Raw genomic sequence first — 57671 nt, forward strand, 5'->3', positions numbered from 1 at the left:
TCCCTGAATAGAACTTTAAATTAATAAAATAATACTTAAAATTTGTTAAAATTAGATAAAAATTAGTTTTATGTAATATAAAAAATAATTAATAAAAAAATAGGGTGGAGAAAGAGTATTGGTAGTTTTATATGGATTTAATCATCACTAAGTCCTAATCTTTCTGACATTTGATCTACAAGGTAGTTTATTGCTTCATTAATTTCATATAATGATCCATGAAATACAGGTCCATCATCTGATTGTTTTAATGCAATATCATATTTATCTACAGCATTTTTAATTTCAGTTACTGTAGGTCCTGGAGGTAGTGTAACATCTACCACATGTTTTGTTGCGTGTCTTAGATCTTCTAGTTCTCCTTCAAGATATATTAGTCCTTCTTTTGTTTGTACCATTTGAAGAGAGTATGTGTCAATTAAGGTTTGAACTTGTGTTGGTTGCATTCCTGATATTATTTTCATTGTATGTTTTGCCATCATCTTCACCTTCTTTTAGAATTTTATAGTACTTTAGTTTTCAGCCATGTATTCACGTACTGGTCTTAAGTATTCAATAAGGTAATCTGCTACTGCATTTTTAAGATCCATTGGATGGAGTTCTTCATTTGCATATACATTATGAAGTTCTGTTTCTGTTAAATCAAGATTTCCTCCGAATTTTTCAGGTCTTTCTATGTGTATTTTTTCATTATCTGAGAATATGTAGTAGTGTGCTATTTCCATTACTGGGTTATCTTCAACTACTCCTATTGGACAGAAGCTTTTATTTATCTTATCTTTTATTGTTTTTTCATCATCATCTACTGCTACAAAGTTTCCTTTACTACTTGACATTTTATCTGATCCATCTGTACCATGTATTAATGGTATATGGATACATACTGGTGCTGGATATCCTACTTTTGGTAGTATTTCACGTGCTAGCATGTGTATTTTACGTTGTTCCATTCCACCAACTGCAACACTTACACCTAGACTGTACATGTCTAGTGCTTGCATTATTGGATATAATGCTTCAGCTACATTATGGTTATCTTTATCACGTGATACTTGTGCCATACTTCTTTGTGCACGGGATATTGTGATCATTTGTGCAGCTTGGAATACTTTAATCATGTATTCAGGTGTGATACGATCTGATCCTATGATATATTCTGTATCATCAACAAGACCTAATGCTTTAAAGCTTTTTATGTTTGATTCTGCTAATTCATCAAGTTCATCAAGTGTTCCTTTTCCATTAAGATATGCATGAAGATTTGCAATAAATATTTTAATTTTAAATCCTGCATCACGTAGTGCCATCATACGACGTATTGTAAGTGCATGTCCTAGATGTATTTTTCCTGATGGTTCAAATCCTACATATGCTACTTTTTCATCATCAGATTCTATTAATTTACGTAAATCTTCAAGTTCTATAATTTCTTCTGTATCTCTTGCGATATTATCTATAGCTTCGCCTACATCCATTTTATATCCTCTTTATTATATTTTTTACTAAAAAAGTTAAGAAATTCCCCTTTTTAAATGGGAATTTATTATTATAATTAAAATTTAATTATTTTTTTTTATTACCTATTATTATAATATGTATATTCTATCTTTTATTTTTATAACTTTTATTTGTTCACCAATATTTAATTTACGAGTATTATCATTTAATTTAAGATCCACTGTCATATAGTTATCAGGGTCAAGTATTTGTATCTCATTTGGTGTTATGTTTGTTATTGTGGTTTCTTGGATGTCATCAGCAGTTTTAACTTTTCGTATGTCATCTGCTTGTTTCCATGTTATATGTTCTTCTTCACCTTTTTTAAGGTTTTTAACTGTTATTTTATGACTTCCTATTTTTTCAACTTCATATGGTGTATCTTCATATTCTATGAAATCTCCACGATTAAATGATGGTATTCTTACAGATAGCCATGTACGATAAAGGTCACGACTTCGTGATTTATCATGTCCTACAATTTTTCTGGATTCTTTAACTGTTCCTCCAAATTGTTTTTGTAGATTAACTGCAATTTTATGTGCACTGTTATATGATCCTATCTGATAATCCACTCCTTCTTTTAATACTATACGTTCAACCACATATGCAAGTTTGTTAGTTTTACATAGACGTTGTATTTCATTTGATATGAATTCATCAGCTTTTTGAATTTCTTCATCTGTTAGTTTTCTTTCATCTGCTCTTAGTTGTATTACAGCTTCATAGTATCCTGAATAGAATTTACTACAATCTGGACATACACTTTTTTCAACTTTTACTTCTATTGGATAATCTTTTTCTATATATTCATCAATTACTTTTCCATAGATATGTAGCATACATTCATATACAGTTCCCCGATTATTTATAATCTCAGTAGTTATTTCTACATCTTCAAGTTTTGGATCTATTTTTATGTCTTTTTGTATTGCATCATTTATTATTTCATCATCATAGTATCCTGTTTGTACCCATTTATCATGTTTCTGTGTTGCTCCACAGTGTGAACATACCTTAAATGTTGCAAATTCTGGTACTTCTACTGGTTTATATTCTCTGAGGAAACATTTTTTGCATAAACCATCATATAGTTTTTCTTCACTATCACATAATAAGCAAAACATTATCTTTTATCCTCCTTATTTGATTTCTAATTTTTTCATGTTAGTATAATAATTTTTTTTCGTATATTATGTACTTTTTTATTATCTTATTATATTATATCTTATAAAAAGCAATATTTAAAAGTTAAAAGTATTTTTTTTTATAAAAATAAATTATCTTATTTTCATATAAAATTTCATTGAAAAATTATGATATATTTTTATAGATTAAAAAGTAGGATTCTTATAAAATATTAAAAATTTATTTAAAAAAATTCTTTAGAAAAAAAAGTAAGTTTTAAAAAAAAGAATTGTATAAAATTATAAAAAAATGGGGGGAAAAATATTATTCTCATTCCACTTTTTTTTATATACAAAAAATAATCTTAGGCCTTATAATGATTTTAGTGGTGCACGAGCTCCACATGCCATACATTTTAGCATGTCAATACGGTCTTCTCGTATGATAACTGTATCAGGACGGTTACATTCATGACACATTACAAAGTTATCTACGTAATCTGATATTCTGTCATTTATTAGGTAGTGTGTAAATTTACCTTGTAATATTGCACGGTTTCCTTCTACATTTCCACTTGTACCTAGTTCACGTAGTAAGTATTTAAGTACATGCTGTGGGTCACGATTAAGTGTACTTGCAATATCTCCAAAGTTTTTAATTACAGTTCTGCTTCCTTGTATTACAGAGTATCCTTTTGGTACTTTGAATCTTGTTTCTTCAAAGATTGTTTCAGGTAGTTGTTCATATGCTTTATCTAGAAGTTCTTCATATGTTTTGAAATCTGTATTATTTGACATAGTAATAATTTACCTCCATTTTTTTATTTTTTTATTTTTTGAATGTCATTTTTTTGTAAAAATTATTTCCTTATTCTTTTTTTAGTATTTTATAATCTTATAAAAAAAAATATTAATTATAAGAAAGAGTTGTAGAGATTCATTTTTTTTTATGTATTTTAGTTTTTTTTGCTCTTTCTTTTATTCGTTATTTTTCTAGTATAAATATACTTATGTTTTTTGTTACTATTATAATTTGTTTATATATTCATAGTTGAATGGTACTAATTTATTTTTTTATAAACCAAAAAATAATATTCTTTTTATGTTGGCTTGAAGTATCCTTGTTTTGGTTCAAAGATTACACCTTTATTTTTAAGAATTCCAAGATATTTTTCAATTTCATTTTCATCCATATTATAGCGATCACCAAGTTCTGCATTTATCACATTAAGTGGTGCATCACCTTCATATTCTTCACATATTTCATTTATTACTTCAGTTACTATGTTAATTTTATCACGTTGGGATTTTGGTGTTCTTCCTTCAACTTTATCTATATCTACACTTCCAGTATCAGGATCATATCCAATTTGCATCATACAATATTGTTGTAGAGCAATTGCACGTTCAGCATCCTCTTTTTTAACCTCAGGACTTAATCGTATCTTTGCACTTGCTTCAGATAGTCTTACAAGTGCTTCAAGTTGTCTTGCTGTAATTGGTACAGGTGAATCTTCATCAATTGCTCCTCCACGCATTGTTACATAGAAGTTTTGAAGTACTTCTGCTGCTTCATCTGAAAGTTGTGGATCTACATTTTTACGAGCATATGCAATGTATTTTCTTAGTAATTCAGGGTCAATTTTGTATGGTACTGTATTTTCCTGGTGTATTTTTAGAATGTGTCCTGCTAGGTTATGATCACGTTCTCGGTTTGGTTTATCTTCAACAATAAACATAAGATCAAAACGTGATAGAATTGGTGAAGGTAGATCTACTTGTTCTGCTACACTTTTGTATCTATCAAATCTTCCAAATTTTGGGTTTGCAGCTGCAAGTACACTACATCGGCTGTTAAGTGTTGCCATTATACCTGCTTTTGCTATTGATATTGTTTGTTGTTCTAATGCTTCATGTATTGCAGATCTATCTTCTTCTCTCATTTTATCAAGTTCATCTACACATACATTTCCTTTATCACCTAATACTAATGCTCCAGCTTCCAGACTCCAGCCTCCCATTTCATCACGTACAGCTGCTGCTGTTAGCCCTACTCCACTTGTTCCTTTACCACTTGTATATATTCCACGTGGTGCTAGTTTTGATACATATTTTAGTATTTGTGATTTTCCAATCCCTGGATCTCCCACAATTAGTATGTGCATATCTCCTCTAATATGTGTTTTATCTTCTAGTATCTTTGCTGATCCTCCAAAGAGTTGGAATGCTATTGCTTGTTTTACTTCTTCATATCCTTGAATTGATGGTGCGGTGGACTCTATTATTTGCTGGTATATGTCAGGTTGTCGTGATAAAGCGATAATTTCTTTTTCATCTTCTTCACTAATGTGTAGTTCTTCAAATTCTTGTTCGAGTGGTTCGATATAGTTTCCATCAATAAATGTGAAGTAGCGTTTGGTTTTATCATCACGTCTAGTTTTTAGAATTCCTGTTATTCGTACTTTATCTCCTGGTGCAAGTGTATCAACCATATCATCTTCAAGCACTACATTAATTTGTCTTGGTTGATCTCCACCTGAAAGATTTTCTAGTGGTTCTTGTAGTTTTATGGTTTGTGTATCCATAAATATTGATTCATCTTCTAGTATTTCAAATGAATGACTACGACATTCATCACACATTGCAGGTTCTGTTATTAGATTAGATCTTTGTTTTACTTCATGTATTCTTCCACAGCTTCTACATTTAAAAACAGCAGTTTGAAGTCGTGGATGTATTTCATCTGTTTTTCGTATAATTCCATCTACAGCTATGAATTTTCCTATATATTCACTACGTAGAAATCTTAGTGGGACGATGTTTCGTACATTTTCAAATCGTACATTTAGATGAACATTACGGTTTTGAGGGTCAATATTTATTATTGCTTCTGATGCCGCCTCTAATGTTTCATTAGGCTTGTCAATAAGAATATCTGCAGAATCAGGATTATACCGTTCAAGTCGGTTATAATCGATTATTACTGACTTTTGTTGTGGATATTCATTAATAGCTTCAAAAACCTCATCTTTACATTGAGCACTAAAAAATTCTTCAAGTTTTGAAATTTGATTTAAATTAGTACCTTCTTTTAATGTAGTTTCCATGTAATATATTTATGTATTTTAAAAATATTTAACTTTTTTATAAATTTTATTTGTATGAAATTTAAGAGAATTTATGATAAAAAATAGAAGTAAAATTTGCTTATGTGATAATATAGTTTTATGTGAAAAAATATTTTTTTTTGAATGTTATATATTTAATAGTTTAGAAAAATAGATATTATAGATAATAAACACTTATAATTTTTAAAAAAATAAACTTTTTTTAAGGATAATAATAAAATAAAACTTTTAGGGGTTTTGTATGAAAAGATCACGTTTAAAATTATTTAAAACAACTTCTCTTACAATTTCTTTAATTGCAATATTACTTATTATACTAAGTATTGGTATTGCTGCATATATTGGTGTTTCAGATGTAAGTGATTCTGTTACAAATAAAGTAAGTAATGGAGCATCATATGATAGTTTAAACCAGATAAAGTCAGATTACTCAAATTTATCAAAACAATATGATACTTTAGATAAACAACTTGGATCATCACCTGATGTAAATGTAAAATCAACATTTAACAATGGAGTAGTAAAACTCTCTGAGGCAAATCATACAATAGAATCTATTGATAGTGATATATCAAAAGGTGAATCTGAAGATATTGTTAATGAAGAAATTAATAAAGCAAAAGATGAATTAAAACAAGCACATGATATATATAACCAAATTACTGGTGGAAATGTTGCAAAATCAAATACTACAAAATAGATTAATTTACTAGTAGTATGATAAAACAAGATAACAAAAAAGATTAAAAAAGAAGATTAAATAACAATCTTTCTATTTTTTTAAGTTCTCTTTTTTTCATCTTTATAAATTATTTTTTTTTTATAATAACTTATTTTTACACATTTAATTGTTATTTTAACTAAAAAAAACTTTTTTTTCTAAATTATTTATTATTTATATTTAAACCTATCATATGTGTAAAAAAAATAATGTTCTATTTTTTTTCTATTCTTCTTGTTTTTGAGTCTTTTTATTTTTTCGTGGTGGTCTAAATCCTCGTGCTATTACATACATTTCACTACTTCTTTTTCGTGATGAGTTAGGTTTAGTTGTTTTTACTGTTCTGAATTTCTTTTTTAGCTTTTTAAGAAGTTCCTGGTATGCTTCTCCTTGAAAAGCTTTCATAATAAGATTTCCATCTTTTTTTAGTATGTTATCTGTTATGTTAAGTACTGCCATTGCAAGATCATATGATTTAAAGTTATCTATATCTTTTATTCCTGTAAGTTTTGGTGATGCATCAGATAATATTATATCAGCTTTTCCATCAATTAGATCTATTACCATTTGTTGAATTTCAGGATCAGTAAAATCTCCTTTAATTCCAGTATATGCTTCATGATCTATTGGTTTGATGTATTCAAGATCAACACTTATAATTTGTCCTTTTCCTTCTTCTCCTATTTTTTCAGCTACTACTTGACTCCATCCACCTGGAGCTGCTCCAAGATCTACCACATTATAGTCTGGTTTTAGTAGACCATATTTTTTATCTAGTTGTTTTAGTTTGTATGATGCACGTGAGCGGTAGTTTTGTTTTTTTGCAAGTTTATAGTAGTGTTCTTTATCATGTTTTGCTTTCCATCGACTCATTGTTATTCAATCCTCCATATTATATATTATTACCATTAATTTTCTTGTTTTTTAAATTGTGAAACATCAAGTATTCGACATACTGGTTTTCCAATTTTTATTATATCAGCTTCTATTTTACCATCATTAATTTCTAGTAGCATCACTGTTGGATCTGTTAGTCTTGGCTGTGTTGGACTTCCAGGATTAAGCAAAAGCACATCCTTAATTTGTTGTATCATTGGCTGGTGTGTATGTCCACTTATTAGAACATCTACTCCTAGTTGCTTAGCAAGATAGTAGAGTTGTTGTGTATCTCCTCGTGGATATACTACTCCATGTATTAGTCCTATTTTTATTCCATCAACTTCAATAACTTCAGATGTGTTTAATGTAGGATGATTATCACAATTTCCACATACAGCAATTACTGGTGCTATTTCTTCTAATTTTTCAACTACACTAAGATCTTCAATATCACCAGCATGAAGAATTAATTCAACACCGTCAAATAGTTCAAAAACTTTCTCTGGTATACTGTAGCTACGTGCTGGTATATGTGTATCTGATATGACTCCTATTTTCATTTTAAATAAACACCTCTTATAATAATTATTATTTTTTTTTAAATCTCTTTTTTTTTCACTTCTTGATTTCTAACTTATTTTTTTCTACTTTAAATTTCTTTATATTTTATCTGTATTTTTTTCTATTTTTTTTAGACTATTATTATTGTTTTTAGATAAAACAATTTAAAAATTTTTATTATATTATAATATTTCTTTTTTATTAGTTCTATATTATTTATATAAGATTTAATAATTTCAATAATACTAATAATGATTATTTTTTTTTTTAATTTAAATATGAAATACTATAAAATATAATTATTCTAAAACTTCTTTTTATTTAAAATTATAAATATATTAAAATTACCAATATTGTTTATGAATATATTATATTTATATAACAAATAATATCATAACTAAATTATTATAAAGGAAAAAAAATATTTAATATATAATATTATCCAAAAAATAAGAAATTACATAATTTTTTACAAAAACAATATATAATAGAACAATTAATTTTATTTTTTTTATTTTTATAAAAAAACACATTTTTAACATTTAATAACTTTGGGGAGATTAAAAAAGATGAGTGAATTAATAATATGTGAAAAGCCAAAAGTTGCTGAAAAAGTAGCAAAGGCATTATCTGATTCACCAGTAAAAAGCTCATATAAAAGAGTACCATACTATACAATAGAAAAAAATGGAAAAGAAATAATAATCCTATCAGCAGTAGGACATCTTTATTCACTAAAAGCAAAAAATAAGAAAGAAAAAAGACTATTTGAAGTAGAATGGGTACCACTATATGAAACTGATAAATCAAAAAATTACGTAAAAAACTATATAGATACAATAAAGAAATTTGCAAAAACAGCAGATCGATTTATTCATGCATGCGATTATGATACAGAAGGAACACTAATTGGATATAATGCACTAAAAGAAATATGTGGACCTGAAAGTATAGATAAAACATTCAGAATGAAGTTCTCAGCATTAACTAAAAAAGACTTACAAAAAGCATATGATGAAGCATATCCACTAGTAGATGACCAAAGCTGGGTAGATAGTGGAGAAGCACGTCACATTCTTGATTTTTTATTTGGTGTAAATATATCAAAAGCAATGACAGATTCAATAGTAAAAGCAGCAGACAGGTATGTTCAACTTTCAGCAGGACGTGTACAAACACCAACACTTGCAATACTAACAGAACGTGAAAAAGAAATAAAAAAATTCGTACCTGAACCATACTGGCTAATTAAGGCAAAACTACCAAAAGGTGTAATAGCAGATCATAAAAAAGGAAAAATCTTCAACAAAGATGAAGTTGATGAAATAATTAAAAAAACCAAAGGACATGATGCAACAGTAACTAAAATTACAGAACGTAAACATAAAAAATCACTACCTGTACCATTTGAACTTGGAACACTACAATCAGAAGCATTTGCACAATTTGGTTTCACACCAAAAAAGACACAACAAATAGCACAAAACCTTTATACTGAAGGATATACATCATATCCACGTACATCATCCCAGAAACTACCATCATCACTAGGACTTCCAAACATACTACTTCAACTATCAAAAGATCCAAAATACAAAGAAAAAATAGATCAACTAAAAGCACCAATTAAACCTAATGAAGGAAAAAAAACAGATGAAGCACACCCTGCAATTCACCCAACAGGAACACTACCACAAGATCTATCAAAAGATGAACAAAAAATATATGACCTAATAACATATCGTTTTATCAGTATCTTTGGTGAAGAAGCAGAGATGCAATCTGTGAAAGTAGACTTAGATATTAATGGTGAACCATTTAACTTCTCACGACAAAGAATATACAAAGAAGGATTCCTAGCATTAGATCCATACCAGTATAAAAAAGTGAAAAATGAAGACTTCCCAGAAATGGAAGAAAATACCACACTTAAATCAAAAGTAAAAGAAGAACAAAAAGAAACCAAGCCACCAGCACGATATAATCAATCATCAATTGTAAAAGAACTAGAAAAACGTGGATTAGGAACTAAAGCAACACGTGCAAACATAGTAGCAATACTCTACACACGAAAATATGTTCAAGGAAACAAGATTGAAGTAAGTCAACTTGGAGAACATATGATAGATACACTAAATAAGTACTCAGAACGCCTAACAAGTGAACAGATGACTCGTGAGTTTGAAACATACCTATCTGAAATTAAAGATAAGAAAATTACAGAAAATGAAGTAGTAGATGATGCTAAAGATGAACTAAATCAAATACTAAATTCAATAGATGATAATAAAGAAAATATAGGACGAGAACTATATGCTACATATGAACAAAGCCGAATAGTAGGAAAATGTGATTGTGGAGGAAACCTCATTGTAATATCATCACCTCGTGGAGGAAAATTCGTAGGATGTTCAAATTATCCAAAATGTAAGAAAACCTATTCACTACCATCAGGTGCAAACATACTAAAAACTAAGTGTGAAAAATGTGGACTTCCACTAATATCATATGGAAATCCAAGACAACGTGCATGTTTAAACTTTGAATGTGCAAATGGAGGAAAAAAATCAACCAATGATATAGTAGGAAAATGTCCACAATGTGGAGAAAACCTAATAAAACGTATGGGAAGATTTGGAGAGTTCATAGGGTGTACAGGATTTCCAAAATGTAGATTCACATCCTCAATAGCAGACTTTGAAGCAGCACAAAAACAGGAAAATAGTGAATCTGAAAAATAAAAACTAAAAAAAAGAAAATATCCTAACCACCCTTATTTTTAAAATAACCTTTATCTCCCCTTTTTTTTTTAATCTCTTTTTAAATATGTAAAAATTAAAAAATTATAATATATTTTTTTTTAAATTCCTCTTTTTTTTATTAGATAGAAAAAAAATAGAATGATAATTAAAAAAAAGGAAATTTTTGATGATAAAAAAAAAGTGAGAAAGTATTGTATTTACTAGGCATCTTTTGTTATTTCATATAATCTTTTAAGGATAAATTCGGTTGCTTTTTTGTTAAGATTTTTATCATCTGTTTGTTGTTGTGATGTATAGATACATGCTGGACATCCATCACTACATTCACAATCATGTATCATTTCATATGACATTTTTATTATGTCTTTAAATAGTTTAAATGCTTTTTTAGTTAATCCTACTCCATCTTCAAATGCATCATATATGAATATTGTTGCATTAAGTGTTGATTCATGCATATTTTTTGTAACACCACCAAGATCATATGTATCACACATTACATGAAATGGACTTACAGATAGCATAATATTTACAACACCTTGCATAGCTCCCATGAACATATCATTAAATTTAATGTTTGTATTTCCCATTTCATGTTTTAATTCTTCTTTTATATCATATGGTATTGTAAACCAGAATCCTTGTGTTTTAAAGTTTAATGGTGGTAAGTTTAGTTTTTTAGATGATGATATTTTACTATAGTGTATTGTATTAAATCGGTCATATTTTTCTTTTACATTTAATTTTCCATAACTTAGTGTTATATCATTGAATTTCTGGTTTTTCTCTTCTCGTACGATTTTAACATCAATTTCCTTTAAAGCTTGAGTGTAGTAGTCAAGATCTACTTTTTTAACATATATTCTTTTATTTGCTATGTCCATTTCACGTACTAGGTATGTGTCTCCATTATGTATTAGTACTGCATTTTCATGAGCTTCTCGGAATGCTTGTTTTTCACTCATTTCTTCTAGGAATTGATGTCCATTAAATACTTTGTATGGCTCAGATCTTACATCACTAAGATTTACTTCAAAATTTGGTGTTTTATCTTGTTTTAGAAGTTTTTCATCATCATATTTCCATACATCATGTGTATATTTTAGTATTCCTTCCATTTCAAGGTCGCTTATTTCATCAAAAACTACTCCTTCATCATCAAATCCGAAGTTTTCTATTTCATCATATCTTATAGGATTTTCATATGCTGCACATTTTAAGTGTCCTCTTAGTATTTCACGGTTGTTAAGATCTATTATTGCATGTTCATGTGTTTTGTTAAAAAATACTTTTGGGTGCTTCATGAAGTATTGATCTAGTGGATTTTGAAATGCTAGTAGTGTTATTATTGATTCCTGGTTTTTTCGTCCTGCACGTCCTGCTTGTTGCCATGTTGATATAAGAGTTCCTGGATATCCTGCTATCATTACACTATCAAGTGATCCTATGTTAATTCCAAGTTCTAATGCATTTGTTGTTACAATTCCTCTGATTTTTCCATTTTTTAGATCATCTTCTATTTTTTTTCTTTCATCTACAGTATATCCTGCTCTGTATGCTGTTATTTGATTTGCAAGTTTTAGATTTGTATTTTGAAGTTCTTTTTTTGATCTTAATGCTACTACTTCTGCCATTTTTCTTGATATTTCAAAGCATATAGTTTGCATATCATTTTCAATATAGGTTTTAAATAGTTTCTGGGTATCTGTGTGTATGGATGGATTTTTACTTGCTACTTTATATGGGTTGTAGAAGATGAAGTATTTTCGTCCTGATGGAGCTCCGTTTTCATCTATTATTTTAAAGTTTAGTCCTGTTAGTTTTTCGCTAAATTCCTGTGGATTTGCTAGTGTTGCTGTTGATACGATGAATTGTGGGTCAGATCCATAGAATTTACATATTCGTTTAAGTCGTCTAATAAGTAGTGCCATGTTAGATCCAAATACTCCCCGGTATTGGTGTGCTTCATCTATTATTATGTATTTTAGATTTCTAAAGAAGCGTTCCCATTGTTTATGCCATGGTAGTATAAGATGTAATTCATAAGGATTGGTTAATATGAGACGTGATGTTTGCTTGATTTTTGGTCTTTCTGATTTTGGTGTATCACCATCATATTTTGCTGGATTTATTTCAAGTTCACATTCTTCATCTACTTTTAGTATGCTTTTAAGTTGATCATTAGCTAATGCCTTAGTTGGATATAAGTAGAGTGCTGTGTCATTTTCATTTAATGTTAAATCTTCAAGTACTGGTAATGTAAATGAGAGTGTTTTTCCACTTGATGTTGGTGTGGTTATACATACATTTTCTCCACTTCGTACACTTTGTAGTGTTTTATATTGGTGGGTGTATAATTTGATGTTATTTTTATCTAGGTAGTCTGATAGTGCTGCAGGTAAGTTTGGATCTTCTATTGAGTAACGTGCTCTTCGTGGTGGTATTTCTTCGATGTGTTCTATTCTATCTCTAAAGTATTTTTTATTTTGAAAATATGTTAGTATTTCTTGTGTCATTTATAACTTCCTGTATGATCATTTTTTTTCTTTTATTTCTTATTTGTTTTTTATTTTTTAGTTTGAATATTCTTATTTCATCTTTCATATTTCAATTTTTTTTAATGATAGCTTTATTTCTTTTAAAAATTTCTTAATAAGTTTAAATATATCTTTATTTATAAACATATATAAGGATAATTTTTGATTATAGAATGACCATAAATATTCTGGTAAAATATTTTTTTTTTCATAATAATACTTTTTGATTAAGGAAAATTTTATGAAAAAATGGGGGAATAAAATTTCTTAATTCAATAATTTAAAAATAAAATCAAAATTTTCAATATAAATAAATTTTTTTGTATCCTATTTTTTTCTATCTAATAGGCTTTTTGGAGGGTAAAAAAAGGGAGAATCTATATATGAACAGTAAAGAAGTATTAAAAAAAGCTGCACCTTTTATTATTGTTATTCTACTTATGGTTACACTTTTTGCAATTCGTGCAGAGACTGTTAATATTGGTGGAATTCAAAATGAAAGTCTTAAAGCTTTATATGAAGACGACAACGGAATGCCATATTTCACAGAGATAGACTCATATTATAACTTTAGGTTAACAGAGAATTATTTAGAAACAGGGCATTTAGGAGATACAATTGTTAATGGTACTGATTGGGATTCACTTTCAACGTCCCCTGATGGGCGTGCGGCTGACTATCAACCTGTAATTATAGTATTAACAGCTTTTGTTTACAAATTCCTTAATATTTTCACATCAGTTTCACTTGTACAAGTTGCATACTGGATTGGACCATTTATTGGTACACTTGCAGTAATTCCAGCATATTTCATAGTACGTCGTGCAACTGGTAATGACTGGGGAGCTATTGTTGCAGGTGTTATTGCAGGAGCTGCTCCTGCATATTTCTCACACACATACGGTGGTTTCTTTGATACAGATATGTTCAACATACTGCTTCCGCTTCTTATAGTGTTATTCTTAATAGAAGCAGTATATGCCACAAAACCTGTGTGGAAGGCAGTTTATGCTGCAATTTCATCCGTATTCCTTGCATTGTTTTCACTTGCATGGAGTGGATACACCTATATGGTATTATTAACTGTAGGAACATTGATTCTTTATTATCTTGCAAGTTATATTATGGATCGGCATGATGGTAAGGATCTTTCAAATAAAAAGCAATGGTTTAAAAATAATCCGGTTACAATACCAGCGATTGTATTTATTATATTAACCATTATTCTACTCGCAATTACTGTTGGTGGCTCAATGTTTGAGTCAATAACATCTGTAGTAAGCTTATCAACATCACTTCAAAGTGCAACAGCAGGTACAGCATATCCTAACGTATATGTATCTGTAGGTGAGATGCAAGTACCACAAGTAATTGATATTGCAAACCAGAGTGGTGGAGTCTTTGGACTTTTATATGCTCTTGCAGGATTAGTTCTATTTGTTGCTTTACTCTGGAAAAAACCAGTTACAAAAAAACAACAAATAGAAGATCAACCAAAAGAAATTAAAACTAAAAAACGAGTAGGAGGAAAATCTTACACTCCTAAAACTAAAAAACAAGAAGAAGAAGTTCAGGAAATTGTTGAAAAACAATTCGTACCTGGAAAAATTGAATGGACTGAAAAACAACAATATGATAACCTTTTCCTATTTGTACTATTACTATTATGGATTGTAGGTATAGCTATAATGCTAACACAAGGTACAAGGTTTATAGAACAATTTGCAGTTCCTGTATCATTACTTTCAGGACTATTTGTAGGATATATAATTAAGGATATTGATCTTAAAACAGAACAATACAAATATGTTGCAATAATTGGACTTATTGTTGTATTACTTGCAGCAGTTCCACCTCTTGTTTCAGATCATACAGTATCATCACAATCTGTAGGAAGTACAAATGATGATATGTATAATACCCTAACATGGATTAAAGCAAACACACCACAAGATACAGTACTTGCATCTTGGTGGGATTACGGTCACCTCTTTACACAAGTAGCTGATCGTCAAGTAGTATTTGATGGAGGTTCACAGAACAACATGCGTGCATACTGGATAGGTAATGCACTTCAGACAAGTAATGAGGATCTCTCCGCAGGTATTTTAAGAATGCTTGCAAATAGTGGAGAAGAAGCATCAAATACATTAGATTTATACACACACAACACAACAAAAACAGTAGAAGTATTAAATAAAATACTACCTATGGATAGAAATCAAGCAAATGCAGAGTTAACAGGACCTGTAGGCTTATCACAACAAGAAGCAAATGCAGTTCTTGACAAAACACATCCTGCACAAACAAAACCAGTTGACTTAATATTAAGTTCAGATATGCTTTCAAAAGCAGCATGGTGGTCATACTTTGGAACATGGAACTTCCAAAACCAAACATCCACACACTACTCATACTACCCAGCAAATGTTCAAGCAGAACAAATAAATGGTAAAACATTTATCCTTGGAATGGACAATGGTGTAGTAGGTGTTTCATCATCAAATACAAATGAAACAGAAGGAGTACCAATGCTCTTTGCATATGTTGATCAAAGTAAACTTAATAAGTCACTTAACATGTCAACCACTGAAGATAAAGAAAGAATGGAAAAAGAATTAACAGATGGAACAGGTAATGAGTTACTTAAACCACATAAACTAATATACATAGAAAACAATCAACTTTCAGAAAGAATAGTAAATAACAACAGTAACATGTCACTTATTGTATATAACAATGGTGGAGGATCATACTTCACAGTTCTATATGATTCATATCTTGATAATGCTGTATTTACCAAACTATATCTTGAAAGTGGAATGAACACAACAAGGTTTAACCTAACACATACAGAACCTGGTATAAGTGTATGGAATGTATTTGAATACCCAACAGGTAATACAAACCAAGCACAAGCAGTTGTTAATAAGACAAACAATACAAACACGACGTAAATAAATATAAATTTACAAACACAATAATTAATTTTTTTACACTCCAAAAATCCTTCTTTTTTCTTTTTTTATTTAATTAAATTATTAAAATTCTAAAATTATAATACCATACTTATTTTATAAAAAGAGTAACCTTTTTTTTTAAATTCTAATTTTACATACAATATATAATAAAAGAAAATTATCTTCTGAAAAATTAAAATATATTTTAATAAAACTTAAATAACTACTTTTTTAAACCTTTCTATTATTTATATTATAATTAATAAAAATTATTACCAGATAAACAATATTATGATTTTATATAATAAGGAGATAAGAAAATTGAAAACACTTTCAGACCTAAAAAAGGCAACACTCATTCCTACAAATTCATCATTTGATATACTTCTTGGTGGAGGAATAGAAAAAGGGTGTGTAACACAATTTTATGGACCACCAGGATGTGGAAAAACAAATATTGCACTGAAAATATTATATGAAGCCACAAAAGATGGTAAAAAAGCCATATACATGGATACTGAAGGTGGAATTTCACTTGAAAGAATCGAACAAATAGCAGGACTTGACTTTGATAAAATAGTAAATAACATTTACTTACTTGAACCTAAAACATTTGATGAACAATTTCTTCAAATAAAACAGATAAAAGAAGTACTTGAAAATGACTCTGATATTGACATTTTAATAATAGATTCTATCGTAGCATTATATCGTATAGAAGATGGAGATCCAACTGAGATAAATAAACGTCTTGGAAAACTAATGTCAGATTTACTAATACTAAGTCGAGAATATGACATAGCTGTAGTAATTACAAATCAAATCTACTCACCATTTGACTCAGATGATCTTATTGTTGAACCAATTGGTGGAACAGTACTAAAATACTGGAGTAAAGTAATTGTAGAAATACAAAAAGATTTAATATCAAACATGAGATCAGCCACACTAAAACGACATAAAACAAAACCGGCGGATTCTGTGATAAACTTTGAAATAGTAGATACGGGAATAACATAAAAAAAATAGAATAGTTCAAAAGTTAAATAATAATATGATTTTTTTCACTACATTAAACTTAAAAAGAAAGGATAATTACAATTTAAAAAGAAATTAAATAAGAATTTTTCTAAAAAAAACTTTTTTGGAGAAGATATAATGGTATTTAAAAAGAAAGAAAAAAAGGTGCCAAAAGGATTTAACTCAGTAAATGAATTCTTTGACTACCTATATAAAAAAGAAGATTTAATATGGATGGGACAAAACACAAATCACTTACAAAAAGTAGAAGCAATAGAAGATGCACTAATAGAAGCATCACATAAACGTGACTACTGTAAATATCCACCACCAGAAGGATTTCCAGAACTAAAACAATTAATTCTAGAAGATCTAGGACTTGATGAAAACATATTTGATGTACAAATAACAGCAAGTGCAACAGAATCATTATATCTTGCAATAAGCACATCACTATATCATATAACAAACACAATAGCATCAGATCCAGGATATCTAATTATAAACAATTTCTGTAACAGATTTGGAAACCATGTAAAAGAAATACCAGTATACAACGAAGAACACGGATATAAACTAACACCACAACTAATACGTGAAAACATTGACATGGAAACCAAACTAATCATACTAATTGATCCACTAAATCCAATAGGAGCAACATATACAAAAGAAGAAATCATGGAAATTGCAGAAATAGCAAAAGAAAACAACATTATAGTACTCCATGATATAACATATCGTGACTTTGCACGAGAACATACACTAGTTGCACAATATGCACCAGAACATACAATAACAGTATATAGTTTCTCAAAAATATTTGGTATGGCAGGACTAAGAATAGGAGCTGTAATAAGTACTCCAGATCTTATGCGTCCAATGCGTGCAAGTGTAATAAATGATCTTGGAACAAATGTATTATCACAAGAAGCAGCAATAGCAGGACTAAAAACCAAAGATCAGTGGATTGATGAAATTAAACAAACATGCTTTAAAAATCAGGAACTTATCAAAGAAGCAGTAGATGAAACACCAGGAACATTTTTACCTGTATATCCATCAGATGCAAACATGATGGTAATTGATATATCACAAACAGGTCTTGATCCAGTAGATTTAGCAGCATATTTACTTGATGAGAAAAACATATTTGTACGAGAAGGAAACTATACAAGTAAATTATTTGGAGATCGATATATACGTGTAAGTTATTCAATACCAACAGAGGAAATAATGGTATTTAGAAATGAATTTAAAGATGCTGTAGAAACACTACAAAAAAGACAAAATATAATACCAAAATAAATTCATTAAAACTTAAAATAAATCTCTCCTACCATTTTTTTTTCTCACCTTAAATCTTAATCTTTTTTATTTTTTTTAAATCTATAAAATAAGAATAAATAAAATCACTTATTAATACACATAATTAATTTAACTAATATACGGAAAGAAAACTAATTTATCTTTTTTTCATAATGGAGGTAACAAAATAATGGAAGAAGCCTGCAGATTCATAATAGAAGAAGCTATAAATAAAAATATAACAAACAAAAAAGATCTTGAAAAACTAAAAATACAAACATGTCGAAACATGAAGCTACCAGGATTTATGAGCAACTCAAAAATTCTACAATATGCAAAAGATGAAGAACTTGACCAAATACGACCGCTTCTCATGAAAAAACCAACACGAACAATATCAGGTGTAGCAATAGTTGCAATAATGTGTCATCCACATAAATGTCCACATGGAAGATGTAAATACTGTCCTGAAAGTAGCATAGCACCACCAAGTTATACAGGAGAAGAACCAGCAGCACTAAGAGCAAGAATGTTTAAATTTGATCCATACATACAAACATTCAACAGATTATATCAACTACGAAATATTGGTCATTCAATAGATAAAGTTGAACTAATCATTATGGGTGGAACATTTGCATCAAGAACACTAGACTACCAAGAATGGTTTGTAACACAAGCACTAAGAGCAATGAATGACTTTGAAAAAATAGTAGACACACTTCCAAAAAATCAACGTGAAATTGAGATAGTACCACCAACAGACTTCAAATACATAAGTGATGTTCAAAAAGTTAATGAAACAAGTAAAGTACGTTGTATAGGACTTACATTTGAAACAAGACCAGATTATTCAAAACATCAAGATGTTAACCGAATGCTTGATTTTGGAGTAACACGAGTAGAACTTGGAGTTCAAACACTATATAATCATGTATATAGTCAAATAGATAGAGGACATCGTATAAATGATGTAATTGAAGCAAACCAAATACTACGTGATAGTGCAATAAAAGTAGCTATGCATATGATGCCAGGATTAACACAATCACGAAGTATGGATCTACGTATGTTTAAAAGACTCTTTAGTGAAGAATCATTTTCACCTGATATGCTTAAAATCTATCCATGTCTTATAACAGAAGGCTCTGAATTCTATGAAATGTGGAAAAAAGGTGAATATGAACCATACACATCAGATGAAGCAGTTGATCTTATTGTAGATGTTAAAAAAATTCTTCCTAAATGGGTACGTACCATGCGTATACAACGTGATATACCAGCAACACTAATAAATGCGGGTGTTAAAAAATCAAACCTGGGAGAATTAGTATATAATCGCCTAGAAGAAGAAGATATTCAATGTCAATGTATAAGATGTCGTGAAGTAGGACATAAAAAAGCACATGGAATAGATGTAGACTATGATAATATTGAACTACTTAGAACAGATTATAAAGCTGTAGGTGGTCGTGAAATATTCTTATCATATGAGGATGTATCAAATGATATACTAATTGGATTTACACGGCTTCGTATACCATCACAGAATGCTTTTAGACCTGAAATAACACCAACCACAGCACTTATTCGTGAACTTCACGTATATGGGCATATGCAAAATATTGGAAAAACTGATGATAAATTATGGCAACATCATGGCTATGGTACAAATTTAATAAAAAAAGCTGAGGAAATTGCACAAGATGAATATAACAAAGATAAAATGAGTATTATAAGTGGAATTGGTGTACGTGACTATTATCGTAAACTCGGCTATGAAAAAGATGGACCTTACATGTCAAAACAACTAGAACTATAAACTCCCCACCTTCTTATTTTTTATTTTTTATTTATATAATACATAAATAGTATTATTTATAAATATTAAAAATAGTATAAAAAAATAGTTTAAGAAAATAAAAAAATTTAATTATAAGAATTTATAGTCACTATTTTTCTACCATTTTTAATTATTATCATAAAAAGGTTGTGAATTATTAATATGCAAATTGAAACTTCTGCAAGATTACATTTATCATTAATAGATCTTAATGGATCAATAGGTCGAGTTGATGGATCAATAGGATTAACACTAGATAAGCCATCATTAAAACTTGAATGTATAGAAAATAATACACAGACACAAATAATAACAAATGGATTAGATGATGAATATGAAAAGAAAATACTATCATCTTATATGAAAATGTGTGATTATCTAGATATTGACACAACATACACATTTAAAATTAATGAAGCATACCCTATACATCATGGTCTAGGACTTGGAACACAATTATCACTATCAACAGCATCACTATTAGCACACATGAATGATGTAAATCTTACAAACTATGAACTTGCAAACATCATAGGACGTGGTGGAACAAGTGGAATTGGAGTATACTCATTTAGTGAAGGTGGACTGATAATTGATGGAGGACATAAAAAAACTGATAAACACTCATTTCTTCCATCATCAGCATCAAATGTATCACCACCACCACTAATAGCAAGATATGAAATACCAGATGATTGGAAAATAATACTAGTAACACCTGATATTAATGCTGGTGCAAGTGGATCAAATGAAGTTAATATATTTCAAAAATATACACCTATAAAACTTGATGATGTAAAAACAATATCATACATTACACTTATGAAACTAATGCCAGCAATAGTAGAATGTGATATAACATCATTTGGAAAAGCTGTAAATGAAATACAAAAGGTAGGATTTAAAAGTATAGAACGAAAACTACAACCACCAATAATAGATACAATTATAAACTATATGTTAGATAATGGTGTAGCAGGAGCTGGTATGAGTTCATTTGGACCTACATGTTTTGGAATAACTGATACAAATACAAAAACATTAAAACATGATATTTTAGATTTATTAGATGGTAATGCAAATGTAACAGTTACAAAAGGAAAAAATCATGGTGCAAAAATAAAAATATAGTACATATAACATGAAATTATAAAAATCAATAAATACTCGGGAGATGAATAAATGGAAAATATAGAAGGAAAAGCATGGAAGTTTCGTGATTGCATAGATACAGATGTGATTATTGCAGGAAGATACCTAAGAACATTCAACCCACAAGACTTAGCAGATCATGTAATGGAAGCTGAAGATCCTGAATTTGCACAAAAAGTAGATAAAGGTGATATAATAGTTGGTGGATGGAATTTTGGATGTGGATCTTCACGTGAACAAGCACCAGTTGCAATAAAAGCTGCAGGAGTATCTGTTATAATAGCTAAATCATTTGCAAGAATCTTCTATCGTAATGCAATAAATATAGGACTTCCAGTAATAACAGCAGATATAGAAGTAGATGAAGGAGATATACTAGAAGTTAACATAACAGATGGAATAATAAAAAACAAGACAACCAACACAGAATATGAAATACAACCACTTGATCCTACAATGCTTGAAATCCTTGAATGTGGAGGAGTTGTAAATCAATACATACAAGAGAAAGGAGGAAAATAAAAATGACATGTCCATCATGCAACTCAGATGACTATGAAATACTAAAAACTAAAGGTAAGAAAAATAAAGAACTACTAGTAAAATGTAACGATTGTGAACACACCTATTGGACACCAGCACCAGAAGAAGTACATGCTGTTAAAGTACGTGTGATAATAAGTGAATTTGAAAAATCATGGAAGACAAGTGTAGAACTCTTCTCAGATGAATACCTGGAAGTTGGAACACTACTATATATTGATGATAAAGATGTAGAAGTAACATCAATTGAAAATAGTGAAGAAAAACGTGTATTTGAATGTCCAGTAATTGATATTAAAACTATATGGGCAAAATCACTAGATACTCAGGCAAGAATAGGACTAACAATAGATAATCATGGAATAGTATTATCACATAAAATAGAAGTAGAACGAGACTTTATCTTTGCAATAGGAGATGTAGGTGAAGTATATGGTAAAAAATTCCGTATCTATGCATTTAAGACACTTGAACGAAATATGCGTAAAGGATATGCATATGCAAAGGTAATAAAAAGAATCTATGGAAGATTACTTCCAAATAATGATAAATCAAAAGTAAAATATGACTTATCAGAATATGTTGTAAAAACCACAATAAAAGATAAAGAAAAAAATAAAGACAACTATTTCAACTAAAAAAAAAGAATATAATTTGGGATAACATTATTATGAATAAAAAAATTTATTTAGAAACACATGGATGTACATTTAACAAAGCAGATACAAATATTATGACTAAAATCCTTGATGAAAAAGGATACATTATAGTAGATAATCTTAAGGATGCTGATGTTATAATATTAAACACTTGCTATGTAAAACTACCAACAGAACAAAAGATGATAACACAGATAAGAAAAATCAAGGAAAACTATCCTGATAAAAAACTTATTATTGGTGGATGTATGGTAGAAGTAGATGATGTACGTTTAAATAAATTTGCACATGATAACTGCTGGATAGGACCACATAAAGTAGATAAAGTAGATGAAGTAGTGCAAAAAGCATTAAATGATGAAATAGTACATGAATATGGTAAAACTAATCTTATAAAAGCAGGAGCTAATACAAAAACCACAGATTCATTAATACACATACTTCAAATATGTGAAGGATGTAATGGTGTATGTACATTCTGTTGTACTAGAAGAGCACGAGGACATCTGGTAAGTTATCCAATTCAAAATATAGTTGATGAAGCACAACAAGCAATAAGTAATGGAGCTAAAGAACTTCAAGTAACAGCACAAGATACAGCATGCTATGGTTTTGATACAGGTGAATCATTCCCAGAACTTCTAAGAAAACTTGCAAATCTTGATGGAGAATACCGAATACGTGTAGGAATGATGCATCCTAAAAGCTTACGTGAAAATCTAGATGAAATAATAGAAGTTTTCAAACAAAATCCTAAAATATACAACTTCATCCACTTACCTATTCAAACAGGAAGTGAAAAAGTACTAAGTGAGATGAACAGACTTCACACTATAGATGAATATAAATACATGCTAAATAAATTTAAAACAGAAATACCAGATTTAACCTTTGCAACAGATATAATCGTAGGATATCCAACAGAAACAGAAGAAGACTTCCAAGAAACACTAGAATTACTTGATGAAATAAAACCAGACATCATACATATATCAAAATACATGCACAGACCAACAGCTACATCAAACACACTTAAAGAAATAGATCACATAACAATGAAAGACAGATCACACAGAGTAAATCAAATGAAAGATAAGGTAATGTATGAAAATAATGAAAAATACGTATCAAAAACATATAATGTATTAGTACTAGCAAAAGGAAGTTCTGGTGGATATGTAGGATATACAGATGCATATAAAAATGTGATAATACCAGAAGATGTGAAACTAGGAACATTTCATAATGTAAAAATAGTAAAACCTAACCGGACATATCTGTTATCAGAACTAATAGAATAAAGAAAAAAAATGAAAAATTATATAAACACATATTTTTAAATAAAAAATATACAAAAAGATGAAAAATTAAATTAATAAAAAATAAAAATTATATAAGATTTGATTAAAATGAGTTACGTAGTATGTCAAAATTGTAAACGTTTTGTTCAAGTAAACCCCTATGCACCATTATCATTTGATAAATGCACAAACTGTGGACATACATTAGAATTTGCACGATCACCAACAGAACTACAACTACTACTTCATGGAATAGAAATGCCTGAAGTATCATATAAGAAAATATGTAAAGTTTGTAAATCAGAAAATCCAAGAGAAGTAGGAAGTTGTATGTATTGTGGATCAACTGAGTTTAATTTACAATATGATCCTGAAAGTGTAAAAAAATACAATGAAAGTATGATAGAAGCACAAAACATGCAACTAAACAATCTAAAACAAACAGGTGATGCAAATATACCATCTGAATATGCAGATCAAATGAATCAAAACCCAAATCCTAACCCACAAGTTATAATAAATACAGAAGTGAAACTAGATAAATCTAGGCAATTCATGTTTGGAATAATAAGTGTAATAATGGGATTTATAGACTTTATATTCTTTGTAACACTAGGATTATTCTTAATAGCAGGGGATAATATACCAGAAACAACAGAAGCACTAGTACCATTTATAACACAAAATATGACATCTCTTGGTATAATAGTAGTAGTAGCACTACTTCTAGCAGGATTAATTCCAATATTTATCATGCCAAAGATGAGTTATAAAAATTCATTTAAAATGTCAGCAATAATAGGAGTAGTCATAGGAATATGTACACTATTTGTAGGATATGATCCACTAGTATGTATTATAAGTATGCTAATTGCAGCAATACTAACAGGACTTGGTGGTGTAATAGGTGAATATATTATACACAAACTTACAAATACAATAAATTCACAATAAAAAAAACAACTTAACTTCCACTCTTTTTATTTTTTTTAAATACTTAAATTTAGTTTTTAATTTATAAATTAAGCATAAAAACTTATTTTTTTTTATAATAAATGGATAAGTTAACAAAAAAAAATTAGCAAATTTAGTATTCTATAAAATAATTATTTTTTCATAAAATAAATTTCTTAAAAAAAATAGTAGTAATTTAAATGTGAATGCCGTGGGCCGGACTTGAACCAGCGACATCCAGATCTTCAGTCTGGCGTTCTCCCAACTGAACTACCACGGCATATTATAATGAAATTATCTTTTTTAGATTTAAAGTGGGCCGAACGAGATTCGAACTCGTGATCTCCTCCATGTCAAGGAGGAATCATACCCCTAGACCACCGGCCCAGAGAACTTTTAATCTTTCAAATTTCTTATAATCTATTTATTATATATTTTTATTTCTTTTATTTATATTTTATGGATTTTTATTAAATGATATTTTAACAACTGTTCATATTTTAAATTTACATAATAAGTATTAAATATTAATTAGAAAAAAATGTATAATGTTTATTATAATATAAATATTATTAACTAATAATAGATTTAATAAAAAATTATAATTAATTAATCATATAAGTGGGAGGAATAAGATTTATGGACTTTGACAAATCAATAGAAAATACATTATCTCAAATACAAAAAGTTATGAGTGCAAATTGTATTGTTGGAGAACCAATTTATACAAAAAATAAAATTTTAATACCAGTTTCAAAAACTACTCTTGCATTTGGAGTGGGTGTTGGAAATAATAATGAAGAAAATACTGATATGGGTGGTGCTGGTGGAGGAGCATGTATTGATCCTACATCATTTATTGTAATTCATGAAGATATTAAAGGACCTGAAGGAATACAAATTGTACCTATAATTGGTAAAAATCCTGTGGAAGATCTTATCTATAATTTAGGTAAGATAGTGGATGAAAAAGTAGGTTCATCAAAGAAATCATCAAATACACAAGATGATGATGAGGATAATATTGATAATATTAAAGCTCAGATAAAAGAAGATTAAATTGTATCTCTTAGATGTGGTGATTATTAAAGATAAACTTGGAATAATATTTTTTTTTTATCTTTTATTTTTTCATCATTCTTTTTTTAAATTAATTAAAATACTATAAAATAAAACAAGGTAGAATTCAAAATGCTATTTGAATTATTAATGGTATTTCTTATTATTATAATAGTGTCTGTTTTAATTTTAATCTTTTCAAAAATACATATTGATATTCTATTTAAGAATAGTAATTCTAACTTTAATGGACTTATAACAATAAATTATCTTATAGTTCAAATAAAATATGATCTCAAAAAACAACAACTAAAAATAAATTTACACTTAAAAAACAAGACTAAAACAATAAAAATAATAAACACAAATAAACAAGATGAAACAGATAAATCTGAAAACTCAAATACAGATGAAACACAACAAGATGATAAAGATAAAGAGATTAAACAGTTACTAAAAGATGTATCAAATGCAAAAGTAGACATACTTGAAATTGTAGCATACATTCCAAAGATTATAAAATTTAATAATGCTAAAATACAACTAAATTTAGGACTTGCTGATAGTGAATTAACAACCAAAGTCACAGCAATAATATATTCAATAGGTGCAGTACTTTATCCTGCAGGTTTATATATTGAACTTATCCCCGTATATGGAGAATTTAGGATTAAATCAAATATGGATATAAAATTTGATATTGTTATTTTTAACTGTTTAAAGCTTATTGTTAAAATTATAAGAAAACCTAAACTACGAAAATTAATAAAAAAATTGATTAGTTATGCATGATGTACAAATACTAAAACCAATTAAGGCATATAATCGTATGATATATCCTATTGCAAAATTAGATGTTAATATTCTTTTTAAAAGTTTTGTTAATATTACATATGAGGTAATTGCTTTAAAAATAGTTGAAGGTGATGATCTTATTTATTATATGAATATTTCAATGGATAATGAAATATTTGAAAAGTTAGAAAAAAATAGAGAATTATAAAAGAGGTAAATATTTATTTTCTCGATTAAACATTTTTTTTCATAATAATTTTTTGAGAAAAATAATTCTATACTATTTTCTTTCCTACTAAATTCTTTTTCTTTATTTTTATAATCATTTAAATACTTTTTATTTTTTCTTTTTAAAAAAATAAATCTGCTTGTTATCATAATATTTTATATGCATATATGATATCTTCAGATTTTAGAGTTTTTCTTCCGTTGGCTTTTGCACTTTCTAGTGCTATTTCTGTAATTGCTGCTGCTTGTTCTTCAAGATATTTAGCTAATTCTTCTTTAGCACTTTCACTTACACGTTCTGCGCCACCATGTTTTAAAATTCTTCCAAGTGGTGTTAATGGTAATCTTGTCATAATTATCCTCCACAATTTTATTTTTAGGAAACTTTATTTTTTTATAATTTTAAAATAAAAAGTTTTCTTTTCAATACAATCAACAAGTTTGCTATTTAGTTTAAAAAAACTTTTTTTGAATATTCAAACTTTGATATTATTATTTTTAATTTATTATTATATATAGTATTATCGAATTAAATATTATCTATTATTACATTATTATTTATAACATCGTTCATGATTTATCATTATTTAAAAAAACATAAGAAAATTATAAAATTAATTTTAATACGATTCATGTAATGAATTATTAACAAAAAATAAATTAAAATAATACCTTTATTTTATAAAATATTAATTTTTAAATGGTATTTTATCTAACAAGTGGTTTAAAAACGTAATAATAAAGTACTAATTTTCTCAGTTTTACATTTAAATTTTAAAAATTTAACGATTATCTAAAAGTAGAATCTAAAAATTTATGTTAATATTATTTAATATTTTAAACTAATAGGATATTTTATAATAAAAATAAGATTTTAAAAAAGGTGGAGGTTAAAAAAAAGAAAGTATTAAAGATAAATATTTTTTTATTTATTCATCTGATGAATTCATTCTTTTTTCTTTTTCTTTTTGAATATTTTCCATTATGATTTTTGCACGATCAGATCCTATTGGTACGTGGAATTGTTCTTCTATACCTTCACGGTAGATGTTATTCATTGTACAAAATGGTATGATACGTCCATCTGGTGTTGCATAATGGATAACACATCTATGTACACGATCTTGATCAAAGTTAAATGGATCCATGAAGTGCATACATGATACAAGTAATGCATTTATGTGGAAATCACCAAGTGCTTCATAATCTTGTTTTATAAATATATTTTTAAGAAGACTTACAATATCAATGTAAGATGGTGATTTTTTAGTATCAACAGTTCCAGGTAAATCACGAATAGCTTTAATTACAGCTTTTGTATTTCCAATTTTTGAATGTTTATCTAGTTCTTCTGTTGCATCTTCAAGCATTGCCATAAATTTATCAACATTAATGAAGTCTGTAATAGGTATGATACTACCATCTTTTTCTTTAAATACATATGTTCCCACACCACAGTGTTCATGACATGTGAGTGTTACTTCATCTTCTGTACCTTGTAATGCTGATATAAATTCTGATATTGGTGCTACTGTTGATGCTGAATAGAATGTATCTTTTTTAATACGTCCATCTGTTTGATCTTCTACATTTGCTATGAAATCATCTATTGTTATACGTTGTTTTTCAATTTGATCAATTTCATTTGCTGGTGTTCTTCCTGCAAATGCAACAGGTTGGAAGTTTACACCACGTATTACATCAAGATTATCTAAAGCAAATTGTATAATATCTCCTACTTGATCATCATTTATTCCTTTTACAAGTGTTGGTACAAGTACAATTCCAAGACCTGCTTTACGACAGTTTTCTATTGCTTCAATTTTTTTGTGTAATATATTTGCATTACGTGTTTTAAGATATGGTTCTTCTGTTACACCATCAAATTGCATATATACAGTGTTTAATCCTGCATCTTTAAGTCTTACAGCGAGTGTTTCATCATTTGCTAGTGCTATTCCATTTGTTGCAATTTGTGTATGTACAAATCCTTCTTCTTTTGCCATACGTATTAAATCTACAATGTCATCACGTACTGTTGGTTCTCCACCTGAGTATTGTATAGCTGGTGTTTCAACAGGTTGATTTTTACGAAGTGTACGTAGCATTTCACGAATTTCATCTTGTGATGGTTCATAGAGTGTTCCTGATACAGCAGCATTTGCAAAGCATATTGGACATCTTAGGTTACATCTGTTTGTTACATCGATAATTCCAAGTATGGTTTGGCTTTCATGTTGGTCACATAATCCACAGTTTGCTGGACATTCGCCTTCAGCATGTTTTAGATTTGTAAGTCTGTGTGGTTTTGATTCATATTTAACTGCTTTTTCATAAGCTTCTGCATCATGCCAGTATGTGTTTTTGAAGTTTCCATGATCTGGACATTCTTTTTCTATAAATATTTCGTTTCCTTCTGAATATACTTCAGCGTCAAGTATTTTAAGACATTCAGGACATAGACTTTTTGTATTTTTAATCTGAGTCATCTACTTCCCCCTTTATCCATATTTTTTGTATTTTTTATTTTTTTTACGTTTTATTTGTATTATTTGATTTCTAGAGAATTTATAATAATATAAGTAATAATTGATTTTATTATTTTTTCCTAGTATTATAATATATATTTGAATTATAGATTATATTAAATTAATGATTATAACACCTAATTTCTTGTAATAGTAATGTTAGTTATGAAAATAATAGTTTATTCATTATTTATTTTTATAGAAAAAATAGAAATTTTATAGGTAAAAAGTTTTTTTTTATTATAATAATTTTTTTATAGAAAAAATTAAAAATAGAAAGAAAAAATAAAATAATATAAATCTTTTTTTAAGTAAAATATTCTGATTATTTCTTTTATTCCTTAAATTAGTACCATACATCTTTTATATGTATTAGGTATGCAAATATGTTAGCTCCAAGGTGTAAAAATACACTTACAACAAGAATGATTATAATCATTGATAAATTTAGTTGTACTACTGGTGAGATAAATATTAAGGCTACTACTACAAAATCTAGTTGATCAAGTAGTGGTACTGCTTGTCCTCTTTCAAAGTTAAGTCTTCTTTTTAAAAAGCTACCAATAGAATCACCAATAAGTGCACCAAAACCTAGAAGTAGTCCTAGTAATAATCCTTGAGGTATAAATCCTGATAAGAATGTAATATGTGATGATGCAATTATAAAGTAGTATTCACCAATACCATAATTTGCAAGAAGTCCTAATAGACCACCTATGATCATACCAAACAGACCACCGCCTATTACACCTCTCCATGTAACGCCATCACCTGTAATTCTTCGATTATCCCATGCATTATGACCAAAATCCATTGGTGTTCCTCCACCTAGTACTAATGCTGAACCATTAGCAAGATATGCTGGAATCATAAGATAAATCGAATATATTATTAAATTTAATAAATCCATTAAATTCAAACCTCGAGTTATTTTTTTTAAATTATTTTTTTTTCAATATTCTTTATACAGTATATAAATATGTGTATTTATTATTAATAAAAATAATGACAATTCTTATAATAATATTTTTTTTTATTTACTTATCCATGTTGTAGATTTTTTCAAGAATATTTATATTAACATCTTTTAAATCAAGATACATCTGTATTGCACCAAGTGTTGTGATAATACTAACAATAGGTTGTGGTATATAATCATTAAGATTAATAACATTTAATTTAAGATTATCAGCTGCAATACGACATATATTTCCAAGACCAATATCAGATAATACAACGTTTTGAATTCCTGTTTTAAAAACTACTTGTTTTAGACTTTCTTCTACTTGTTGTATTTGTTTTTCAAAGATATATTCTGCCATATCCATTATTGTTTCATTACTTATTGTTTCAATATCACCACATACAAGACGTGTTAAACGATTTTTACATGAATCAATACTTTTATCAGCACCATCTGGTGTATCACATGTGTATTGCTCTTCACTAATATGTCCTAATATCCTGTGAATATCAGCTGTAATTGTGAAGTATTCACTACTTACATTTGTCTTATTTGATTCTATGTATACATGATTAACAATTGTTGCAACATTTGTACGAAGAAGTCCTGTATATACAAGTTCACCATTCATAAGACGCTGAGTATCAGTATATCCCTGACTTATTTCATGTTTATCTTTAATTGGTATGATGTCTGTTGTTGTAGTTCCCATATCCATGAAAATACATGTATCTTTCAGATGTTTAATAAGATTAACAGTTCCAATCCAATTTGCAGCAGCAGCACTTAGTGGATTTTGATTTACATATTCATAATTTTTAAGTCCATCAAATGTAACATAATAGATATCTTCATCTTTAAATGTAGATTCAACCATTCCTGTTATATCAATAATACCTTGACGTTTAGTCTTATAACAATCAGCAAGTTCTGCAGTTATAGATACACATACAACATCAATATCATTACTACCTTTAAGTTCTTTTAGGCATTCTGGTAATTTTTCATGCTTTATCCAGAAAGGAAGATAATACTTATTTTTACTTAGTGATATTATATTATAATCATTATCAAATTCAATTATACAACAATCTGTATTTGCTCCTCCAATATCAAGTCCCATAAATTTCATTTATTCTACTCCTTTTAGTTTTTAGTAAATGTTCCACTATTATTTTCAAGATTTATTTGATTTAAATTATCATTAAGAACACCATCTATAATAGAACATGTAAGATTTTCTGATGCAATATCAGAAAGTACAATAAATGGTGTTGTAAATCGTGAATTAATTTCAACTAGATAAACCATATTATCTTTTATTATATAATCTATTCCAAAAAATCCATATAGTCCACTTATTTGTGATGTTATATTTTTTGATATTTCTATTATTTCATTTTTTAGTGGATGATCTATTGGTGTTTTACATCCATGATATAAAATCTTGTTATTTTCATCAATTATTTCCTGGGAATTAATACAAATCACATTAAAATAAGTATGTGTATTAATAATACTTACACTACAACTTTTACCATCAATATATTCTTGGAGTAATATAGTCTTAATATTATTTTTTTCATAAATTTCAAGTTTTATGATTAACTCATCAATTGAATGTATCTTATAAATATAATCTGATGATGTCATATTATCAGGTTTAATGATACATGTATGATATTTAGATATAAATTCTCCAATTTTTTCATAGTTAAGATCATCATTAGAGTTTAAATCAATTTTATATGTTGGAATCTTTTTAATATCTTTAAGATTTTCATATGTTCTAATTTTTGATGTGCAAATATATGATGCATGAGATGTAGATCCTATTATTTTAACATCATTTTCTTCTAAAATCTTTGATATATTATATTGTATATAATCATCCTCTGGTGCTATAAATATACAATAATCATACATATAACTATTACATTTAAGCCAAGATATAAGATTATTATCAACAGTTATACAATTAAACTTATTAATACCAATACTAAGTTTAGAATTAAGTAGATAATCAACATTAATATTATCATCTTCTGCTAAATCATTTAGAATTGATTTTAGCATGTTAAATCCTTCAGATAATAATGTGTTATCATAGTAGATACTTGAATATTCAAAGACTAATAAGTGCATAGAAAAAATATACCTCCCCTTTAAAGTAAATTTTATAAAAAAAATATATTTAAAAAATAAAAAATAAGATTTTAAGTTTCTTCTAAAAAAAATAGTAATTTTTTAGATAAAAAAAAGAATAGTTATTTTTACCTAAAATTCATCCAGATTACCTATTGCTTGATAGTTTATTCCTGCTTTTCTAAATTCATCAGCATCAAGAATTGGTCGTGTTGCTATGATAAATTTATTTTCAAGCATATCAGGTGTTATGTTAATATACTCATGATGATCTGTCATTAGTATTACACAATCACTTTTTAAAGCTTCATCTAAGTTTACACATTCAACATCAAATGATTTTATAACATCACATGATACATATGGATCATTAACTAATACTTTTAGTTCTAATTGTTTTAATAGTTCTATAAGTTTTATTGATGGTGATTCACGAATATCATCAACATTTCCCTTATATGCTATTCCAAGTACAGATACTGTATAATCTGATGTTTTATCCAGAATGTTATCAAGAAGTATATCTATTACATGTTGTGGCATTGAGTTATTTATTCGGCGTGCTTCTGATATTAATTTAGCATCAGTGTCATATGCATTTGCAAGTTCAACAAGGAAGTATGGATCTACTGGTATACAGTGCCCACCAACTCCAGGTCCTGGTGTATGAATATTTACTCGTGGATGATAGTTTGCTGCTGTTATTACCTCATTTACATCCACATTTATATTTTCACAAATTAGTGCAAATTCATTTGCTAATGCTATATTTACATCACGATATGTGTTTTCCATGAGTTTTATCATTTCAGCTGAGGTGATATTTTTAACTTTTATTATCTCACCTTGTGTAATGTTTTTATATAATTTTTCTGCCATATCTGCACTTTTTGTGTTATATCCACCAATAATACGTACATTATGAGTCATTTCATATATTGTATTATTTGGCAATGCTCGTTCAGGACTATATGCTAACATGAAGTCTTCTCCACATTTTAGTCCAGATTCTTCAAGTATTGGTTTTATAACATCTACTCCTGTTTGTGGTGGAACAGTACTTTCTATTATTACTAGGTCATCTTTTTTTAGTCCATTTTTAATACTTTCACATGCTGATATTACATATGAAAGATCTGCTGTTTTATCATCATATGTTGGAGTTGGTACAATTACAATAAATATGTTACATTCCTGGGATGCTTTTATTTCATCTGTTGTTGCATGTAGATAGTTTGATTGTATGGCTTTTTTTAGTAGTTCATCAAGGTATGGTTCTTTAAAATATACTGATGCTTCATTATTTATCATATCTACAACTTTTGGATTTACATCTATTCCTATTACATTTATATGATTATTAGCAAGTATTGCTGCTGTTGGAAGTCCAATGTGTCCAAGTCCAAATATTCCCACTTTTATTGTATTTAAATCCATTTCTATAACCTAGCTTAGTTTTTTTCCTTTTAGTATAATAATTTACTATTTTTTTATTTATTATAATAAATTTATAGAAATACTATTATTTTATATTATCATTAATTATTATATTAAAAACTAAATTTAAAGAATTATGAAAAGATTTTATAAAAAATAAATTTAAAAAAAAAGAAGGAAGAATATTTTTTTTCTATTTTGTCTGTGTTTTAAATTTCTTAACTATTATATTCATACCTTTAAGATTTGTATGTTTATTAAAATACACAGCATTATCATCTTTAAATGCTTGTTGAATAATACAACCAGGATTAAGAAGTTCATATTTAGATACATCTATATTATCTTCTATTTTTTTAATATAAAATCCTTCAAAGTCCATTATATTATCAAATGCTTCAAGATTTAGTGTATTATTTTCATATCTATGTTTGATAATTTCATATATTCGAGCTGCACTTCGTCCATCACCATATGGATTTTTAGCATTACACATTCGTTCATATACATCCGGGTTATCTAGTATATTTTTTATTTTATCTGTAATTTCCATACTTTTAACTCCAGCTAAGATATTTCCTCCTGCATCTATAGTTTCAGGTCTTTCTGTATTATAACGGAGTGTTACACATGGGATATTTAGTGTTATAGCTTCTTCTTGTATTCCACCTGAATCAGTTAATAGTAGTTTTGAATTACTCATAAGTGATAGAAAATCCAGGTATCCTAGTGGCTCTGTTATTTGGATATGATTTGAATTTTTTATTTCATCATATAAATTTGCATTTTCTAGTGATTTTCGTGTATGAGGATGTAGTGGAAATACAATATTATATGGAAGATCAATAATACTCATAACGATATTTTTAAGTCTAACTTTATCATCTACATTCTCAGCTCTATGTAGTGTTAATGTTATGTATTCATCAAATTTTACAGTATCTTGTATTTGGCTTTTCTTTTGTGCTATTGGTGTATTTCTTATACAAGCATCAACTATGGTATTTCCTGTTATGTAGATTAAATTATGATTTATTCCTTCATTAAGTAGATTTATAGCAGTTTTATCTGTTGGTACAAAATATAGTCTACTGCAATTATCAGCAACTAGACGATTTATTTCTTCAGGCATATTTTTATCATATGAACGAAGTCCTGCTTCAATGTGACCTACTGGTATTTTCAGTTTATTTGATGCAAGTGCTCCAGCAAGAACAGCGTTTGTATCACCTTGGATTAGTACTATGTCTGGATTTTCTTTTTTTAGTATTTCTTCAAGTTTACATATTATCTGACTTACTTGTTTTATTGCTGTTGTTGATCCTGAATGTATGTTATAATCAGCAGTTGGTAAATTTAAATCTTCAAAGAATTGCTGTGACATCTTTGTATCATAGTGTTGTCCTGTATGTATTATCACAAGATCTGTATTATTTTTTTGTATTTCATCTATTATTGGTGATACTTTTATTATTTCAGGTCTAGTTCCTAGTACTATTGCTATTTTCATATTTAACATTTCCATAATTTTTTTTTTATTTTAGTATTTCTACGAGTTTTTCATCTGTTTTCATTTTCTGTTGATTTATTTTATGTTCCTCTTTTATGTATTCTATTAGTTTATCTTTAGCATATTGTGATTCTTTAAATTTTATATTTTTATATTGCATATCACTTAGTATAAGTCCACATGCAGGAGCAGGTTGTAATCGTATGTATTGTCTTAGTTCTTGTGGTGTGAGAAGTTCTTCTATATTACTAAGTGTTAGTTTTTCACATCCTACATGGTTTATTGCTGTTACCATTTTTCGTACCATGTTCCATAGGAAGCTTTTTCCTTTTATCTTAAAAATTAGTGTATCATCATTACATATGAGTTTTGTTTCTAGTATTTCACGATTTGGATTTTTTTCATTTCTTTTTGAGAAATTTCTAAAGTTATGTTTTCCAATGAAAAGTTGCATTGCTTGTTGCATTAAATCAAAGTTAATATTATCTGTAGATTCATCTATTGGTTGAATATATGTGTATGTACGGTTTTCTGGAAATCGTACTTTAAAACCATATGGTACACGTGCTTCTGCTACTATTTTAATATCATTTGGAAGTAGTCCATTTAGTTTATTTATGTAGATATCTTCATCTGTTATAAATGATATTACATTACCTGTTGAATGTACTCCTTTATCTGTTCGTCCTGCTACTGAGTAATGTGATTTCCATGTATCTTCAATAATACCAGTTTCTTTAAATACTTTTAGTAGTTCTCCTTCTACTGTTCTGTATTCTGGTTGTCTTTGATATCCATGGAAGTTTGTTCCTATATATGCTATTTTTAGTGCAACTCGTCTCATAGTATATTATAGATTTATTATTTTAAAATAATAATAATTTATCATATTTTTAACTTTTAATATGTATAACTATTATATAAATAAAATACAACTTTGTGTTTAAATGCTTAATGATTTATAAATAAAATTAAACAATATATATAATTAAAGACCATGAAAATGTTTTAACAAAAAAAACATTTTAACTAAAAAAAGGAAAAAAAATAAAGAAGAGGAATATTTTTTTATGATTATAATACCTGCTGTAGATATTAAAAATGGAAAATGTGTACAATTAGTACAAGGAAAACCAGGAACAGAACAAGTAGTAATAGATAACCCAGTTGAAGTTGCATTAAAATGGCAAGATATGGGAGCTAAAAGATTACACGTAGTAGATCTTGATGGAGCATTAGATAGTGGGGCTAATCTTGAAATAATAAAAGAAATAGTTGATAAAACAGACATACCTATCGAAGTTGGTGGAGGAATAAGATCAATAGAATATGCATCTCAACTGCTTGATATGGGAGTTGAAACAGTTATCATAGGAACTATGGCAATAAAAGATCCTAGTGTAATTGAGAAATTATCCCAAAAATATGGATCAGAACGTGTATGTATATCACTTGATAGTAAAGATAACCGAGTAGTTACACATGGATGGCAACAAAGTACAGATAAAACACCACTTGAATATGCACAAATATTTGAAGATAAAGGAGCTGGATTAATACTATTTACAAATGTTGATGTTGAAGGATTACTTGATGGAATAGATCTTAGTGCTGCTAAAAATCTTATTGATAATGTATCTATACCTGTAATATATTCAGGTGGAATAACATCACTTGATGATCTTAAAACTTTAAAGGATATAAATGCTGATTATGTAGTAATAGGATCAGCATTATACCGGGGATTAATTGACTTTAAAGATACATTAGAATATGAAGACTAAAAAAAATTGATTAACTATTAAAAAATACAAGTTTAATAAAAAAATAAATTATTAGACTAAAAAAAAATGAAAGAAGGTGTTTATTTATTAAAGTAATGGCATCAGGAACATTTGACATTCTACATCCAGGACATGTATTTTATCTTGATGAAGCACGAAAACTGGGTGGTGAAAATGCCAAGCTTATGGTAGTAATTGCAACAGATAAAACAGTATATAAACATAAAAGAATACCAATAGTTGATGAAAATCAGAGAGCTGAAATGGTATCATCAATTAAGGGAGTAGATGAAGTATTCATAGGTGATGAAGAAGATCCATTTAAAATTGTAAAAACTCAAAAACCTGACATAATAGCAATAGGACCTGACCAGAATTTTAATCCACAAAATCTAGAAGAAAAACTAAAAAATATGGGACTAGATATAAAAGTTGTAAAAATAAAATCATATAAAACATTTGAACTTGATAGTACATGTAAAATAATACAAAAAATTAAAAAAACACACTTTCATAAAAAAGTCTTTGATGATTGCGAATTATAATGATATACATAAATTTAATATAGTATATAAAACATAGATTAATATTAATATTTACAATATAAAAATTAAGGGAGATTCATATAAAATGGTAGCAAAAGAATATTATGACATCTTATTAAAAATTACCGATATAATGGAAGAAAAAGGTGGAGGAATTATCTACATTCGTAACGAACCTGAATGTTACACAATAGGTACAAGATACTATGATCAAGACATAGCAGACTACCTAGATGACCATGTAGAAGAATGGATAGGTGAAGAATCTACTCTTAAAAAGAAATCTAAAAAACGATCCAAAAAACAAGATAAAGTAGAAGAAGTATACTACCTCTGGAAAATCATGCTTCCAGAATAGCAAAGAGACTAAATCTCTTCTTTTTTTTATCCCTTTTATTTTTTAAAACTTTGATACTATTTTTTTTATACAATGATAAATTTAAAACATAAAATTTCACAAACTTATTAGAAACCAACTCTTTTTTTTATCATAAAATTTATTATTATAAAATTAACATAAACATAAAATAATAAACACAAAATAATTTTTTTTTATATTAGTTAAAATAGTATAAAATTCTATAAAAGATTATGTGGAAGTACTATTATTTTTTTTTATAAAGGGATTAAAACATTACATACAAAAAAAAAATAAAGGATGGTAATAAGAAAATGCTTGATGAAATATATAATAAATCATTAGATAATGAAATAACAAAAGAAGATTCATTAGATCTAATAAATTCAGCAAATCAATTTGAATTATATGATACAGCAGACCAACTACGCCAGAGAATAGTTGGTGATAAAGTAACATATGTTGTAAATAAAGCAATAGATATAACAGACCATTGTATGATAGGATGTAAATTTTGCTCATTTAGAGACAATGAACAATACCATATGACAAATGAAGAAATCTCAGATAGTATAGTACAAGCAAAATCTGTGGGAGCAACAGAAATCTGTCTATTTGGTGGAATAACAAAAGATATGGATATCAACTACTATTGTGATTTAATAAAAACAATTAAAGATGAACATGACATATGCCTACATGCACTTTCACCTGCTGAAGTATATCAAACTGCAATAAATTCAGGAATTAGTACATATGATGCACTAACTCAACTTAAAGAAGCAGGGATGGATACAATGACAGGAGCATCTGCTGAAATACTGGTTGATTCTATACGTCAACAAATATGTCCAAATAAACTAACAACAAGTCAGTGGGCTCAAGTTGTAAAAGAAGCACATGAACTAGGAATACCAACCACATCAACTATTATGTATGGAAGTATAGAAACATGGGAAGATAGAATAGAACACCTATTTTTACTTAAAGAAATCCAGGAAGAAACACATGGATTTACAGAATTTGTACCAATGACATTTCTTGGTGGAAATAATGAACTTGGAAAAATATCAAATGGAGCAACAGGTGTTGAAGATTTAAAACTTCATGCAATATCACGGATAATCTTTAGTGATGTAATACCAAATATTCAGGTATCATGGGTAAAACTAGGACTTAGAATGACACAAGTAGCATTAACTTGTGGTGCTAATGATATTGGTGGAACAATGATTGAAGATAAAATATCAACAGCAGCAGGTGGAGGATTTGGAGGATATTTACCTGTTGAAAAAATACATGAATTAATTGAAGATATTGGACGTATTCCACAAGAAAGAACAACTAAGTATGAAATGATATAAAATCCTTTTTTTCTATTAACCACCTCTTTTTCAACTTTTTTTTTGAAACTATCTTTTTTTGGAAAATATGATTAAAAATAATTAGTTAGAAAAATGTTTTTTTTTTATTTTACTTGAAATATGATTTTATGTTAAATTTAATTTTTATTGAAAAAAAAAGAAAATGATAGAAAAGGGGAGTTGATGTTTTTTTTATTATTTTTTTAGTATTCTGCATTTTTAAGCATTTTTGTTCTTTCTTGTGATGTTAATTCTTCTACTATTTTTTCAGGTTTTCCATGATCTAATAGTTTTCCATCACGCATTAATGCTGCTGTATCACAACATTCAAGTACAAAGTCCATATCGTGTGAAATTATTACAAATGTTTGATCTAGTTCTTCTCGTGCATTTAGTATTGATTCTGTTACTTGACGTCTTGTGATTGGATCCATTGTTCCTGTTGGTTCATCAAGAATTACAATTGTTGGTTCTTTAATTAGTACTTGTGCTATTGCTACTCTGTGTTTTTCTCCTCCACTCATTTGGTCAGGGTATTTTTCAAGTAGTGATGCTGCTTCTTCTTCTGTAAATCCTACTGCTGTTAGTACGTGGATTGATTTCATTTTTGCAAATTCAGGTGGTAAGTCAAGGTTTATTCCATCAGTTAGGTTTCCAAGTATTGTTTTATATGGGTATAAACTGAAGTCTTGGTGTAGTAGTCCAATGTGTTTTGTTGCACGTCCACGATTTGCTAATCCTTTTTTGGACATATCTACCCAGTCATCTCCTATTCTTACTTCAATATCTCCTTCTGATGGTTCAATGAGTCCTGCTATGAGCTTTGAAAGTGTAGTTTTTCCTGCTCCACTTAATCCTACAATACTTGCTATTTCTCCTTCATTTATTGTGAGTGTTACTCCATCTACTGATTTTACAACTCCACGTGATACTGAGAAGTAGTATTTTTTAAGATCTTCCATTTTGATTATTGGTTCTCCAATTTCTACTTCTTCATGTTTTATTACTTGTGGTATTTCTTTTACAAATTCTGGTACTATATCCTCTGGTGTTCCTTCATCTTTGATTTTTCCTTCATCAAGCCATATTACACGGTCTGATAGGTCTTGTATTACTTCAGGCCAGTGTGAGTTTATTACCATTGTAATGTGTTTTTCTTTTACTCCATCAAGTAGTGCATCGTGTATGAGTTGTGCTGTTTTTGGGTCAAGTGTTCCTGTTGGTTCATCAGCTAAAAATAGCATTGGGTTTTTTGCTAGTTGTCGAGCTAGTACGATTCTTTGTTTTTCTCCTCCACTTAGATCACGAGCTATGTGTGTGATTCTATGTTCCATTTTTGTCATTTTGAGAAGTTTTATTGCTTTGTTTATGTTATCTTCATCTCTTTGATTTTCAAATGCTCTCATGATGTTTTGGAGTACTGTTTCTTCTTCATATAGTGCGAATGTTCTTTGGAGCATGATTGATATTCGTCTTTTTACTGCTGCAAATTCTTTTTTGCTACATTTATAGAGGTTTATTTCTTTTGCTTCGAATTTGTATCCATCTTTGTATGTTTCACCTACTTTTGATGGTGCATCTATATAGTCAAATTCTGGGCAGTATGCTACATTGAATATTATATCTCCTTCATCTGGTGCGTAATCCATGATTCCACGTAGCATGTTTAGGAGTACTGATTTTCCTGATCCACTTTTTCCGAGTATTCCAAGTACTTCTCCTTCTTCTATGTTAAGACTTATGTCTTCTAGTACTGTTGTATCATCAAATTTTTTTGTAACATTTTTTACTTCTATAAAGCTCATTTTTCAAACACCTGGTTTTTTTTTGCTTATGTATAATTTATTTTTTCATTGTTTTTAAATTAAAGTTATAAATAATTAGTTCGTTGTAATTCTAACTTTTTATTTTATTATATATTATCTATATTTTTAATTCTTATTATATTAAACGCCTAAATAATTATTAAATTTTAGATTAACTCTAATCAATTTATCATAGTTTATCATAAAATTTTTATTAAACAAACATCATAAATAATATATAATAATATATTATGAGGAAAAAAGAGTAGCACAAAAAAAACTAATTTAAAACATGAAACACTTTTTACATCCTAAAATAAATTCATTATAAAAATGAATAATATTACAAAAATAAATTATATAAAAAACACACAAAATAAAGAAAAATAATATTGGGAGATAATTACAATGCTTACATCTGTACAAAAAGAAATATTACAAAGTCTAATAAACCTATACAGACAATCAAAATGTACCTCTGTAAAATGTGAAAACATTGCAGATCTCATGGGAAGAAACTCCGGAACAATCAGAAATCAAATGCAATCACTAAGAAGCCTAGGCTTAGTTCAAGGAGTACCAGGACCACGTGGAGGATATAAACCAACACTTGAAGCATACCAAACACTAAACATTGTAAATGATCCATGTGAAATACACGTACCAATATACATAAATGGAGAAGTAGTATCAGATATCTCAGTAAATAAAATAGAATTCACAAGTATTCTAAGACCAGGAGACTGTGAAGCAACAATATCAGTACTTGGAGATATAAAACAACTAGACTTAGATGATGAAATAAAAATAGGACCAACACCAGTAAACAACTTAACAGTACTTGGAAAAATCATAGGACGAGATGATGTAGATAATGTACTACTTATCAAAACAAAATCAGTACTAAGTGTACCAAATGCAAAAGCAATAGACTTGGCATCATCAGATGTAAAAACAGTAGATACAGATATGTCATTACTTGATATATGTAAACTCCTAACAGATAACAATATAAATAATACTCCAGTAATTGAAGATGATAAGATTGTAGGAGTAATAAATGAAAATGATATAATAAAAGCTGTAGCATTTGAAAATCTAGATAAAAAAGCTGCTGATATAATGAGTACAGCAATACTTACAGCAAAAGATAACATAAACTTAAATACAGCAATGGACTTACTACAACAAAATAATGTATCACTTATAATTTTAATAGATAATGATGAAAACATATCAGGAATACTAACTTTTACAGATATATTAAAAGCATTTATATCATTTTTAAACTAAAAAAAGGAAATTATTTAAAACTTGACCCTAAAAATCCTTTTTTTTAATAAAATATCACCACCATTTACATAAAAAAATAAAACAATTCTTTTTAATAAAAAATAAATATATTTCAAAAAAAAATAAGGAGACTTAAGATAATCATGCAAGTTAAACATTTAGAAATAACAGAAAATATGACAATAAATGAATTCATAAAACAACTTGATGAATCAGGAGTATTGGGAGCTGGACGAATTGCACATGCAACAAATCTACTTGCTGATTCTATAAAAGATCCGGACACACAAGTATTTCTAAGTCTAGCAGGACCTATGATTCCGGGGGGTTTACGTAAAATTGTACGAGATCTTGTGGCAAACAAACAAGTTGATCTTATAATATCAAGTGGAGCAAACTTAACTCATGACTTAGTTGAAGCATTTGGAGGAAATCATTATAAATCAACAGGAGAAGATGATGAAGTACTACAAGATAGTGGAATGGGAAGAATAGCAGATATATACACACATGCTGATGATTTTGAAGTATTTGAAGAAGAAATACAGAAAATATTTGCAGATATAAACCAAGAATATAAACAACTATCAATCCAGGAATTTATTTATGAAATAGGACTAAGAATTGATGATGATGAATCATTTATTAAAATGGCAGCAGAAAATAATATACCAATATTTGCACCAGGAATAATAGATTGTATGATAGGATTACAACTCTGGATATATACTCAAGATCATGATTTTATCCTTAGTGCAGCAGGTGATATGACCTATTTATCAGATTGTGTATTTAAATCAAAACATGTAACAGCATGTATGCTTGGTGGAGGTCTTCCAAAACATTACACACTAGCATCAAACATACTAACTGGTGGAATTGATGCAGGAATTCAAATAACACTAGATCGAAGTGAAGGTGGAAGTCTTAGTGGTGCACCACTTGAGGAAGCTAAATCATGGGCAAAAGCAAAGAAAGGTTCAAATCTTGTAACAGTAATAGGAGATGCTACAGTGCTATTTCCACTTATCGTAGCAGGAGCACTTGATAAAATAAAAATTTAAAAAAGAGTAGTAATTAGCTCTATTTTTTTATTTTAATGATTATAAGTGGAGTTTAGATTTAATGATATTTGATATTATATGTTTTTCCTTATCTGGAATATTTATGAAGTTATCAGATGAGCTTATGGATGTAAGTCATAATAAATTTTTATCAGTATTGTCTGATATTTTATGTGTTATTGTTACACTACTTGTATCTGTTGTTAATGGTGATGCTGCATGTATATTTTTAAGTATTCTTATTGGTACTGCATTTGCTCATAAAGTTGATAGTATTAATCATATAATAGCAGCGATACTATTTGTTGTAATACTTTTCATATCAGGTTTTCCACATTTTAGTTTGATATGTCTGATTGTTTGTACTATTGCAGCATATATTGATGAGCGTGGAAATGATATTTCTGATAAAAAAGAAAAAGAAGGTGATGATACAGGTTTTATCTACACATTCTTTAAATACCGTTATACTATGAAACTTGCAGTACTTGCATTTTCTGTTATTGGTATTGCTAATATGTATCTTCCAGGTAGTATGTTTATGAATTTTAGTTTTAATCCTTTAACTTTTATTTATTTCTACTTGTTTGATATTTGTTATGAGTTTGTTGGCTCATATTATAATACTATTAATAATACTTTTAAAAAAAAGCTAGATTAGATCATATTTATTAGATCTTCTAGTGTTTGTTGTGGATTATCTGAGTTATATATACTTCGTCCTATAATAGCTGCATCTGCATATTTTAGTGTATCTTGGATTTTTCCACCTTGAACTCCTACACCTGGTGATATAATAAATGCTTCATCACCAACAATTTCTCTTATTTTTGCAAGTCTATCAGTCTTTGTTGCTGGTGCTACGTAGTTTTTTATTCCCATATCTACTCCCATTTGTGCAATTTCTTCAGCTACTGGTTTTAAGAATCGATCAGCTCCAGGGTGTGACATTTCTGTAAGAAGGAATATTTCCTTATTATTTTTTTCAGCCATATTTTTAGCAGCTAGTACACTGTCATCTCCTGTGAAACCATGTACTATTATTGAGTCTGCTCCCCAGTTTAGTGTTGTGTTTACTATTTTTTCGTTGGTTGCATCGATATCTGCTACTTTAAAGTCTGCTATTATTTGTACGTTGTAGTCATCTTTTATTTGTTGTATTATTTGAGGTCCTAGTGCTAGTGTTATAGGATATCCTATTTTTATTGTGTTAAGATATGGTGTGGTTTGATCTAGTATTTTGTAAGCTTCATCTTTATCTTCTACATCTAATGCTAGTATTATTTGGTTTTTTACTTTCATGTTTATTATTTCTGTTTTTTGTTATTGAAAAATATTTTTTTTAGATTTTATATTTTTCTTTTATGAATTTAGGTTTAACTAATAATATAACTATTTTTTAATTTTTATTAACTATTACCGTTTAGTTTTATGAATAACTTACTATTTATTATTTAAATACTTATAAAAGAATATTCTATTTTTGAATATTATCTATTCAATTTAATTTTACTTTTTTTCAGAAATGTTTATATAATAAATACAATAAATTATTAAATATTGGTTTAATAGATTTCAATTAAAAAATATATTAAAATAAAAATCAAGTAAAAAAACTAATTAAAAAATATATAATTGGAGGATTATCATGCACATTATGGAAGGTTACTTGCCTCCTGAATGGTGTGCTGTATGGTATATACTAGCAATCCCTGTAGTTATCTATGGATTAATATCAATTAAAAGAGCAGTAGCAGAAACTGATCAAGCTAAACCATTATTAGCATTAGCTGGTGCATATATGTTTATATTATCATCACTAAAAATGCCATCAGTAACTGGAAGTTGTTCACATCCATGTGGTAACGGATTAGGTGCAGTATTATTTGGTCCTGCAGCAACCTCAGTATTAGCAGTAATCGTACTTTTATTCCAAGCTATCCTTCTTGCACACGGTGGACTAACAACCTTAGGTGCAAATATAATGTCAATGGGTATTATAGGACCTGTTTGTGGTTGGTTAGTATGGAAAGGATTAAGAAAAGCAAATGTATCAGGATCAATATCAATGTTCTTCACAGCATTTGTAGCAGATTTATTAACATATGTAATGACAGCAATTGAATTATCATTAGCATTCCCAAAACCTACATTCGTATCAGCATTTACAACATTCTTTGTAATATTTGCTATTACACAAATACCACTTGCTATTGCAGAAGGTATACTTACAACAATCATCTATGACTACATATTCAAAGAAAGACCAGATATTCTTGTAAAATTACATATTATATCACAAGAAGATGTATCAAAAGCACAACTTAATGCAGGAGTTAATTAAAATGGTTCAAGCAAAAACAATAATTGGATTAATAATTGTAGCAATTCTTATCGTTTTACCTCTTGCACTTTATAGTGGACACGGTGAAGATGATGGATACTTTGGAGGATCAGATGACCAAGGTGGAGAAGAAATTGAAAAAATGGATCCTGGATATGAAGTTTGGGCACAACCAATTTGGGAACCACCTAGTGGAGAAATTGAAAGTCTAATCTTCTGTCTTGAAACAGCTATCGGATCAATCATCTTAGGTTATGTCTTTGGATACTGGGGAGGACAAGATAAAGCTAAAAAAGGAAAAAATTAAAAAGAAAAGATTAAAAAAAAGAAGAAATATTTAATTCTTCAATAAAATATTAATCTTTTCTTTTTTTTTTAAAAAAAATATAAATAAAATAAATTAAACTCAGTAAGAAGGTGAGTATTTATGTCAATATTTGAAGACACATTGGATTACTATTCAATGAATAATAAACTAACAAACAGTAATATCTATTATAAAACAATATTTGCACTTAGTATACTTATCATCAACCTATTTGCTAACTCACCAATAGCCCCAATATTTATACTAATTTTTTGTTCAATTTTAACAGTATATGTTGCAGGAATATCTAAAAAATTCTACCTGACATTTCTAGCAGTACCATTTGCATTTGCATTTATAACAGTAATATTTATGGCATTCTTCTTTGGTTCAGGATCACAAATATGGTCACTTGGAATCTTTGGATGGGGTGTTACAGCAGATGGTTTAAATCGTGGTGTTTTAGTATTTTTCAAAGTAATGGGAGGTTTTTCAGCCTTAGCATTCTTAATACTTACAACTCCTGCAAATAATGTATTTAAAGTATTTGATGATATGCATTTTCCTAAAATATTCACAGATTTAGCAATACTAATATATAGATATATATTTGTATTTCTTGATGTTACAAATACAATGTATAATTCCCAGAAAACAAGACTAGGATATTCAACCTATAAAAGTTGGCTTAGATGTCTTGGAGAACTAGCTGGAATGATATTTATAAGAACATGGGAACAAGGAGAAACATCATACCAAGCACTAGCTGCACGTGGATATACTGGAGAACTTAACTTTGTACATGTAGGTTCATCAATTCATGATATACCATTAACACACTGGGTAGCATTAATAATATTCCTAGTAGGATTATGTTATTTCATATATATTACAGGTTCAATAAATGTAGTACCCTATCTAATACATCCATAAAAATACTATTAAAGTGGGAAATCATATATTAATATAATAAAACATCTACAAAAAAAAGATAATAGTAAAAAATTCATAAAAAAAATACAATATTAAAAAGAAAAAAATAAAAAATATAGAAGGCTTTTCTAATGAAAGATATAATACTTGAAACAAAAAATCTAGGATACAAATACCCAGATGGAACAGAAGCACTCACAGATATAAATCTTAAAATCTATGAAGGCGATATGATTTCATTAATGGGACCTAATGGAGCAGGAAAAAGTACACTTTTCTTCCAATTTAATGGAATATTTGAACCAACAGAAGGAACAGTGGAAATTGAGGGTGAAACACTAAAATATGATAAAAAAAGTTTACTTAAAGCTAGATCAAAAGTAGGAATTGTATTTCAAAATCCTGATGATCAATTATTTGCACCAACAGTACTTGAAGATGTATCATTTGGACCTATGAATATGGGACTATCAGAAGAGGAAGTTAAAAGACGATCAATGGATGCACTAGAAAAAGTAGGAATGGATGAATATGTAAATAAACCACCACACCATCTTAGTGGAGGACAAAAAAAACGTGTTGCAATAGCAGGAATACTTGCAATGAAACCAAAAATAATGGTACTTGATGAACCAACAAGCGGACTAGATCCAAATGGTGCATCAAACATAATGCAACTATTATATGATCTTAATGAAGAAGGTATGACAATTATCATATCAACACACGATGTAGATCTTGTACCAATATATTCTGATGATGTAAAAGTACTATCAAAAGGAAAACTTATTAAAGAAGGAACATGTGAAGAAATATTCGCAGATCTTGATGTTATAGAACGTGCAAATCTACGTCTTCCATGGATAGCACAACTATTTGAACAACTCTCTCAACATGATCATATTGAATTTGAATACAAAGGATATCCATTAACAGTAAAAGATGCACATACTGCAATACTAAATTATATAGATGAGCATAAAACTAAATAAAGTAGTGTAAATTATATTTTTAAGAAGAATTATAACTTTTTTCTTCTTTTATTTTTTTTTTTAATATGAAAACTAACATGAAAAAATTATAATTTGATATAATCCTTTTTTTTAACCTAAAAAAATTACTTATTTTTTTTTAACTATCAAATAATAAGCAAACATTACATCTTTTTTTTTAAGTTAAGTTTATTATAATTTTTAGTTAATCTAATTTTATTTTATAATGTATTAATCAATTAATTAAATTATAATGATAATTATTTATTTATATATGAATATAGTTAATATATTAACTAGAATTTAAAAAATTAATACAAGAAAAAAAAATACTAGATGATAAAAGAAAATAATTAAATCTAAAAAAAAATATTAATCTTCTAAAAAAAATATAACCACCCTTAAAAAGCATATTTTTCATTTAGACTATTACCAAAAAAAAATATTTAATAAAAATAAAAGTAGTTGAATAAAAATAAAATACTTATCAGAAAAAAAATAACTAGAAATGGAGGCTTAAAACAAGATGATAAACACACCAATAGATGTAGATTATTTCCAGAAAATAATAAACAAACTTGAAACACAAGTAGACTATGCAGATATCAGAGTAGAAGATTTACAATCTAACACTATAATCATGAAAGATGGTAAAATTGACAATGTAGATAGTGGAATAAACTATGCTGTAGCAATACGAGTACTAAAAAATGGAGCATGGGGATCAGCATATACAACAGAACATGAAAAGGTTGAAGATATAGCAACAAAGGCAACAACACTAGCAGCACACTTAAAAAGTGATGTGAAACTAACACCACCAGATCCACAAGAAGACATAGTAACATCAGATGCAAAGATCAAAATAGATGATGTAACATTTGATGAAAAAATAGATGCAATGAAAGATGCAAATCAAGCAGCACAACTTGATGAAATACAAAGTACCAACATCGTCTACTCAGAATCACAATCAACAAGCCTCCTTTTAAGTACTGAGGGAACAAATATTCTATCTGAAAACAATAGAACACTCATGTCAATGAACACAGTAGCAAACAATGGAGAAGTAATGCAAATAGGACATAAAAGCTTAGGTGCTGTAGGTGGATTTGAAGTAGTAGCAGATGCAGATCTTGAAGTATTTGGACGTCAAATTGCAGAAAAAGCAATAAATCTACTTGATGCAAAAACACCACCAAGTGGAAACTTCCCTGTAATACTTGATCCTGAACTTGCAGGAGTATTTATACATGAAGCATTAGGTCATGCATCAGAAGCAGATATAATACTACAAAATGATTCAATACTAAAAGGAAGATTAGGTGAAAAAATAGGATCAGATCTAATAACAGTAGTGGATGATGCAAGTTGCAAACAAGGATTTGGATACTATGCATATGATGTAGAAGGAACAAAAACAAGCAAAAATGTACTTGTAGAAAATGGAGTATTAAAATCAGTTCTCTCATCACGTGAAACAGCAGAAAAACTAGGACGAAAATCCAGTGGAAATGCAAGATGTCCATTAGGAGATCAAACCATAGTACGTATGAGTAACACATATATACAACCTGGAGATTCATCATTTGATGAATTAATTGAAGGAATACATGATGGAATATATCTTAAAGGATCACGAGGAGGTCAAGTAGATACTGGACGTGGAGTATTCCAATTTAATGCAGTAGAAGCATATACAATAAATAATGGAGAATTAGGTGAACACATACGTGATGTATCACTATCTGGAAGCACACTTGATATATTAAATAATGTTGAAGGTGTAGGATCAGACTTTGCATTAAGTGTTGGATTCTGTGGAAAAGATGGACAAACAGCACCAGTAGGAGATGGAGGACCACATATTAAAGTATCAAAAGCAACAGTAGGAGGAGTACAGTAAACAAAACATTAAAAACTTCTCTAATAATTATATATAATTTACAAAACTAAAAAAAAGTGAAATCAAATAAGATTAATCTAAAAAACCAATTTATAAAACTTAAAAAGTATAGGGAGCAGATTAAAATGAAATTACCTCAAATACCAACACCTGATGAAATGATAGACAAAGCATTTAACCGTGCAAGTCGTGCAGCATCAAAAGTAAGAAGTTCTAAACTACATCCACGTGTAAAAGGAAAAAGAATTGAAGAAGTACGTGTAGATACAGCATGTGATGTAATAAATGCAACATTTAACCGTATAATAACAGAAACACCAATACTTGAAGAATTACCAGAATTCTATCAAGACTACATAGATATTGTAGTAGGAATAGATCAATATAAACACTCACTAGGAGCAGTATTCTGGGCACTTGGAATACTAAAACAAATACAAGCACAATATACAAGTAAAATCAGAAAATCAGATTCACTAAGTGCAATACCAATACGAAAAGAAGCATATGGACGAATAGTATCAGTTGTAAAAAGAATAGAAGATGAACTAGACTTCCTAGACTTTGCAAAACGAGAACTTAAAAACATGCCAAACATCAACTTCAACGCAACACGGGCAGTTATTGCAGGATTCCCAAACGTAGGAAAATCAACACTACTTGGAAATATTGCAGATGCAAGTCCAAAAGTTGCAAACTATCCTTTCACAACACAAGGACTTCAAATAGGAAATTATGAAAAAGACTTCAGAAAATACCAAATAATTGACACTCCAGGTCTTCTTGATCGTTCAATTGATGATATGAATGAAATAGAACTTAATGCTATAGCAGCACTAGAACACTTAGGAAATGTAATTATCTACATATTTGATCCATCAGAAACATCAGGATATGCAATGGAAAATCAATACCTACTTTATGAGGAAATTAAAAAAGTATTTGAAACACCAATGATCTGTTTATTTAACAAAACAGACCTACTTGATGATGATACAATAATTGAAGAATACTCTAAAAAAATAGAAGATCCAATTTTTAAAACAAGTATAAATGACCTAAGTGAAGTAGAAAATGTTAAAAATCTAATTGAAGAAATAGCAAAAGAAAACGAAAACAAAGAATATGAAGAAAAATACAAATTAAGACACCCAAGAAAAGCACAAAACTAGGATAAAAAAATGAATATTCTTTCCTTAACCACCATATTTAATTTTTTTTTAACTTTTTTTTATAATTAAATTAAATAATTAATCATATTTTTTAATATATTCTCATAAAATTTGGAAATCTTTAAATAATAAAATGTTAAAATATTAATTATCAAATCAAATAGGGGAAAAATAATGACAGATAAAAATATAGATAAAAAAGACGAAACAACAAACGATGAACCAGTAACAGAAGAAACCAAAACAACAACTAATGTTGAACCAAAAATAGTAGAAACTAAAACAACAACAACTGATGATGAATCTTCATGTAAATGTGATGAAAGTGCAGATACTTGTGGATGTGATGATGAAGATAAAGATGATAATAAAACAGAATCACACAAAGTAAAAGTAGAATATGAAGTATATGGAAATGAAATGCGTGATGAAGCTAAAAAAACTGTAGATGGAATTATAGGTGACATCTTCTCAACACTTAAATCAAAACAAGATGAATTTAACAAAACAATGGGTGACATCAGATCAAACAAACCACAATTTGATGTTTTCACAACATCAGAAGATTTAATTGTAAAAGTAGACCTACCACGTGTTAAAAAAGAAGATATAGAACTTAAAGTATCAACAGAAGCAATAGAAGTAGATGCAACTTTCCCAGATGATCTTAAAGAATATGAAAATATAAAAATCATCAGACGTGATAGATGCTATGGTGAAACTAAACTTTTAATACCACTACCTGAAGAAGTTGCAATAAATGAAGTAAAAGCAACATTTGAAGATAATGTACTTACAGTAGCAATTCCTAAAATACGTGGAAGAAAAGTAAGTGTGGATATAGAATAAAAAGAAACTTAGGAATAAATACAAAATTCCTATATTTTTTTACCTTTTTTTTTAACATGAAAAATCTTTTTTTTTAAATTAATATTTTTTTTTATTAATATAATAATACTAATAATTTTTAGATTAACTAAAATTTAGATTATATATGTAGAAGTTCATGATGAAATACTACTTTTTTTTAATTTAGTAAATGAATATGTATTTTAATTAATGTAATGGATAATTTATGTAATAGCATATACTAACTTTAGTTTTATTTTATCAACTAATTTTATTTTATTACCATTAGTATAAATTGTGTAATATTCTTTTTCATATTATAATATTTTAAAAAATAATAAATACTATAATAATAGATTATATAAACATATAGCTAAAAAAAATAAAAAAAGCGTTATAAAAAAATAGTTTAAAAAAAAATGAAATCAAATAAGGAGTATCATTAAAATGACACAAGATTTAAATAATGAAATGAAATCAGATTGTCCTGTATGTGGAGGAGAATCAACACTAATTGTAACAAACAAAACAGATAATATACCATACTTTGGAAATATACTTGAAACAGCAGTAAGATGTGAAAAATGCGGATATCAATCAGCAGACAATATATGTTTAGATCATCATGATCCTGTAAGATACACACTTGAAATAGGCAAAGATAAATTAAATACAAGAGTTGCAAAATCACAAACAGCAACTGTACAAATACCAGAACTAGGACTAAAAGTAGAACCAGGAGCAAAATCACAAGGATATGTATCAAATGTTGAAGGAATATTAAACCGATTTGAAGATGCAATACAAAGAGTACTACTTATGGATAATGAAGATCCACAATCTGTAAAAGAAAATGCATTAAATATCATGGATATTATAGAATCAATCAAACTAGGTGAAATGACAACAAAACTAATAGTTGAAGATCCATTTGGAAACAGTATAATCGATGATGATGATGCTAAAAAAGAAAAATTAACACCTGAAGAAGTTGAAAAATTAGAAACAGGATTTACAATAATAAACCAAGATGAAGAACCAATACCATAAAAAAAAATTATAAAAGGATAGTGATTAAAGATGGATGTATCAGAAGCAATAGAAAAAAGATATAGTGTACGAGGATATAAAGACAAACCAGTAGAAGATGAAAAATTAGACTTAGTACTAAAAGCAGCACAACTAGCACCAACAGGAGTAAATAGTCAAGCATTCAAAGTATATGTTATAGATACAAAAAAACATAGAGAAGAACTACTTGCTGTATATCCACAAGAATGGCTAGTTGAAGCACCATATGTACTAGCAGTAGTAAGCCGTGCAAATCATGCATGGACTAGACCATGGGATGCTAAAAATATTAATGAAATTGATGCAACAATAGTAATGGATCATATGATACTACAAGCAACAGAACTAGAACTTGGAACATGTTACATAGCAGCATTTCTTGAAAGACCATTAATAAAACTATTAAATCTTGATGCAGAGTATCATCCAGTACTTATAACACCACTAGGATATCCAGATGCAAAACCACGTGAAACTGGTCGAAAACCAATCATAGAACTAGTAGAACGCATATAAAACTAGTAGAACCTATATAATAATTCACCACCTAATCTTCTTTTTTATTTCTTTTTAATAAATTAAACTCTCTCAAATTAGTTAAAGTTTTTAACAAAATAAATAATAATTATTAAACAAAAAGTATAATATAATAAAAATTCGAAAAAAATAAAGAAAAAAGGTTAAGGATTATGGTATTTGAAAAAAAATATGAAAAAAAAAATAATAAATTACAGTGAAAACTTAATGATAAACAAATGTACAAATTCAAGAAAACTAATAAGTGGAATTTGAAAAAGTTACTAAAAAAATCAAATAATATACTCTTTCTTACTATAATAATTAACTCAAGTTGAAAACATCTAATCATTTCTAAATAGAATCAGAATCATATCTAGAAGATAAAATTGAAAAAAATATCAAAAAATAATATTAAATCCTATAAAATAAAATACATTTTTTTTATCTCTTAACAACCGACCTTCTTTTTTTCTTATTATATAAATTAAAAAAAAATTATATGTTAATTTTTTATCTAAAAAAAATTGAATAATAACTTAAAAATAAATAATTTAATCAAAAAAAAAATACAATAAAAAAAAATGGAAAAAATCCAATTACTTTTTTTTATAGACAACTCAAGAAAAGAAAAAACTATTTTTTTTATATAGATAAAAAAAAGGGGTTTAAAAATAGCATGGTATTAAAAAAATTATATGAAAAAATATTAAATTCAAGCAATAGTTTTAAATTCTACAAAAAGCAGTATAAAAAACTTAAATTAGAAAATACGAATATATGGAAAGACATAAGACATAAAGATAAAGTAATCAAAGATAAAGATAACCAACTTAAAATAAAAACTGATCAAATCAACATATTAAAAAAAGAAATAGAATTATTCAAATCAGAAAACAAACTTTTATTATCAGAAAATGAACAACTACAACAATATAAATATGACATGCAAAAACTAATGGATAAATCTGAAAACATAAAAAATCAATACATGCAAACATATAAAAACTTAACTGATCAAATTGAAACTCTTACTTCAAAATCAAATAAAATACTTTCATATGTAGAATTTAGTCAAGTTGAATCATCAAATAATTTTGATGAATTAATATCAAATCTTGAAAAAAATATGAAAATAAAAAAAGAAATGGAATTATTCAAATCAGAAAACAAACTTTTATTATCAGAAAATGAACAACTACAACAATATAAATATGACATGCAAAAACTAATGGATAAATCTGAAAACATAAAAAATCAATACATGCAAACATATAAAAACTTAACTGATCAAATTGAAACTCTTACTTCAAAATCAAATAAAATACTTTCATATGTAGAATTTAGTCAAGTTGAATCATCAAATAATTTTGATGAATTAATATCAAATCTTGAAGATAATATGAAAATAAAAAATGATGAAAATCATGAAATTCAAAAACATTTAGAAATAGAACAACAAGAAGAATGAAAAAAGGGGAATTAATATAGAATAATCCGGTTTAAAAAGAAAGATGAGAATTTAGTTATTCTAGAAAAAAAATAAAATAAAAGATACTCTGAGGTTTGTACTAATGAATAAAATAAAAGAAGAAGAATATATGAATACTACTCAAAATTCAAAACAGTTATTAAAAAATTCTAAATTCTTTGAAATAGGATTTTATAAAAAACAAAATCCACACTTAAAAAATACAAATTTTACTGATGATGAAATAATAGAATATTATCTTAAACATAATAAAGATGAACAATTTCCAACAAGTAAATACTTTGATGTAAAATGGTACATGAAACATAATCCAAATGTTAAAAAAATAGATGTGGATCCATTAATTCATTTTCTAAAAATTGGATGTGATGAACAAAGACTCTATCGTTATACAACAGTAAATTTCAAAGCACTAAATTTACCAGATGAATTAAATCTTTATAAAATGTATAAAACAATATATCATTCAGAACTTTTTGATATTGATTATTACTTATCTAACAATGGTGAATTTGATCTTGAAGGATATGATCCAATTATTCATTATATTTTAATAGGAGCAAAATGTGGATATAATCCTAGTCGTAAATTTAATACAAATAAGTACCTTGAAAATCAGAATCATGATAAAATTATAACAAATCCTTTATATCATTACATTACATATCGGAAAGATATTCTAGATAAAAGCTTTAATGAAATATATACAAAGCAGTTTAATAAACATAATCATCTGTTAACTCCAACAACAAAAGATATACTAGCACATCTTAAAAGAAAAATTTCAATTATTATTCCAATCTATAATGCATATGAGGAAACTTGTGAATGTATCTGTAGTGTTCTTCTTAATACTCATCTTGATTATGAACTTATTCTTATTAATGATGCAAGTAGTGATAAACGTATAAAAACACTTCTTGATAAACTAGAAGATATTGAAAATGTTAAAGTTATACATAATTTAGAAAATCAGGGCTTTGTAAAAAATGTAAATACTGGAATGAAAATTGCAGATAATAATGATGTAGTTCTTCTAAATAGTGATACAATAGTTACACCACGATGGCTTACAAAACTTGTAACTGCAGCATATAGTGATCCTACAGTTGCAACAGTAACACCATTATCTAATTCATCAGATATAAGTGCAAAAAATTTAGGAATAAATAAAGATCAACTAGCATTAAATAAAAAAGCATATCAATTATCAAAAACTGACTATGATAGTTACTTTGAAAGTCCAACAGGTAATGGATATTGTCTTTTTATTAAAAGAGGAGCATTAAATAAGTTAGGACTGTTTGATCCAATATTTAAACGTGGATATGGAGAAGAAACAGATTTCACATCAAAAGCACGTGAAGAAGGATGGAAAAATCTTCGCATACTTGATACATTCATATATCATAGAAGTCATGCATCATTTAAAGAAGAAACAAACCAATTAAAAGAAGAAAATAAGAAAATAAATATGGAACGTCATCCAGATGTATTTAAACTATGGGATGAATTTGTAAAAGATCCAAAACTTAATAAGATTCTAAAAAAAGCTGAAGCAATACAATCATCTGACATATCAGAACGTATATTATATGTAACACAACAAGATAAAGAAGGTAATCCTGAAGTAACACCAGAATTCTATGAAATAGCACAAAAATATGATACACATATACTTACACTAGAAGAAGATGAAATATCACTTTTCATATATGATGGAATATTTGAATTTAAAAAGATATACTCAAAAAAACTAGTAGATAAAACAGATGATGAAATAAAAACATTCTACTTTAACTTTATAACATCACTCAGATATGATTTATTCTACATAAGACAAGTTAATCATTATATTAGTTGTCTTTATGTTAAAATGGCAGAATTTGTTAAATTTGCAACACTACTTGAAATACCAGTAGTATATGAAGGAAACTACTATTATAACAACATAATTGATACAATTCATGAAAAACTAAACCCACTACAAACACTTGATGATATAATAGATGATCAAAAAAATCGTTTCAGCTTTAAAGATAAAAAAGTAGTAATCTACACAGCAATAACAGGAAACTATGATACACTTCAAACACCATCTGTTATAGATGATGAGTTTGACTATGTATGCTTTACAGATAATTCTGATATAAAATCAGACTTCTGGGATGTACGTCTAATAGAAGATAATGATGATGAACTTGATAGTATACGAAAAGCACGAAAATACAAAATACTACCTCATAAATATCTTAGTG

At 28.0% G+C, this 57671-nt stretch carries 50 protein-coding genes and 2 tRNA genes (1 of these 52 running past the window's edge); 32 read left to right on the plus strand and 20 right to left on the minus strand.

Going from position 1 to position 57671, the window contains the following annotated elements; all coding sequences use genetic code 11:
• Nucleotides 1-137 precede the first annotated feature (137 nt).
• The 5 genes from MSCUN_RS07020 to MSCUN_RS07040 form a co-directional block, all read right to left on the minus strand.
• Nucleotides 138-482 carry a hypothetical protein gene (locus tag MSCUN_RS07020; protein ID WP_146192120.1) on the minus strand — a complete coding sequence of 115 codons (345 nt, stop codon included), beginning with the start codon at nucleotides 480-482 and terminating at the stop codon, nucleotides 138-140.
• A 30-nt stretch (nucleotides 483-512) separates the two neighbouring features.
• On the minus strand, nucleotides 513-1475 hold the full coding sequence (locus tag MSCUN_RS07025) for a tyrosine--tRNA ligase (protein WP_095608571.1): 963 nt from the start codon (nucleotides 1473-1475) through the stop codon (nucleotides 513-515).
• A 111-nt stretch (nucleotides 1476-1586) separates the two neighbouring features.
• Complete coding sequence (locus MSCUN_RS07030) at nucleotides 1587-2624, minus strand: 60S ribosomal export protein NMD3 (RefSeq protein WP_095608570.1); 1038 nt, start codon at nucleotides 2622-2624, stop codon at nucleotides 1587-1589.
• A gap of 372 nt (nucleotides 2625-2996) precedes the next feature.
• The gene (locus MSCUN_RS07035; RefSeq protein ID WP_095608569.1) at nucleotides 2997-3422 is read right to left on the minus strand and encodes a translation initiation factor IF-2 subunit beta; all 426 of its coding nucleotides are present in this window, start codon (nucleotides 3420-3422) and stop codon (nucleotides 2997-2999) included.
• A 302-nt stretch (nucleotides 3423-3724) separates the two neighbouring features.
• Entirely contained in the window at nucleotides 3725-5731 is a 2007-nt protein-coding gene (locus tag MSCUN_RS07040) for a minichromosome maintenance protein MCM (RefSeq protein WP_095608568.1), read from the minus strand.
• 262 nt (nucleotides 5732-5993) lie between these two features.
• Here MSCUN_RS07040 and MSCUN_RS07045 point away from each other — a divergent pair, with 262 nt between their 5' ends.
• Nucleotides 5994-6452, plus strand: coding sequence for a hypothetical protein (locus MSCUN_RS07045; protein ID WP_095608567.1), 459 nt, complete (start codon nucleotides 5994-5996; stop codon nucleotides 6450-6452).
• Between the two features lie 246 nt (nucleotides 6453-6698).
• Here the strand turns inward: MSCUN_RS07045 and MSCUN_RS07050 are convergent, their stop codons facing one another.
• Nucleotides 6699-7346, minus strand: a complete 648-nt coding sequence (locus MSCUN_RS07050; RefSeq protein WP_095608566.1) for an RlmE family RNA methyltransferase — start codon at nucleotides 7344-7346, stop codon at nucleotides 6699-6701.
• Between the two features lie 35 nt (nucleotides 7347-7381).
• Nucleotides 7382-7912: a metallophosphoesterase gene (locus tag MSCUN_RS07055; RefSeq protein ID WP_095608565.1), complete on the minus strand. Its 531-nt coding sequence runs from the start codon at nucleotides 7910-7912 to the stop codon at nucleotides 7382-7384.
• A 570-nt stretch (nucleotides 7913-8482) separates the two neighbouring features.
• On the opposite strand from MSCUN_RS07055, the gene topA reads away from it, so the two are divergent.
• Nucleotides 8483-10654: a DNA topoisomerase I gene (gene topA, locus MSCUN_RS07060; RefSeq protein WP_095608564.1), complete on the plus strand. Its 2172-nt coding sequence runs from the start codon at nucleotides 8483-8485 to the stop codon at nucleotides 10652-10654.
• 221 nt (nucleotides 10655-10875) lie between these two features.
• Here topA and MSCUN_RS07065 read toward each other — a convergent pair whose 3' ends face one another.
• Nucleotides 10876-13191, minus strand: coding sequence for a DEAD/DEAH box helicase (locus MSCUN_RS07065; protein WP_095608563.1), 2316 nt, complete (start codon nucleotides 13189-13191; stop codon nucleotides 10876-10878).
• Nucleotides 13192-13595: 404 nt separating this feature from the next.
• On the opposite strand from MSCUN_RS07065, the gene MSCUN_RS07070 reads away from it, so the two are divergent.
• The 9 genes from MSCUN_RS07070 (at nucleotide 13596) to MSCUN_RS07110 (ending at nucleotide 24952) form a co-directional block, all read left to right on the plus strand.
• Nucleotides 13596-16169 (plus strand): STT3 domain-containing protein, encoded by a 2574-nt coding sequence (locus MSCUN_RS07070; RefSeq protein ID WP_095608562.1) that lies wholly within the window; start codon nucleotides 13596-13598, stop codon nucleotides 16167-16169.
• Nucleotides 16170-16493: 324 nt separating this feature from the next.
• Nucleotides 16494-17192, plus strand: coding sequence for a DNA repair and recombination protein RadB (gene radB / locus MSCUN_RS07075; RefSeq protein WP_180738338.1), 699 nt, complete (start codon nucleotides 16494-16496; stop codon nucleotides 17190-17192).
• Nucleotides 17193-17330: 138 nt separating this feature from the next.
• Nucleotides 17331-18500: a pyridoxal phosphate-dependent aminotransferase gene (locus tag MSCUN_RS07080; protein WP_095608560.1), complete on the plus strand. Its 1170-nt coding sequence runs from the start codon at nucleotides 17331-17333 to the stop codon at nucleotides 18498-18500.
• 190 nt (nucleotides 18501-18690) lie between these two features.
• Nucleotides 18691-20322: a tRNA uridine(34) 5-carboxymethylaminomethyl modification radical SAM/GNAT enzyme Elp3 gene (locus tag MSCUN_RS07085; RefSeq protein ID WP_095608559.1), complete on the plus strand. Its 1632-nt coding sequence runs from the start codon at nucleotides 18691-18693 to the stop codon at nucleotides 20320-20322.
• A gap of 183 nt (nucleotides 20323-20505) precedes the next feature.
• Nucleotides 20506-21474, plus strand: a complete 969-nt coding sequence (locus tag MSCUN_RS07090; RefSeq protein WP_095608558.1) for a beta-ribofuranosylaminobenzene 5'-phosphate synthase — start codon at nucleotides 20506-20508, stop codon at nucleotides 21472-21474.
• Nucleotides 21475-21525: 51 nt separating this feature from the next.
• The gene (hacB, locus tag MSCUN_RS07095) at nucleotides 21526-22017 is read left to right on the plus strand and encodes a homoaconitase small subunit (RefSeq protein WP_095608557.1); all 492 of its coding nucleotides are present in this window, start codon (nucleotides 21526-21528) and stop codon (nucleotides 22015-22017) included.
• 2 nt (nucleotides 22018-22019) lie between these two features.
• Nucleotides 22020-22676, plus strand: coding sequence for an HVO_0476 family zinc finger protein (locus MSCUN_RS07100; RefSeq protein WP_095608556.1), 657 nt, complete (start codon nucleotides 22020-22022; stop codon nucleotides 22674-22676).
• 32 nt (nucleotides 22677-22708) lie between these two features.
• A complete protein-coding gene (locus tag MSCUN_RS07105; RefSeq protein ID WP_095608555.1) occupies nucleotides 22709-23998 on the plus strand; it encodes a tRNA (N(6)-L-threonylcarbamoyladenosine(37)-C(2))-methylthiotransferase in 1290 nt (429 codons plus the stop codon).
• A gap of 108 nt (nucleotides 23999-24106) precedes the next feature.
• On the plus strand, nucleotides 24107-24952 hold the full coding sequence (locus tag MSCUN_RS07110) for a YrzE family protein (RefSeq protein ID WP_095608554.1): 846 nt from the start codon (nucleotides 24107-24109) through the stop codon (nucleotides 24950-24952).
• 207 nt (nucleotides 24953-25159) lie between these two features.
• Here the strand turns inward: MSCUN_RS07110 and MSCUN_RS07115 are convergent.
• Both MSCUN_RS07115 and MSCUN_RS07120 read right to left on the minus strand, forming a co-directional pair.
• Nucleotides 25160-25232: transfer RNA gene (locus MSCUN_RS07115), tRNA-Phe, on the minus strand.
• A 35-nt stretch (nucleotides 25233-25267) separates the two neighbouring features.
• Nucleotides 25268-25339: transfer RNA gene (locus MSCUN_RS07120), tRNA-Val, on the minus strand.
• A gap of 252 nt (nucleotides 25340-25591) precedes the next feature.
• On the opposite strand from MSCUN_RS07120, the gene MSCUN_RS07125 reads away from it, so the two are divergent.
• The 3 genes from MSCUN_RS07125 to MSCUN_RS07135 all read left to right on the plus strand — a co-directional run bounded on the left by MSCUN_RS07125 (nucleotide 25592) and on the right by MSCUN_RS07135 (nucleotide 27014).
• On the plus strand, nucleotides 25592-26011 hold the full coding sequence (locus MSCUN_RS07125; RefSeq protein WP_095608199.1) for a GerW family sporulation protein: 420 nt from the start codon (nucleotides 25592-25594) through the stop codon (nucleotides 26009-26011).
• 132 nt (nucleotides 26012-26143) lie between these two features.
• Nucleotides 26144-26803 carry a hypothetical protein gene (locus MSCUN_RS07130; RefSeq protein WP_095608200.1) on the plus strand — a complete coding sequence of 220 codons (660 nt, stop codon included), beginning with the start codon at nucleotides 26144-26146 and terminating at the stop codon, nucleotides 26801-26803.
• Nucleotides 26796-27014 (plus strand): hypothetical protein, encoded by a 219-nt coding sequence (locus MSCUN_RS07135; protein WP_095608201.1) that lies wholly within the window; start codon nucleotides 26796-26798, stop codon nucleotides 27012-27014. The genes MSCUN_RS07130 and MSCUN_RS07135 overlap by 8 nt, the downstream gene beginning before the upstream one ends.
• A 166-nt stretch (nucleotides 27015-27180) precedes the next feature.
• Here the strand turns inward: MSCUN_RS07135 and MSCUN_RS07140 are convergent, their stop codons facing one another.
• From MSCUN_RS07140 to truA, 8 genes are all read right to left on the minus strand, one after another.
• On the minus strand, nucleotides 27181-27387 hold the full coding sequence (locus MSCUN_RS07140; protein ID WP_095608202.1) for a histone family protein: 207 nt from the start codon (nucleotides 27385-27387) through the stop codon (nucleotides 27181-27183).
• 576 nt (nucleotides 27388-27963) lie between these two features.
• Nucleotides 27964-29523 carry a tetraether lipid synthase Tes gene (gene tes / locus MSCUN_RS07145; protein ID WP_095608203.1) on the minus strand — a complete coding sequence of 520 codons (1560 nt, stop codon included), beginning with the start codon at nucleotides 29521-29523 and terminating at the stop codon, nucleotides 27964-27966.
• 385 nt (nucleotides 29524-29908) lie between these two features.
• A complete protein-coding gene (locus MSCUN_RS07150) occupies nucleotides 29909-30472 on the minus strand; it encodes a CDP-2,3-bis-(O-geranylgeranyl)-sn-glycerol synthase (RefSeq protein ID WP_095608204.1) in 564 nt (187 codons plus the stop codon).
• Nucleotides 30473-30599: 127 nt separating this feature from the next.
• Nucleotides 30600-31658 (minus strand): hydantoinase/oxoprolinase family protein, encoded by a 1059-nt coding sequence (locus tag MSCUN_RS07155; RefSeq protein WP_095608205.1) that lies wholly within the window; start codon nucleotides 31656-31658, stop codon nucleotides 30600-30602.
• A gap of 14 nt (nucleotides 31659-31672) precedes the next feature.
• Complete coding sequence (locus MSCUN_RS07160) at nucleotides 31673-32671, minus strand: ATP-grasp domain-containing protein (protein ID WP_109583031.1); 999 nt, start codon at nucleotides 32669-32671, stop codon at nucleotides 31673-31675.
• A gap of 132 nt (nucleotides 32672-32803) precedes the next feature.
• Nucleotides 32804-34108: a nucleotide sugar dehydrogenase gene (locus MSCUN_RS07165; protein ID WP_095608207.1), complete on the minus strand. Its 1305-nt coding sequence runs from the start codon at nucleotides 34106-34108 to the stop codon at nucleotides 32804-32806.
• Between the two features lie 193 nt (nucleotides 34109-34301).
• Nucleotides 34302-35618 (minus strand): non-hydrolyzing UDP-N-acetylglucosamine 2-epimerase, encoded by a 1317-nt coding sequence (wecB, locus tag MSCUN_RS07170; RefSeq protein ID WP_095608208.1) that lies wholly within the window; start codon nucleotides 35616-35618, stop codon nucleotides 34302-34304.
• 25 nt (nucleotides 35619-35643) lie between these two features.
• Nucleotides 35644-36462: a tRNA pseudouridine(38-40) synthase TruA gene (gene truA, locus MSCUN_RS07175; RefSeq protein ID WP_095608209.1), complete on the minus strand. Its 819-nt coding sequence runs from the start codon at nucleotides 36460-36462 to the stop codon at nucleotides 35644-35646.
• Between the two features lie 226 nt (nucleotides 36463-36688).
• Between truA and hisA the strand changes: the two genes are divergently transcribed.
• The 4 genes from hisA (at nucleotide 36689) to cofH (ending at nucleotide 39669) form a co-directional block, all read left to right on the plus strand.
• Nucleotides 36689-37402, plus strand: coding sequence for a 1-(5-phosphoribosyl)-5-[(5-phosphoribosylamino)methylideneamino]imidazole-4-carboxamide isomerase (gene hisA / locus MSCUN_RS07180; protein WP_095608210.1), 714 nt, complete (start codon nucleotides 36689-36691; stop codon nucleotides 37400-37402).
• 95 nt (nucleotides 37403-37497) lie between these two features.
• A complete protein-coding gene (locus MSCUN_RS07185) occupies nucleotides 37498-37947 on the plus strand; it encodes an adenylyltransferase/cytidyltransferase family protein (protein ID WP_095608211.1) in 450 nt (149 codons plus the stop codon).
• Between the two features lie 85 nt (nucleotides 37948-38032).
• Nucleotides 38033-38305: a hypothetical protein gene (locus MSCUN_RS07190; protein ID WP_095608212.1), complete on the plus strand. Its 273-nt coding sequence runs from the start codon at nucleotides 38033-38035 to the stop codon at nucleotides 38303-38305.
• A gap of 314 nt (nucleotides 38306-38619) precedes the next feature.
• Nucleotides 38620-39669, plus strand: coding sequence for a 5-amino-6-(D-ribitylamino)uracil--L-tyrosine 4-hydroxyphenyl transferase CofH (cofH, locus tag MSCUN_RS07195; protein WP_095608213.1), 1050 nt, complete (start codon nucleotides 38620-38622; stop codon nucleotides 39667-39669).
• A gap of 203 nt (nucleotides 39670-39872) precedes the next feature.
• Here cofH and atwA read toward each other — a convergent pair whose 3' ends face one another.
• Complete coding sequence (atwA, locus tag MSCUN_RS07200; RefSeq protein ID WP_095608214.1) at nucleotides 39873-41474, minus strand: methyl coenzyme M reductase system, component A2; 1602 nt, start codon at nucleotides 41472-41474, stop codon at nucleotides 39873-39875.
• Between the two features lie 408 nt (nucleotides 41475-41882).
• Here atwA and MSCUN_RS07205 point away from each other — a divergent pair, with 408 nt between their 5' ends.
• The 3 genes from MSCUN_RS07205 (at nucleotide 41883) to MSCUN_RS07215 (ending at nucleotide 44492) form a co-directional block, all read left to right on the plus strand.
• Nucleotides 41883-42767: a CBS domain-containing protein gene (locus MSCUN_RS07205; RefSeq protein ID WP_095608215.1), complete on the plus strand. Its 885-nt coding sequence runs from the start codon at nucleotides 41883-41885 to the stop codon at nucleotides 42765-42767.
• A 143-nt stretch (nucleotides 42768-42910) separates the two neighbouring features.
• Entirely contained in the window at nucleotides 42911-43831 is a 921-nt protein-coding gene (locus tag MSCUN_RS07210; RefSeq protein ID WP_095608216.1) for a deoxyhypusine synthase, read from the plus strand.
• 61 nt (nucleotides 43832-43892) lie between these two features.
• Nucleotides 43893-44492, plus strand: coding sequence for a hypothetical protein (locus MSCUN_RS07215; RefSeq protein ID WP_095608217.1), 600 nt, complete (start codon nucleotides 43893-43895; stop codon nucleotides 44490-44492).
• On the opposite strand, the gene pyrF is transcribed toward MSCUN_RS07215, so the two are convergent.
• Nucleotides 44489-45133 (minus strand): orotidine-5'-phosphate decarboxylase, encoded by a 645-nt coding sequence (pyrF, locus tag MSCUN_RS07220; RefSeq protein ID WP_095608218.1) that lies wholly within the window; start codon nucleotides 45131-45133, stop codon nucleotides 44489-44491. The two genes, MSCUN_RS07215 and pyrF, sit on opposite strands and share 4 nt — an antisense overlap.
• 346 nt (nucleotides 45134-45479) lie before the next feature.
• On the opposite strand from pyrF, the gene cbiM reads away from it, so the two are divergent.
• The 11 genes from cbiM to MSCUN_RS07275 all read left to right on the plus strand — a co-directional run.
• Nucleotides 45480-46175: a cobalt ECF transporter S component CbiM gene (cbiM, locus tag MSCUN_RS07225; protein WP_095608219.1), complete on the plus strand. Its 696-nt coding sequence runs from the start codon at nucleotides 45480-45482 to the stop codon at nucleotides 46173-46175.
• 1 nt (nucleotide 46176) lies between these two features.
• Nucleotides 46177-46482 (plus strand): energy-coupling factor ABC transporter substrate-binding protein, encoded by a 306-nt coding sequence (locus tag MSCUN_RS07230; RefSeq protein ID WP_109583034.1) that lies wholly within the window; start codon nucleotides 46177-46179, stop codon nucleotides 46480-46482.
• 120 nt (nucleotides 46483-46602) lie between these two features.
• Nucleotides 46603-47415, plus strand: a complete 813-nt coding sequence (gene cbiQ / locus MSCUN_RS07235; RefSeq protein WP_095608221.1) for a cobalt ECF transporter T component CbiQ — start codon at nucleotides 46603-46605, stop codon at nucleotides 47413-47415.
• A 131-nt stretch (nucleotides 47416-47546) separates the two neighbouring features.
• A complete protein-coding gene (locus MSCUN_RS07240) occupies nucleotides 47547-48407 on the plus strand; it encodes an ATP-binding cassette domain-containing protein (protein ID WP_095608222.1) in 861 nt (286 codons plus the stop codon).
• A gap of 526 nt (nucleotides 48408-48933) precedes the next feature.
• Nucleotides 48934-50313, plus strand: a complete 1380-nt coding sequence (locus MSCUN_RS07245; RefSeq protein ID WP_180738331.1) for a TldD/PmbA family protein — start codon at nucleotides 48934-48936, stop codon at nucleotides 50311-50313.
• 125 nt (nucleotides 50314-50438) lie between these two features.
• The gene (locus MSCUN_RS07250) at nucleotides 50439-51485 is read left to right on the plus strand and encodes an NOG1 family protein (protein ID WP_095608223.1); all 1047 of its coding nucleotides are present in this window, start codon (nucleotides 50439-50441) and stop codon (nucleotides 51483-51485) included.
• Nucleotides 51486-51659: 174 nt separating this feature from the next.
• Complete coding sequence (locus MSCUN_RS07255; RefSeq protein ID WP_095608224.1) at nucleotides 51660-52334, plus strand: Hsp20/alpha crystallin family protein; 675 nt, start codon at nucleotides 51660-51662, stop codon at nucleotides 52332-52334.
• A 447-nt stretch (nucleotides 52335-52781) separates the two neighbouring features.
• The gene (locus MSCUN_RS07260; RefSeq protein WP_170104110.1) at nucleotides 52782-53384 is read left to right on the plus strand and encodes a ZPR1 zinc finger domain-containing protein; all 603 of its coding nucleotides are present in this window, start codon (nucleotides 52782-52784) and stop codon (nucleotides 53382-53384) included.
• A gap of 30 nt (nucleotides 53385-53414) precedes the next feature.
• Nucleotides 53415-53921 carry a nitroreductase family protein gene (locus MSCUN_RS07265; protein ID WP_095608226.1) on the plus strand — a complete coding sequence of 169 codons (507 nt, stop codon included), beginning with the start codon at nucleotides 53415-53417 and terminating at the stop codon, nucleotides 53919-53921.
• A 679-nt stretch (nucleotides 53922-54600) separates the two neighbouring features.
• Nucleotides 54601-55392, plus strand: a complete 792-nt coding sequence (locus tag MSCUN_RS07270) for a coiled-coil domain-containing protein (RefSeq protein WP_095608227.1) — start codon at nucleotides 54601-54603, stop codon at nucleotides 55390-55392.
• A 103-nt stretch (nucleotides 55393-55495) separates the two neighbouring features.
• On the plus strand, nucleotides 55496-57671 hold the 5' end (the start) of the coding sequence (locus MSCUN_RS07275) for a glycosyltransferase (RefSeq protein ID WP_095608228.1). It continues 2315 nt past the right edge of the window; only the first 2176 of its 4491 coding nucleotides appear in the window; the start codon lies at nucleotides 55496-55498; its stop codon lies off the right edge, out of view.

This window comes from Methanosphaera cuniculi (assembly GCF_003149675.1).
Classification (GTDB): domain Archaea; phylum Methanobacteriota; class Methanobacteria; order Methanobacteriales; family Methanobacteriaceae; genus Methanosphaera; species Methanosphaera cuniculi.

Bases quoted from the DNA above. Each gene is read 5' to 3' on its own strand.
- MSCUN_RS07150 (WP_095608204.1), bottom strand. From the start codon at position 30,472: ATGGATTTATTAAATTTAATAATATATTCGATTTATCTTATGATTCCA.
- MSCUN_RS07215 (WP_095608217.1), top strand. From the start codon at position 43,893: ATGATATTTGATATTATATGTTTTTCCTTATCTGGAATATTTATGAAG.
- MSCUN_RS07040 (WP_095608568.1), bottom strand. From the start codon at position 5,731: ATGGAAACTACATTAAAAGAAGGTACTAATTTAAATCAAATTTCAAAA.
- MSCUN_RS07055 (WP_095608565.1), bottom strand. From the start codon at position 7,912: ATGAAAATAGGAGTCATATCAGATACACATATACCAGCACGTAGCTAC.
- MSCUN_RS07080 (WP_095608560.1), top strand. From the start codon at position 17,331: ATGGTATTTAAAAAGAAAGAAAAAAAGGTGCCAAAAGGATTTAACTCA.
- MSCUN_RS07070 (WP_095608562.1), top strand. From the start codon at position 13,596: ATGAACAGTAAAGAAGTATTAAAAAAAGCTGCACCTTTTATTATTGTT.
- truA (WP_095608209.1), bottom strand. From the start codon at position 36,462: ATGAGACGAGTTGCACTAAAAATAGCATATATAGGAACAAACTTCCAT.
- MSCUN_RS07255 (WP_095608224.1), top strand. From the start codon at position 51,660: ATGACAGATAAAAATATAGATAAAAAAGACGAAACAACAAACGATGAA.
- MSCUN_RS07125 (WP_095608199.1), top strand. From the start codon at position 25,592: ATGGACTTTGACAAATCAATAGAAAATACATTATCTCAAATACAAAAA.
- hacB (WP_095608557.1), top strand. From the start codon at position 21,526: ATGGAAAATATAGAAGGAAAAGCATGGAAGTTTCGTGATTGCATAGAT.
- MSCUN_RS07260 (WP_170104110.1), top strand. From the start codon at position 52,782: ATGACACAAGATTTAAATAATGAAATGAAATCAGATTGTCCTGTATGT.
- MSCUN_RS07250 (WP_095608223.1), top strand. From the start codon at position 50,439: ATGAAATTACCTCAAATACCAACACCTGATGAAATGATAGACAAAGCA.
- MSCUN_RS07105 (WP_095608555.1), top strand. From the start codon at position 22,709: ATGAATAAAAAAATTTATTTAGAAACACATGGATGTACATTTAACAAA.
- MSCUN_RS07135 (WP_095608201.1), top strand. From the start codon at position 26,796: ATGCATGATGTACAAATACTAAAACCAATTAAGGCATATAATCGTATG.
- MSCUN_RS07270 (WP_095608227.1), top strand. From the start codon at position 54,601: ATGGTATTAAAAAAATTATATGAAAAAATATTAAATTCAAGCAATAGT.
- MSCUN_RS07035 (WP_095608569.1), bottom strand. From the start codon at position 3,422: ATGTCAAATAATACAGATTTCAAAACATATGAAGAACTTCTAGATAAA.
- cofH (WP_095608213.1), top strand. From the start codon at position 38,620: ATGCTTGATGAAATATATAATAAATCATTAGATAATGAAATAACAAAA.
- MSCUN_RS07130 (WP_095608200.1), top strand. From the start codon at position 26,144: ATGCTATTTGAATTATTAATGGTATTTCTTATTATTATAATAGTGTCT.
- pyrF (WP_095608218.1), bottom strand. From the start codon at position 45,133: ATGAAAGTAAAAAACCAAATAATACTAGCATTAGATGTAGAAGATAAA.
- MSCUN_RS07210 (WP_095608216.1), top strand. From the start codon at position 42,911: ATGCAAGTTAAACATTTAGAAATAACAGAAAATATGACAATAAATGAA.
- wecB (WP_095608208.1), bottom strand. From the start codon at position 35,618: ATGAAAATAGCAATAGTACTAGGAACTAGACCTGAAATAATAAAAGTA.
- MSCUN_RS07045 (WP_095608567.1), top strand. From the start codon at position 5,994: ATGAAAAGATCACGTTTAAAATTATTTAAAACAACTTCTCTTACAATT.
- cbiM (WP_095608219.1), top strand. From the start codon at position 45,480: ATGCACATTATGGAAGGTTACTTGCCTCCTGAATGGTGTGCTGTATGG.
- MSCUN_RS07050 (WP_095608566.1), bottom strand. From the start codon at position 7,346: ATGAGTCGATGGAAAGCAAAACATGATAAAGAACACTACTATAAACTT.
- MSCUN_RS07160 (WP_109583031.1), bottom strand. From the start codon at position 32,671: ATGCACTTATTAGTCTTTGAATATTCAAGTATCTACTATGATAACACA.
- cbiQ (WP_095608221.1), top strand. From the start codon at position 46,603: ATGTCAATATTTGAAGACACATTGGATTACTATTCAATGAATAATAAA.
- topA (WP_095608564.1), top strand. From the start codon at position 8,483: ATGAGTGAATTAATAATATGTGAAAAGCCAAAAGTTGCTGAAAAAGTA.
- MSCUN_RS07165 (WP_095608207.1), bottom strand. From the start codon at position 34,108: ATGGATTTAAATACAATAAAAGTGGGAATATTTGGACTTGGACACATT.
- MSCUN_RS07100 (WP_095608556.1), top strand. From the start codon at position 22,020: ATGACATGTCCATCATGCAACTCAGATGACTATGAAATACTAAAAACT.
- tes (WP_095608203.1), bottom strand. From the start codon at position 29,523: ATGACTCAGATTAAAAATACAAAAAGTCTATGTCCTGAATGTCTTAAA.
- MSCUN_RS07140 (WP_095608202.1), bottom strand. From the start codon at position 27,387: ATGACAAGATTACCATTAACACCACTTGGAAGAATTTTAAAACATGGT.
- MSCUN_RS07245 (WP_180738331.1), top strand. From the start codon at position 48,934: ATGATAAACACACCAATAGATGTAGATTATTTCCAGAAAATAATAAAC.
- MSCUN_RS07110 (WP_095608554.1), top strand. From the start codon at position 24,107: ATGAGTTACGTAGTATGTCAAAATTGTAAACGTTTTGTTCAAGTAAAC.
- MSCUN_RS07085 (WP_095608559.1), top strand. From the start codon at position 18,691: ATGGAAGAAGCCTGCAGATTCATAATAGAAGAAGCTATAAATAAAAAT.
- MSCUN_RS07065 (WP_095608563.1), bottom strand. From the start codon at position 13,191: ATGACACAAGAAATACTAACATATTTTCAAAATAAAAAATACTTTAGA.
- MSCUN_RS07185 (WP_095608211.1), top strand. From the start codon at position 37,498: ATGGCATCAGGAACATTTGACATTCTACATCCAGGACATGTATTTTAT.
- hisA (WP_095608210.1), top strand. From the start codon at position 36,689: ATGATTATAATACCTGCTGTAGATATTAAAAATGGAAAATGTGTACAA.
- MSCUN_RS07030 (WP_095608570.1), bottom strand. From the start codon at position 2,624: ATGTTTTGCTTATTATGTGATAGTGAAGAAAAACTATATGATGGTTTA.
- MSCUN_RS07155 (WP_095608205.1), bottom strand. From the start codon at position 31,658: ATGAAATTTATGGGACTTGATATTGGAGGAGCAAATACAGATTGTTGT.
- MSCUN_RS07205 (WP_095608215.1), top strand. From the start codon at position 41,883: ATGCTTACATCTGTACAAAAAGAAATATTACAAAGTCTAATAAACCTA.
- MSCUN_RS07240 (WP_095608222.1), top strand. From the start codon at position 47,547: ATGAAAGATATAATACTTGAAACAAAAAATCTAGGATACAAATACCCA.
- MSCUN_RS07265 (WP_095608226.1), top strand. From the start codon at position 53,415: ATGGATGTATCAGAAGCAATAGAAAAAAGATATAGTGTACGAGGATAT.
- MSCUN_RS07090 (WP_095608558.1), top strand. From the start codon at position 20,506: ATGCAAATTGAAACTTCTGCAAGATTACATTTATCATTAATAGATCTT.
- MSCUN_RS07025 (WP_095608571.1), bottom strand. From the start codon at position 1,475: ATGGATGTAGGCGAAGCTATAGATAATATCGCAAGAGATACAGAAGAA.
- MSCUN_RS07020 (WP_146192120.1), bottom strand. From the start codon at position 482: ATGATGGCAAAACATACAATGAAAATAATATCAGGAATGCAACCAACA.
- atwA (WP_095608214.1), bottom strand. From the start codon at position 41,474: ATGAGCTTTATAGAAGTAAAAAATGTTACAAAAAAATTTGATGATACA.
- MSCUN_RS07230 (WP_109583034.1), top strand. From the start codon at position 46,177: ATGGTTCAAGCAAAAACAATAATTGGATTAATAATTGTAGCAATTCTT.
- MSCUN_RS07190 (WP_095608212.1), top strand. From the start codon at position 38,033: ATGGTAGCAAAAGAATATTATGACATCTTATTAAAAATTACCGATATA.